The organism is Micromonospora acroterricola, assembly GCF_003172955.1.
Lineage (GTDB): Bacteria > Actinomycetota > Actinomycetes > Mycobacteriales > Micromonosporaceae > Micromonospora > Micromonospora acroterricola.
Map to the genome: position 1 here is coordinate 1 of NZ_QGKR01000350.1, position 48,485 is coordinate 48,485.

Consider the following 48,485-nt stretch of genomic DNA (forward strand, 5'->3'; position numbering starts at 1 on the left):
GTGGTGGCGCGGGCGCGGTCGGGGTGGATCCTGCGTGGTCAGGACACTCCCCGCCGGATCTCCTATCTGGAACTCCTCTTCGACCTCGGCCTCATCGTCGCCCTCACGCGACTGTCCGACCGGCTGACCGGCAACCTCGGCTGGAATCACGCGCTGGAGACGGTCGTCCTGCTCGCCGCGATCTGGTGGGTCTGGACGGTCACCGCGTACACCACCGACTGGTACGACCCCAGCCAGCCGCTGGTCCAGTTGATCGTCCTCGGCGTGCTGTTCGGCGGGCTGCTGATGTCGCTGGCCATCGCCAGCGCCTTCGAGGGGGTCAACGGGATCGCCTTCGCCGGGGCGTACGTCGGCCTGCACCTCTGTCGCGGGTTCATCCTCATCACCGCCCTGCGCGGTCACGCGCTCCGGAAGCGGCCCATGCGGGTGCTCATCTGGTTCTGCCTGACCGGCGTGCTCTGGTTGGTCGGCGCGTTCCTGCCGAGCCCGATCCGGCTGGTGTTCTGGCTGGTGGCCGTCACGGTGGACTACGCGGTCGGCCTCTTCGGTTATCCGCTGCCCCGGCTCGGTCGTTCGAGCGCCGAGGAGCTCCGGGTGGGGGGCGAGCACCTGGCGGAACGCTACCGACAGATGTTCATCGTGACACTGGGCGAGATCATCCTCGTCGGGGTGCGGCAGTACGGCGACCCCCCGTTCCTGTCGTTGCGGACGGCGGGAGTGATCCTGCTCTTCGTCCTGACCGTGACGATGTGGCGGATCTACATCGTCTACGTCGCCGACAATCTCGCCACCGGGATCGACAGAGGCCGAAACCCCGGGCGCATCGCGCTGGTCGCGGCGTACGCGCACCTGGTCATGGTGGCCGGCGTGGTGTTGGTCGCCGCGGGTGGGGACATCGTCGCCAGGGACCCCGTCGGCCACACCACCGTCACCGAGCTGGGCGTCGTGGTCGCCGGTCCTCTGGTGTTCCTCGCCGGCCGCACCGTGTACGCGCTGGTGGTGTTCCGGGCGATGCTGTGGCGGCTGCCTGTCGGTCTGGTCGTGCTGTCCCTGGTGGCGCCGATGGCGCGAGGGCTGCCACCGCTCGCGCTCGCCGCCCTGATGACCGTGGGAATGATGGCGATCGCCTTCATACCGCACCGGGGGCGACCGGTGTACCGCACCCGCTGGCACATCCGCACCCGGTGGTGATCCGGCAGCCCCGGGCGGCCGCCGCTACGGGTGTTCGGTGGCGCAGCAGCCGTCGGCGCAGACCGGGGCCGGTCCGTTGGCGGGGTCGACGGGCAGGGGAGCGCAGTCCTCGCAGTGCTCCCCGCGCCAGGCCTCCACACCTTCCTTGACGGCGACGCCGGCGATGACGAGCGCGGCGACCGGGTCGGCCCACGACCAGCCGACGGCGGCGTTGAGGACCAGACCGACGAGCAGCACCGCGGAGAGGTAGGTGCACAGCATGGTCTGCGTCGAGTCGGCCAGCACCGTCGCCGAGCCGAGTTCCCGACCGGTACGGCGTTTCGCCCGTACGAGCAGCGGCATCACCACCAGCGACGCGAGGGCGATCCCGATCCCGACCGGGCTGGAGTCCGCCTCGCCGCCGGACAGCAGTGAGCGGCCGGCGTCGAGGACCACCCAGGCGGCGAGGGCGAAGAACGACACCCCGATCAGCCGCAGCGCCAGCCGCTCCCGATCCTCCGGCACCCGGGAGCGGAACTGCCAGATCAGCACGGCGGCGCTGGACACCTCGACGAACGAGTCCAGGCCGAAGCCGATCAACGCCGTGGAGGACGCCGCCGCGCCGGCCGCGAGGGCGACCAGGCCCTCCACCAGGTTGTAGCCGGCGGTGGCGTAGGCCAGCCACAGGCTGCGCCGGGACAGCGCGGCCCGACGCTCGGGGGTCAGCACGGACAGGCTCACGCGCGAACCTCCACCGAGGAGTCGACGGGCGCCCCGTGGACCGGGCACAGGGCGACGGCGTCGCCGGTGGCGGCGAGGAGCTGTTCGGCCGAGCGCAGCAGATCCAGCAACTCCGGCCGGGTGAGCGCGTAGAACGACTGCCTACCCTCGACGCGGTAGTCGACCAGCCCGCAGTCGCGAAGACACGCCAGATGCTTCGACACCGTCGACTGCGCCAGTCGCAGCTCGCCGGTCAGGTCCACCACCCGTGCCTCACCGCCCGCGAGTCGTTGCAGGATCGCCAGCCGGGTCGGGTCGCCGAGGGACCGGAACAACGCCGCGGCGGGTGCCAGCCCAGGAGCACAATCAATCGCCACCGTGCGATGATAGCGCCTCTGCCGCATCATTCGCGGCTGACGTCGTCCCTCGACACCCGATCGATCAGCTCTCGCACGACACGCTGGTACGCCGGCTGCGTCTGGTACGGCTGATGCCGTTCGAGCGGCGGCGGCACCGTGTCGGCCGGGTCGATGAGCACGCCGACCGGATCGGGCAGGCGGATGTCCACCCGTCCCGCCGCCGCCCGGCACGGCGGGCCCGCGCCGCGCGGGTCGAAGATGGGCCCACCCACCGGGTCGGTCTCCCGCCACAGGTTCCGCCACCTCCAGCCCAACCGGTCACCCACCTCGCACATCGTCGACTCCCCGAGGTAGGCGGGATACAGGTGGGCGTAGATGCGGCCCAGGGGGGAGCCGTGCGTCAGCAGCGCCACCCGGTCCCGGACCTGCGGTGGCAGCTGCAGGATCATGGCCACCGCCAGGACCGAGCCGTGGCTGTGACCGGAGATGACCACCCTGTTCCGTCCGGCGAGGCCGGACACGCGCCGGGTGAGTTCCGGCACCGCGCGCGCCGCGTAGCAGGGCGGCGCGAACGGGTGCACGGTGCGCGGCCAGAAGTCGCCGAGGTCGAACAGGGCCGCCACGGCCCGCCGCGTGTCGGCCGAGCGGTAGGAGCGGTACGCGAGGAGCAGGAAGCCGATGACCAGCAGGCTGATGATCCAGATTCCACCGTCGGTCACATAGGCGGTGACCAGGTCCCCCTCGGCGCGCTGGGCACCGAGTTCGGCGGTGAACCGACTGGGCCCCAGGCCCAGCACGTCGAGCGTGATCGTGGCCAGGCCCAGCGCGGCGATCAGGAAGAACGCGATGAGCACCGGTCCCAGTTCCTCGGTGACGTGGGACCGGGCGATGGCCTGCCGGACGGCCGCGAGTCGTGGAGCAGCCTGCGGCGGCACGTCGGGGTAGTCGACCGCGACGACCCGCTCGGCGATCCGGCGACGCCGCTGCCGGCTGTGGATGAGCGCGGTGCCGACGGCCGCGGCGAGGATCATCAGGGCGGCGAGCCCCGCGAGCGCGCTCCACCAGTAGGTGATCGCTGGTTCCAGCGGGGGCACGCCGGGCGCGTCCGTTCGGGTCGGGCCGGGAACGGTGCCGCGATCCAGCTGGTCGGCGACCCGGAAGACGAGGGTGGCGGCGAAGGCGCTGGCAACCGTCACGGAGGTCGCCGCGACGACCGGCGTGCCGAGCCCGCGAAGGATCGGCCGTCCCACCCGTCGGGTCATCGAGGAGTCCACGGCCGTCACGCCGGCGATCAGCAGCAGGAGGACCCCCTGCGCCGCGATGAGGCCGGCGATCGCGTTCGCGTACCCCGGTAGCTGCCCGGACACGCCGGAGACGCCGCCGGCGGTCGCGGCGTAGCCGAGGCTCACCGCGGTCGTTCCCGCCGTGGCCACCCGCAGTGGAGCCGACACGCGGCGAGCCAGCGTGCCGGCCACCGGCACCGGAACGCACAACAGCACGACACAGCACAGCAGCAGACCGACCGGCGGGATCAGGAACGGCCAGCCGGTGCCGCCGGCGTGCGGCGTCCCCCAGACCAGGCTCGCGGCGACCGTGCCGGCGCCGACCGCCACGTGGATCTGACGGAGCCAGGCGGGCGTCCGCTCGTCGTCCCAGAATCCCGGCGAGGCCAGATCCTGGGCAATGCCCGGCGAGCCCGTGTGCGGCGGCGGGCCGAAGCCCTCGAAGGCCCGTGCGGAGCCCGCGCCCACCCGCCAGACGACCTGGAGCATGAGCAGTGGGACGAGCGCCAGCAGGGCCAACCGCGGGCCCATGGGCAGGATCGAGAGCCAGGACAGATAGGCGCGGTCGGCCCGGCACCGCTCGTACGGCACGCACTGCCAACCGACGAGGTCCAGGGTGACACCGACGACCGAGAGCACGAACGCCGCCGTGACGGTGCCGGCCAGCACCCGGCAGAGCGCCGACAGGACATCGACGCGGCCCGCCGGCCGGGGGCGGAGCCAGACCGACAGGTTGGCCAGCATGAACGGCAGGAGCAGCAGCATCGAGGCGGTGCGTACGGCCGCCCCCGCCGTGAGGGTGCCCCAGCGGTACGCCTCCACCGCGACGCCGGCCGTGGCGCCCCCGGCGGCGCCGGTCCCCGGACGGGGCCGGTAGAAACCGGCGTGGTGGTCCCCGGCCACCCGTACCGCCATGGGATGGTCGAGCATCCTCTCGGCCGTGCCACCGGACACCCCGTGCACTCTCAACTCGAGGGCGTCCTCGCCTCGATGTTCTGGACCCACGTCGACAGGTTCACAGATGCCGTGCGGCTCCGAAGCCGATAACCCGTACGCGCCGGAGTCGGCTGTCCCTTTCGGGTACGGGGGAGTGCTCATGCGACGCCGGCCGCCGCACCTGTGCGTCCGTACACCTGGGTCCTTCGCGGTGCCAACTGTCCACTTGCCGACCCTCGGGCGGTCGTCGGCCCGATAGCGTTGGCGGTCCGCTGCCGCCCGGAGGTGTCCGAAGCATGGGTCAGACCTCTCCCGATCCCGGTGGTTCGGCCAGCCTCTACCAATACTTCCTCGGTCTGCTGGGCTGGATGGGCCTCGGCCAGCCGCGCTGGGCCCCGTGGCTGTTCGCCACGCTCGTGGTGGCGGGGATGCTGCTCTCGCTGGCGCCGATCCTGCACGCGGCAGCGGCCCTGACCGGCTATGTCAAGGGGTGGCTGGACCGCCGGCGGGCTCCACGGCGGGTCCGGCGTCGGGCGCTGTTCGCGGATCACATCGAGAGTCAGCTGCGCCGGCTGGACGAGAAGGAGGAGTGGCGCGACCACCGCTTCGCCCGGCTGGAGGCCGAGGTGGAGACGGAGGGCGACCAGCACCGCGTCGCACCCCGCTGGCTCTACCGCAGGCGCACCCGCCTCCGGCGGGAGAAGTCGCTCTCCCGGGCCCTGCAACGCAGCGACGAGCGCCTGATCATCCTTCAGGGGGAACCGGGGTCGGGCAAGAGCGTGGCGCTGCGCAACGCGGCCCGCGCGCTGGCGAGCCGCGCCATGAACCGCCCGAGGCTGAACAGCCGGATCCCCCTGTACGTCAATCTGAAGGAGCTGCGCCCCGTCGAGGGCCGGCTGGACACCGAGACGGTCCGGGCGTTCGTGCTCGACCAGCTCAACCGCGCGAACAGCCGCGACGTCGAGCAGTTCCTGTCCGACGAGTTCACCCCGGGCATGCGCGAGGGCACCTGGCTGTTCCTGTTCGACTCCTTCGACGAGATCCCGGAGATCCTCACCGCCACCGAGCTGGACGAGACGGTGGGCCGGTACGCCGACGTCCTCTACGACTTCCTGCACGGCATGAACGTCAGCCCCGGGGTGATCGCGTCTCGCGAGTTCAAGGGGCCACGTCGGTTCGGCTGGCCCCGGTTCACCGTCCAGCGCCTCACCGAGCGGCAGAAGCGGGAGCTGATTCGTAAGGCGGACCTGGAGTCGGCCGCCGAGGCGGAGGTCTACGCGGCTCTGGCCGGCGCCGACCCCATGGTGACCCAGCTGTCCGGCAACCCGATGCTCCTCGGCCTGCTGTGCGAGCACGTCCGGACGACCGGGACGTTCCCCGACTCGTCACACACCGTCTTCGAGACGTTCGTGCACAGCCGACTCGAACGTGACCGGGAGCGGGTCGAGCGACGCTACGGTGTCGCCCCGGGGGAGCTCCGCCAGGTCGCCGAGGAGATCGCGTTCCGGTTGACGGCCGAGGCCGGGATGGGACTGAGCCCGACGCGGGCGGAGGTGACCAGGTTGCTCGGAGGGCTGCGCATCGACGGCCAGCCGATCGGGCCCGCCCGGCTGGCGCGGAATCTCGACGCCCTGGAGTACGTCAAGCTCGCGCAGTCGCCGGAGGGCACGAGCTCAGGTGACCAGCGCCCCTTCACGTTCGCTCACCGGCGGTTCCAGGAGTACTTCGCCACCTGCGTGGTCATCCGGTCCCCTGATCGGGTCCCTCCCGGCACCCTGCTGCTGGACGGGCGGTGGCGGGAGACGGCCGTGGCGATGCTGCAGACCCAGGGTCCCGAGGCGGTGTCGCTGCTGACGGGCGAGGCGGGCAGGATCCTGGCGCACGGGGTCGCGACGGCCGGGACGGCCATCGAGGCCGCGGCCACGTCCACCGCCGCCGCCGAGCCGCCGGCGTTCGAGTGGCCGCCCAACAGCCTGCACCTGCTGGACCTGCTCGGCACCGGTCTCGCCGGTCGACCGGAGGAGATCCCCGATCGGGTACGGGCCACCGTCACCACGCTGCTGCGCGCCGCGTGGGCGTCGCGACGCCGGCACCACCAGCTGTGGGCCGTGCAGGCGACGCTGCTGGCCGAGGGTCCGGCCGCTGAGGCGATCCTCGAAGCGTCCTTCGCGACGAAGAGCGTGCTGCTGCGGGGAGCCGCCTACCGGTACGCCGGGCGACTGCCCGCTCTGTCGCCACGGCTGCGCCGCCACATGAGGTTGGCGCTGATCGACCAGGCGGCCCAGGGGCGCCTGCTGTTCGACTGGCCCACCGTCCGCGCGCAGCTGTTCCGGCTGAACGATCCGGTGCCGCAGCTACGCGCCGCGCACCTGCTCCGGTGGAACCCGATGGTGACCGGGTTCCTGTTCACCCTCATCTTCGTCAGCGGGGCGATCTACCAGGGCTCGGGCGCACGCATGACCTGGGCCACCGGGTGGCTGGCGGCCGTCACGATCTTCGGTGTCTTCTGGGCCGCCGACATGTGGCTGACGATCCTGCGGGCCAGGTCGGAGACAGCGGTCAGCTGGGTCACCGACGCGGCCGTCCACACCGGAGTGCGCCTCCTGGCGACGTTCGTCGGCATCGGAATAGCGCTCGAGGCGCCGTCGGGGGCGACCAGGCCGGCCGAGGGGCACTGGGGCTGGGGCCTGACCTTCCTGGTGGCGTGGTGTTACGCGGTGTTCTGGCCGGCGACGGCGACCGCCACGGTGGCGTGGGGCATGCACGCGCGGTTGCGCCTCTGGCCGTTCCTGCCGCTGGCGTTCGTCCCGGCCGCCGCTCTGGCCGTCGTCCGGTTGGGGTGGCGCCGACAGCTCCGGGCAGCCGCCTGGCTGGTCGTGGTTGTCGCGGTGATGCCCCTGTCGCTCAACGCCCAGCTGTGGCTCACCCGGCACCACCCCCACGTCGCCGCCGTGATGCCCTGGGTTCCGTACACCCTCACCGGCGTCCTGTGCGTGCTGCTCGTCGTGAACTACGTGATGTGTCAACGGGTCGACCATCGACACCTGCGGTCGATCCCCCGGCACAGGGTGCTGGACGCCGCGGCGCTCGCGGAGCTGACCGGGCAGTTGCGGTCCGACGGCGGGCTGCGCCGGCTGGTCGACCTGATCCGGCGCCAGCACGTGGGCTGCACGCGCGACAGCATGGCCGTCGTCGATGAGCTGATCCTCGCCGCGGAGCGGCGCCGGGTACGGGTGGCGTCCCTTCCGTTCCGGCGGAGGCTGCTGGACTCCCTCTGGTGGCAGAGGTGGGAACGACCGTCGGCCGGGAACATCTCCAACAAGACCCTCGACGAGTTGGCCCGGCTGATCGCCGAGCGCGCCGACCTGGCGACCACGGCCGTCGGGCCGAGTCCCACGGTGACCCGGCAGCGCGATCCCGGAACCGAGGTCCCTGAGCCGGCTCGCCCGGCGTGACGCGGTGTTCCGCGCGGGTGGGTTGCGACCGGCGGTGTCGGGCCCGGACGCCCCACCGACTGGCGCGGTTCACCACCACCAGCCGAACCGTGGCGGGCAGCGCAGGATCCGGTCGTCGCCGGGGGCCGGCGTGCCCCGACCATCGCGGTTGCTCGTGACGACCCAGAGGGAGCCGTCCGGCGCGGCCGCCACCGTCCGCAGCCGACCGTAGGTGCCCACGAGCCGCGCCGTGGGTACGCCCGCGCCGCCGGCCGCGTCCAGGGGCACCACCCACAGTCGGGCGCCCCGCAGCGCGGCGACGTAGAGCGTCCTGCCCACGATCGCCGCGCCGCTGGGCGAGGCCTCCGCGGGCCGCCACGTGACGATCGGGTCGCGGAAGCGCGGGTCGTTGGCCACTCCCTCGACGACCGGCCAGCCGTAGTTGCCGCCGGGCACGATGCGGTTGACCTCGTCCCACGTGCTCTGACCGAACTCGGTGGCGTAGAGCCGACCCCGCCAGTCCCAGGCCAGGCCCTGGACGTTGCGATGGCCGAGGCTGTATACCAGCGACCCGGGAACCGGGTTGTTCCAGGGCACGCCACCGTCGGGCCGCATCCGCAGGATCTTCCCGTTGCGGCTCCGCGGGTCCTGCGCCGTGGCCGCCTGGCCGGCGTCGCCGACGCCCGCGTAGAGCATGCCGTCCGGGCCGAAGGCGATGCGCCCGCCGTCGTGCACGGCGGCCCGGGCGAGCCCGGTGAGGATCGGCTGCTGCAGCGACGGCGCCCCGAGCCGGAACCGGACGATCCGGTTGTCGACGTTCGAGGTGAAGTATGCGTACACGTACCGGTCGGTGCGGTAGGTCGGCGAGACGGCGAGCCCGAGCAGCCCGGCTTCGCCCGTGGCGGCGACGCCGGCGATCTGCGCGACCTGCCGCGGCGCCGCCCCTCGGCGGACCTGTAGCACCCGACCGCTGTTCCGCTCGCTGACGAGCGCGCTGCCGTCGGGCAAAAAGGCCAGCCCCCAGGGCGCTTCGAGACCGGTGGCGACGACCTCCGGGCGGGTGAAGTCGAAACCCCACCAGTCGTGTCCGTCAGCGCTTTCGGCCCGCTGCGCGCTCGCCGGGACGGGCACCCCGGCGAGGCCGACGCAGACGGCGAGGGCGATACCAGCGACAACTCCGCGTCTTCTCACGCCACACCCCTGGACCAGGTCGACAGGCGCCGGCGGGTACCGGCTCCGCCCGCCGCGTCGCCGACGGGCGGGTACGCGACCAGCGTCCCTGCCCGACCGTCTCGGCAGCGTCACCGCGACGACGCGGATCTAGACGAGCGGACGCGGCCGTCGCGCGAGTCACCGGGCGGCTGCGGCGCCTGCTCGACGGCCTCCTGGCGCAGTCCGGGGCCTGACCAGGGGGATGGTTTGCCACCGGGACCACCGGGCAGGAGTGCACCATGCCGAAACGCACCACCACGCGCCTCGATGACGCCCTCCCACTGGCCCTGGAGGGCTACGCCTGGCTGCCGAACAGGCTCCGTCAGGCCGACGCGGACGTCCTGCGGACCCGGCTGCTGGGGCAGCGTGCGGTGGCTCTGCACGGCCCGGCAGCCGCCCGCTTCTTCTACGACGAGCGGCACGTCCGTCGGCACGGCGCGATCCCGGGCCCGGTGCAGAGCACCCTGTTCGGCCACGGCGCCGTGCACACCCTCGACGGCACTGCCCACCGGGTCCGCAAGGAGCTGTTAGTGGGGCTGCTCATGAACGGCGGCATCGACGGTCTGGTCGAGCGCAGCGGAGCGGCGTGGCAGGACGCCGCCCGGGACTGGCCGACCCGCGGCCCGGTGGTGCTCTTCGACGAGGTGAGCCGGGTGCTGACCCGGGCGGTCTGCGACTGGACCGGCATCCCGCTGGCGCCGGCCGAGGTGCCGGCGCTCGCCGCCGACCTCGTCGCCATGGTCGACGGCTTCGCCACGGCCGGCCCCCGCCACTGGCGGGCACGGCGGGCCCGGACCCGCCGCGAGAACTGGCTGGCCACGCTGATCGAACAGGTACGTCGGGGGGAAACCACAGCGGCGGCGGGCTCCGCGGTCGCGGCGGTGGCCGAGCACCGGGACGCCGACGGCACACCGCTGGACGCCTGCGCCGCCGCCGTCGAGCTGCTCAACATCATCCGGCCCACGGTGGCGGTGAGCTGGTTCGTGGCGTTCACCGGACACGCCCTGCACCGCTGGCCGGAGCACCGGGACCGGCTCCGTGCGGCCGACCCGGCGTTCACCGAGGCGTACGCGCACGAGGTCCGCCGGTTCTATCCGTTCGCGCCGTTCGTCGGTGGGCGGGCGGTGACCGACCTCGCGTGGGACGGGGTACCCATCCCGTCCGGCGCGATCGTGCTGCTCGACCTGTACGGACAGAACCATGATCCCCGGCTCTGGCCGGAGCCGTACCGCTTCCGGCCGGAGCGGTTCCTGGGCCGGGAGATCGGGCCGTTCGAGCTGGTGCCGCAGGGCGGTGGCGACCCACGGACCGGCCACCGCTGCCCCGGCGAGCTGATCACCGTGGCGCTGCTGCGGGACCTCGCCGTGCGGCTGGCCCGCCTGGACCACACGGTGCCCCCGCAGGACCTGCGCATCCCGCTGCACCGCATCCCCACCCGACCGGTGGATGGTCTGCTGATCAACGTCGGTGCGACGACCTGACGAGTCCACCCGACGAACCGCGCCCGCGCCGCCGCCAGCGGCGCGGGCGCGTCAGCCCGGGGCGGTCAGTCGACGCTGTCGCTGTCGGCCAGGCGCTCGTCCGGCGCCGCGGCGACGGGGTGCCCGGTGTCGTCCACGATGCCCGGCGCCATGCTGCCACCGTGCGCATCCTGTGCCGCCCGGGTCCGCCTCGCCGGCTCGTCCTGCGGAATCGCGTCACTGCCGCCGTCGCGTTGCTGCTCCGGGTTGCTCATCCTGTGCGTCCCTTCCTCGGTCCTGCCCAGCGGCGGTACCCTCGCGAGCGGCACGGAAACGGGTCGCTGGGAACGCACAGCGGCATGCGGTCGCGGTCAGTCGGTGTCGGGCGCGTGTCCGGACGACTCGGTGTGCGCCCGTTCCCCGTCCTGGTCGAACATGGTGAGGATCTCGACCGGGCCGTCCAGGGCCCCGATGGAGTGCGGGATCATGGTGGAGAACTCGGCCGCCTCGCCCGCGTCGACGGTCATCTGCCGTCCGCCGAGGTGCAGCACGACGGTGCCGCTGAGCACGGTGAACCATTCCCATCCCGGATGAACGGCCAGGTGCCCGGGGCCGGTGCGCCGGTCGGGAGTGATCCGCATCTTGGCCACCAGCCGGCCGCCGTGCTGCGCCGCGTCACGCGACAGCACCCACGTGGTCAGGCCGGGCTCCTGGTGCTGCAACGGACGAATGATCACGTCGGCGTCGTCGACGGGCTCCACGAGATGATCGATCGTCGTGCCCAGCTCCCGGGCGAGCGCGACGAGCTGGTCGAGGTCGATGCGCCGGTGGCCGGTCTCGATCCGGCTCAGTGTCGATGGGCTGATGTGGCAGCGAGCGGCGAGAGAGTCGAGGCTCCACCCGCGGGCCTGCCGCAGTCCACGGATGCGTTGCCGAACAACCTCTGACAGATCGACGTGTGCCACGGGTGCCATGCTACGACCTCTTGCGAAAACAGCAAGGACCATTGCGGAAATCGCAGCACCGCTTACCGTTGAGGCGACCAACGAGAAGACGCCAGGAGGCGAGCGATGAGCAGGCCGCACGACGAGCATGGGTCGCCACACGCGGATCACCCCCCGTTCGGCCCGCAGTGGTGGGAGCGGCACTACCAGGAGTACGCGGCGCGGCACGGCTCGCCGAGCCCTCAGCTGGTGGCCGAGGTGACCGGCCTTCCCGCCGGGTCGGCGCTGGACGCCGGCTGCGGGCATGGAGCCGACGCGCTCTGGCTCGCCCGGCAGGGCTGGCAGGTGACGGCGGTCGACGTGTCTCCGACGGCCGTCAGCGACGCCAGGGACTTCGTCGGACACGAGGAACCCGACCTCGCGTCACACATCGCCTGGGTCGTGGCCGACCTGACGACGTGGCAACCGCCGCAGCAGTACGACCTGGTCGTGAGCCAGTACGTCCATCCCGCCATGCCCTTCGACGAGTTCGTGGCCCGACTGGCCCAGGCTGTCGCCCCCGACGGCACGCTGCTCGTCGTCGGGCACGACCATGCCGACGAACACTCCGCGGCCCACGCCCCCGACAAGGCCTCGATCGACCTCGACGCCGTCACCGGTTCCCTGGCCGCGGAGCTGTGGGTCGTCGACGTGGCGGCGACCCGGACCCGGCAGATCGAGCACGGCCCGACTCGGAGGAGCATTCACGACCTGGTCGTCAGGGCCCACCGCAAGCCGGACGGCAACGGGGCGCGAGCCTGAAGCTGCGACGGGCTCACCGGCACCCGCCCCGTCCGCGCCATCCCGCTTCCGAAGGTCGGCCCTCCCTGCCGACGACGTGCCCGTCATCGATTTGTCGAGGTCACGCTGGAGCCGCTACGGTGCCGGAGCGAGGAAGAACGACCATTCTTCCTCTGCTGCTGAGCAGGGCATTCGTGCACCTGGACGCCCGAGGGAGGTAGCCATGGACGGAACGGCCGATCGGATGGCGGCGGCCTATTTCGCCGCCATCGAGTTCCTCTGCGAGGTGACCCCGAAGGGCTGGTACGCCGAGCGGGGCACCGCCCGCGCAGCGGTGACGCGGGCCAGCGTCGCGACGCTCAACGCGGCCTACGACACGACGCTGGAACCGGATCTCGGGTCGCTCGACGAGATGGCGACCGAGGTCGGCAGACAGGCCCCGCACTGGTCGATCATGGTGCGTGGCGAGGTGGGCGGCGAGGTCGCCGCCCTCGCGGCCCGGCACGGGCTGCGCGAACGCAGCGATCTGCCACTGCTGGCCTGCGCTGCCAGCGACATCGTGTTCGGGGCCGGCGCGGCGCAGCGGAAGCGGGTACGCCAGGTCGGCGCGGCGGAGAGCGACCTCTACACCCACACCCTCACCGCGAGCTTCGAGGCTCCCGAGGGCGCCTTCGGCTCACTGATGGGCGGTGGTGTGCTCGACGCCGACCCCGTCACGGGCTATCTGGTCGAGGAGTCCGGCCGGCCCGCCGGCACCGGGCTCGGGCTCCGGACCCCCGGCGTCGTCGGCGTTTTCAACATCGCCGTCGTGCCGTCCGCACGGGGCCGCGGCCTGGGCCGGGCGATCACCGAGACCGTGCTGCTCGATGGCGTCGCGGCCGGCGCGGACGCCGCCTACCTGCACTCCAGCGCGGTGGGCCGACCGCTGTACGAGTCGATGGGTTTCCGTCTCCTGGAGACGTGGACGGTGTTCCACGCACGCTGACGGCCACGACCGTCAGTCCACGACGAGAGACGTCGGCTGGCGCACCTGACCGCGCCATGACACCCCGGTGGGAGAGAACCCATGACCTTCAGTGAGAACGTACGCTCGGCCTTCCGGCGCGGTGAGACCGACGCCGTGGCGCGCATGAGCGAAGCCGAGATCGAGCGGGCCCGGGCGGCCGGCGACCCGGCGGGCGAGGTGGAGGCCCGGTACAGCCTGGCCCGGGTCGCCATCCGCGGCGGCGACCTGCCCGGCGGGGAGGCGCGGGCCCGGGAGGCTCTCGAGGTCGCGCTGCGTTCCGGCCGGCGGAGCCTCGAGGAGCGGCCGAGGCACGTGCTGGCCGCCGTGGCCCGGATGTCCGGGGAACTGCTCCGTGCAAGGGTCCTGTACCGGGAGAGCATCGCCCTCAACGAGGCGCTCGACCAGCCCAAGATGGTCAACTCCGAGTATCACAACCTCGCGTTCTGCGAACTGGGTCTGGGCAATCTCGACGTGGCGAGGCAGCTGTTCGCCGAGGGGCGTGAGCGGGTGTTCCGTCATGGCTGGGCCGACTTCGTGCCGTACGTCTGCGTGGCGGACGCCGCGCTCGCCTCGCTCGAAGGTGATCACACGCGTGCGGCGCGGATGATCGGTGTCGCCGATGCCGCGTTCGCGTCGCTCGGCCAGGTACCGGACCCGGACGACGGGGCCGACCTCGCCAGGGCACGCGCCGCCGCGACCGGGGAGCTCGGCCCGGCCGCCTTCGCCGAGGAGTACGCACGCGGTCAGCTCCTCGACCCGCACGCGGCCTTCGACGCCGTCCCGGATGGCTCCTGAGCCCAGACCTCCCCGACGGGGCGGTCCTCCGATGTGGCGGGTCACGAGTACATCAGGTGCAGCGTCATCCCGGCGTCGGCGTGCGGCAGGTTGTGGCAGTGGTTGGCCCACGTTCCGGGATTGTCGGCCCGGAACGCCACCTCCCAGACGTCACCGGGGCGTACGTCGAACGAGTCCAGCCACAGCGGGCTCCCGGTCGCCGGCCTTCCGTCGCGGGACAGCACCAGGACGTGATGCCCGTGCAGGTGCCACGGGTGCACGGCCGTCGACCGGTTCACGATGGTGAAACGGACGATGTCGCCGAGGCGTACGACCTGGGGCGGGATGTCCGGCGCGGCCGCGCCGTTGACGGTGTGGGCGTACCGCGGCAGCAGCCCGGACAGGTCGAGGCCGCGGTCGAGGACGAGGGTGAACTCTTTGTCGTACCGGGACCACCGCACCGGGGCGGCGACGCCGTAGGTGAGCGGGTCCAGCACCGGCCACGTGCCGGTCGCCGCCGTCACCGGCCCGGTCGAGTAGACAGCCCGTCCGTCGACGAACAGCGCCACCGGCGTGGCGGGACCGGTGAACACCAGGTCGTAGCGTCCGCCGGCCGGGATCAGCACGGCGGTGTCCACCAGTGAGGTCGAGCCCCGCAGGTCGGATCCGTCGATCGCGGCGACCCGGAACGGGGTCCCCGCGAGGGCGTACCGGTGCGTGGTGCTGTCGGTGTTGATCAGCCGCAGCCGCACGGGCACCCCCGCCTCGACCGGCTCCGTCCTCGGTGCGGGCAGCGGAAGGCCGGCCAGCGTGTGGACCGGCACCGTGACGTCCACGCCGGTCACGGGCGCCGGGCGTACCACCAGGACGCCGTAGAGCCCCATCCGCACGCCGACGTCGGACACCGCGTGCGTGTGGTACCAGTACGTCCCGACCTGATCGGCGCGGAACCGGTAGACGAACTCCTGTCCGGGCAGCACCGCCGCCTGCGTGACGCCGGGCACCCCGTCCTGACCGTTCGGCACGTCGTACCCGTGCCAGTGCAGCGTGACGCCTCGGGCGATGTCCCGGTTGCGCAGCGTCACCTCCAGGACGTCGCCGACCGTGGCGGTCAGCTCCGGCCCGGGAACCTGCCCGTTGAACGCCCACGCCGCGACGTCACGGCCGCTCACGCGCACCGTGGCGGTGCCGGCCGTCAGGGTGACCCGCCCGGTCGGTTCGCCCACGGTCCGCGCGTCCCGATATTCGTGATCATGGGGTACGCCGGGAGCGGCGTTCGGAGCGACGGTGAGCCCGGTTCCGGTCACCAGCGCCGCGACCGCCACGACGAGGGCCGCCCGGGACACCGTCCGGGTGGGGCGCCTTCCGAGGACGCGCCATGACATGGCGGTCGCCGCGACGGTCCCGGCGACCGCGAGCAGCCCGGCGCCCGCCGACACCGGGTAGCCGTGCAGGACCGTCACGAGCAGGCCGCCGCCCACGGCGTACCCGGCGAAGAGGAGCGGGACCGCGGCGGACCGGATGTCGCCCGGGGCCCGCAGCAGCCGCGGCCCGGCGACGGCCACCGCCGCGAGGGACAGCGGGGCGGCGACGAGGACCTTCTCCGCCGCGAACCACCAGCCGGCGCGGGCGAGCGCGGCGATCGTGATCGCGCGGGCGAGCGTGGCGAGCAGCGCGAAGGCGGCCAGCCCCAGCGCCAGCGGCCGGCGCCGGGCGGCCGACGCGGCGCCGCCGCCCAGCCACCCGGCGGCCGCGAGGACCGCGAGAACGAGATCGGCCGCGAGCAGGGAGCCGGTCGTCATGCCGGCTCACCCGCCCGGACGGGCACGGGGGTGGCGCCGGCCGGCGCCGGGCGGGACAGCTTTCGCGCGGCCTGGGCCACACCGACCGCGACGTGCACCGCGACGATGCCGATGATCGCGTGCAGTCCCGCGATGGTGAGGCCGAACGGCGTGCTGGCGCCCGCGGCATCGGTGGACCCGTTCGCGAGCATCGCGATGAGCGCCTGCACGACGACCAGGCCGATCGGCAGGATCGCCAGTCCGACGAGCCGGCCCGGCGCCCTCGCCAACGCCGCGAACAGGGTGGTGAGCAGGGTGAGAACGGGGATGACCGCCATGCCGTTGACGCTGTGCAGGGCGTACGCGCCGTCGCCCGCGGGTTTCGTGAACGCGCCCACGGCGGCGAAGACGAACTGCAGGACGAACGAGACGAGCAACAGGGTGCTGACGATGACGAATGCCTTGCGCATGGTGACCTCCTAGAGATGAGCCGGGGTCAGCGCCCGGGCGACGTGGTCGGTGGCCGTGATCGCGCCGTACGCGACCAGCCGCACGAGGTCGGCGTCGGCCGGGTGGGAGAGCCGCCAGAGAGCGACGTCGCCCGAGCGGATCGCGTTGGGCGCGAACGCCGCGAGAAGCGCGATCCGGGTTCCGACGCGGTCCGTGCCCGGCAGGTCCCGGATCAGGTCGGCGGCCCACTCCGCGGGCCGGTCCGGGTACCGCCCGTCCTCCCAGCGCACGGTCGCCGTGACGGTCTGGCGGGCCACGTCGCCCAGCAGGTCTCCGCCTCGCGTGGCCGCGTTGCGCAACGCCGCGTACGCGACGCCGACCGGGCTGTCGCCGGCCCAGGCCGGCGGCGCCGTGCCGTCGACGTCGAGAAGCGCGAGACTGCGTCCCGGCTTCCTCGGCTCCCGGGCGACCCGCGCGTGGAGGCGACCCCCGGCCGACCGCACCACGCGCGAGCGCTGCAGGCCGCCGGGCAGCAAATCCGGGTCGAGCAGCGCCGAGACGACCCGGTTGATGAAGTGGAAGGCGAGCAGGGTGCCCGTGACCTCCGGGCGGTACGGGCTGCTCCAGCCGGCGGCCTTAGGGCTGCGACTGGCCTCGGCCCAGCCGACCAGTTCGGCGTGTCTCGGCTCCGGTGGCGTGCCGCCCCGGGCGATGGCCTCAGCCAGCTCGTGCTCGCTCAGCGCGTGCAGCAGCATCACGTGGGCGTCGACGCAGAACCGGCAGCGGTTGGCCCGGGACACCGCCGAGGCGACGACCTCACGGTCCACCCGGGACGCGTCCCCGGCGAGCAGGGCCTCGCGCATCAGCGCCCAGGTCGGTGCGAGCACCTCCGGCACGGCCGAGACCGCCTGGAAGGTGGGCGCCGGCCCGAGGAACTCGTCCCTCAGCTGCTGGTAGACCTCAGCGGTGCGGCCGGTCGCCGCCTTCGCGGAGGCGGGGGTGAAGAAGCGGTATGTCATGGGCTCGATGCTCGTCCCGGCGGCCCGGGAAAGCGTCATGCCGCCGCAGGCACTTGCCCCACCGGCGATACCGCGCCCGTGGTACGCCTCATCTACCGCGCGCGGGGGACGCTTCCGGAACGACCGCCGTTCTACAGTTCGACCATGCGCCGCGACCTGCCGTACGCCCTCAGCGGACTCGCCCTCGGCGTCCTCCTGCTCGGCAACGCCGCGCTCGCGCCGGACGCCGCACCGCTCCGGGCGATCGACGTCGCGCTGGTCCTCGCCATGGCGGCGGCCCTGGCCGTGTGCCGGCGGTACCCGGTGGTGGCGTTGGGCGTGGTGACCGCCACCATGCTCGCCCTCCACATTCGGGTCCACGCCGGGGTGTCCGCGGCGTTCGCCGTCCTCGGCGTGGTCTACATCGCCGCCTGGCGCGGGCACCGATCGGTCGCCGCGCTGGCCAGCGTGGTCTTCCTCGGCGGCTTCCTGGCCCGCGACATCTCGGTCGCGCCCACCGGGCGGCCCGGCCAGCAGATCGTCGAGCGCAGCGCCCTGCTGCTGGGCTGGTTCCTGGCGGCCAACGTCGCCGGGCTCGTCGCCCGGCAGCGTCGGGCGTACCTGGAACAGGTCGAGCAGCGGGCGGTCCAGGCCGAACGCACCCGGGAGGAGATGGCGTTGCGTCGCGCCGGGGAGGAACGCCTGCGCATCGCCCGGGACCTGCACGACTCGCTGACCCACAGCATCTCCGTGATCAAGGTGCAGGCGGGCATCGCCGTGCACCTCGCCCGCAAACAGGGGGAGGAACCGTCCGCCACGCTGCTGGCGATCCAGGAGGCCAGCAGCGCGGCCATGCGGGAACTGCGGGCGACCCTGGACGTCCTGCGCTCACCCGCCGATGGGGACGCCGTCGGGCTGGCCCGGGTGGGTGAGCTCGCCGAGCGCACCCGGACGGCTGGCGTACCGGTGCAGGTGACCGTCACCGGTCAGCCCCGCGAGCTGCCCGCCGAGGTCGACCAGGCGGGGTACCGGGTCGTCCAGGAGGCCCTGACCAACGTCGCCCGCCACGCCGGCCCCGCCACCGCGCAGATCCACGTCGAGTACGCCCCGGCCCAGCTGACCGTCTCGGTGACCGACGACGGTCAGGCGTCGTCGGCCCGGCCGGTGACGCCGGGCGTGGGCCTGCGCGGCATGCGGGAACGGGTCACCGGACTGGGCGGCGCGCTGGACACCGCCGCACGCGACGGTGGCGGGTTCGCCGTACGGGCCAGGTTCCCACTGGACGAACCGGCATGAGCGAGCGCTCGCGCGAGGTCCGAGCTGCTCGGTCCGCCACGGATCGTGCCGGTTCCGACCCGAGGGAGAGGCGGGCATGATCCGGGTCCTGCTCGCCGACGACCAGGCTCTGATGCGGGCCGGATTCCGGGCACTGCTCGACGCCGAGGACGACCTGGAGGTCGTGGGCGAGGCCACCGACGGCGCCTCCGCCGTCCACCTGTCGCGACGCCTGCGGCCGGACGTCGTGCTGATGGACGTGCAGATGCCGGGACTCGACGGCATCGAAGCCACCCGGCGCATCGCCGCCGATCCCGACCTCGCCGCGGTCCGCGTCCTCATCCTGACCAACTACGGGCTGGACTCCTACGTCTTCGCCACACTCCGCGCCGGCGCCAGCGGGTTCCTCCTCAAGGACGCCGACCCCGCCGACCTGCTACAGGCCGTCGCTGTCGTGGCCCGCGGCGACGCGCTGCTCGCCCCGGTGGTCACGCGGACGCTCATCAGCGAGTTCGTCGCCGGCCCGCCGCGGGCCGACCCCGCCGCCGGGCGCCACGTGCTGACCGCCCGCGAACAGGAGATGGTCGAGCTCGTCGCCCGAGGGCTGAGCAACGACGAGATCGCCGAACGGATGGTGATCAGTCCGTTGACCGCCAAGACACACGTCAACCGGGCGATGACCAAGCTGCACTGCCGCGACCGTGCCCAGCTGGTCGTGTGGGCGTACGAGTCGGGGCTGATCACGCCGCGTCGCCGGTGACACCCGGTCGCGCTGGTAGGCGACGGTCAGGAGACCGCGGCCCTCACCAGCTCGACGACCTTCTTCTCCACCGCGGGGCTCCACTTCTGGAGCGCGTACGCCACCGGCCACAGGTCCCCGTCGTCGAGGTTGGCCGTGTCCTGGAAACCCAGGGTCGAGTACCGGTAGTTGAACTTCGCCGAGTCCTGGAAGAAGACGACGATCTTGCCGGCCTCGTTCGCGTAGGCGGGCATCCCGTACCAGGTCTTCGGCGACAACTGCGGGGCCGCGGCGGTCACCGTCATGTGCACGCGCTCGGCGAGCGCACGATCCTCCGGCGCCATCTGCTCGATCCGGTCCAGGACCGCCTGCAGCCCGTCGGCCTTCTTCGCGCCGCTCCTGCCCTCGGCGCGCAGCTCGGCGGCGCGTTCCTTCATCGCGGCACGCTCCTCGGCGGTGAAGCCGTCGGACACGGTGGTCGAGTTCTTCGCGGACATCTGCGGGCTCCCCTTCGCCGTTCACGGCCCGGCGTGATGCCGGCTACCTGGGGAAAGGCTAGGCGCGACGCCCAGCCGGGCGCTTCTTGATTCCTGATCGGATCGCGGGCCGGACGGTCGGACCTGCAGGACGGCGACGGAGGACAGCACCAGCACCCCACCGGCGAGTTGGACAGCGCTCAGGGACTCGCCCAGGGTGAGCGCGGCGAGCGCCGTGGTCACCACGGGTTCGAAGGTCGACAGGATGGCGGCGGTCGACGGGCCGGTCCGCTTCAGCCCGGCGAAGAAGGCGAGCATCGCCACGACGGTGGAGACCACGGCGATGCAGGCCAGCCAGAACCATCCCGGCAGCGCGAAGTCGAGCTCGACCCCGCCGGTGACCAGGGCGCGTACGCCGAGGGTGCCGGCGGCGCCGGTCATCACCAGCGTGGACAGCACCACCGGCGGCAGCCGGTGCACGACGGTGTCGGCGACGAGGATGTAGACCGTGTAGGTGATCGCGGCGCCGAAGGCCAGCAACGCCCCGAGCGGGTGGAAGCTCACACCGCCGGCACCGAGCAGGACCAGCAACGTTCCGGCCGACGCCGTCACCAGCGCGGCGGACCGTCCCGGGGTCAGCCGGTCCCGCCCGAGCACCACCGCCGCCACGGTGACCAGGACGGGGTAGGTGTAGAGCATCAGGGACAACAGCGAGGCATCCATCAGCTCCAGCGCCGAGAAGAACAGGCTTGCCTGCGCGGCGTACCCGACGGCACCCAGCCCGATGGCGGTGGCCAGCAACCGGACGCGCCCTCCGGCTGGCTGGCCGGCCGGTTCGTGCTGGTGTGAACGTGGTTCTGCTCGGCGCAGGCGCGGCCGCACGAGCAGGACCGTCCCCAGCAGCACGGCGGCCAGGCTGAAGCGCACCAACAGCAGCGCTCCGGGGGAGACTCCCGCGTCGTAGGCAAGCTTGCCGAAGATCGCCATGGCGCCGAAGCCGGCCGCGGAGACGAGACACAACCCGGGACCCATGCCACTGAGGATCAGCCACCGCACCCATCAGGTCTAGCGATGATTCGTGGAGGTGACTCATTAGGATCACCACATGGTCGCGGTGGATCTTCGACGCCTGCGTTTCCTCCGGGAGTTCGAGGAGCGGGGCACCCTCGCCGCGGTCGCCGCGGCCCTGGGTTACAGCCCGTCCGCGGTCTCGCAACAGCTGGCCCTCCTGGAGGAGATCGGCGCCCGCTTGTTCGAGAAGGCCGGGCGGGGGGTGCGCCTGACCGACGCCGGGCAACTGCTGGCACGGCATGCGCGCGTGCTGCTGTCGGCCGCCGAGGCCGCGGAGGCCGACCTGGCGGCCCTGAGCGGTGACGTCCGGGGCACCGTCCGGGCCGGCGGCCTACAGTCGGCGGCTCGCCGCCTGCTGGTACCGGCCGTGGCCCGGATGATGGCCGACCATCCACAGGTCCGCGTGGAGCTGTCCGAGCTCGAGCTGGAGCAGGCGCTACCGGGCCTGCGGTTGGGCGCGGTCGACCTGGTGATCGGTGACGAGTACGACGGTCACCCGCGGCCTCGCCCGGCCGGGCTGCGCTTCACCGTCCTGCTCGAAGAGCCCCTGAAGGTGGTGTTGCCGGCGGCGCATCCGCTCGCCCAGCCGGGAGGACCGGTCGCGGTCGCCATGCTGCGGTCCGACGTCTGGACCGCCTCCGCGGAAGGCACCGGCCACCACGCCATGGTCGTCGGCACCTGCCGAGCCCTCGGCGGGTACGAGCCCGACCTGCGCCATCGTTCCAGCGACGCCGACGTTCAGCTCGAACTCGTCCGCGGCGCGGCAGCCGTCGCGCTGATGCCGGTGCTGACCCTTCCGGCCGACGACGCGGCTCTCGCCATCCGTGACGTCGCCGAAGCCGCCATCAAGCGCCGGCTGGTCGTCGTCACCCGAGACACCCCGTCGACGCCCGCGTTGACCGCCTTCCTGACGGCCGTGACGGACCAGGCGCACCAGCTCGACCTGGCCGGGTAGGGCCGGGGTGCCGAGACGCCTCTGGAACGCGCCACGAGGCGGGCGTACCGGAGCACCCGGCCAGCCCGCCTCGACGGCGCGGCTTCGACGTGCCGTTCAGCGGGCCTTCTTCGTCGCCCGCTTCCGGGGTGGCGTCAGCAGGTCGGCGATCGTGGCGATCGCGGACGGCACCAGGCGGTAGTACGCCCAGACGCCGCGCTTCTCGCGCTCGAGCAGACCTGCCTCGGTGAGGATCCGAAGGTGATGACTCACGGTCGGCTGGGAGAGGTTGAGCGGCGCCGTGAGGTCCGTGACGGACGCCTCGCCCTCGGGGGAGGACTGGATCAGGCTGAGCAGTCGCAGCCGGGCCGGGTCGGCGAACGCCTTCAGCACCCCCGCGAGCCGCTCGGCATCGGCACGCTTGATCGGCTCGCCGGCGAGCGGCGAGATGGCAGGCATCGTTGTTTTCGCAGTTACCACGTCTTTCATCGTTCCATCAACGGCATCGACAGGCGGGTGGAATGGGACCAACACCTCATTGGCGACCGCCAGGCTGGTAGGTCCCGCTCCATCGCGACACCCACCAGTTACGCCGCCTCGTCCGATGTGGCGGCGCGCGCCGACGCGATGGTCCGTCCCCGCTCCGACTCCCAGAAGCGGTCGAGCATGACGCGCACCTCGTCGGCGCTCACGTTCGCGCCGAACAGCTCGCTGCCCGGTTCCAGCCGTACGCCCTCGGCGAGGGGGCCGGCGACGACCGGGTCGAAGCCGAGCGCGTCGACGAGGGAGGTGACCCCGGCGAGATCGCCCGGGTCGTCGCCAGCGACCGCGATCGCCTTGCGGCCGGCTGTTCCCGCCGGCCGCGCCTCCTCCTCGAGATCGTGGTATCCCATGTGGTTGAACGCCTTGACGACACGGGCGTCGGACAGGAAGGTCTGGACGATCTCGCTCGACGAGGTGCGCGGGTTAGTGAGGTCGTCGCGGATGCCGTCGACCTCCCACCAGTAGTTCATCGCGTCGATCACGAGCTTGCCGCGCAGGGCCTCGGCGGGAACGCTGCGGTACTTGCCCAGCGGGAGAGCGAGGATGACGATGTCGGCGGCGGCCGCGGCGTCGACCGCGGTGGTGGCGACCGCTCCGGGTGTGAGCACCTCGACGGTGAGAGCGATCTTCGCCGGGTCGCCGGAGCCGGCGACGAGCACCCGGTAGCCGGCGGCGACGGCCAGCCGGGCGAGCACCGTGCCCACCTTCCCGGCGCCGAGGACAGCGAGGGTCTGTGGCCTGTTGCGGCCGTTGCCGTTCATGTCTTCCTTCCGGGGTGCCGATGCGGCGTTCGTGGGGGAGGAGGGGTCAGCTGGCCAGGATGTCACGGACCATGGGGATCACCTTGGTGCCGTACAGCTCCACCGCCCGCATCCGGGCACTGACCGGCTGCGCTCCCGCCGTGTAGATGAGATCGAAGCGGCCGACGCCGACGCTGCGGATCGCCCGGGCGATGCGGCGGGCCACGGTCTCCGGTGAGCCGATGTAGAGGGAACCGTGGTCCACCTCGGCGTCGAACTCCTGGCGACGGATCGGCGGCCAGCCCCGCAGCCCGCCGATCCGGTCCCGCATGACCCGGTAGTGCGGCCAGTACACCTCCTTCGCCTCCTCGTCGGTGTCGGCGACGAAGCCGGGGGAGTGCATCCCGACCGGGTGCGCGGTCGTGCCGAGCTGCTCGGCCGCCCGCCGGTAGAGGTCGATGTAGGGCGCGAAGCGCTCGGGAGACCCGCCGATGATGGCGAGCATGAGCGGGAGGCCGTACCGGGCCGTGCGCACGACCGACTGCGGCGAGCCGCCGACGCCCACCCAGGTGGTGAGACGTCCCGACTCCGTCTTCGGGAAGACGTCCGCGTTCTCCAGCGGAGCGCGCTTCGTGCCGCTCCAGGTGACCGGCTGCTCGTCCAGCAGCTTCACGAACAGTTCGATCTTCTCCTCGAACAGCACGTCGTAGTCCCGCAGGTCGTAGCCGAACAGGGGAAACGACTCGGTGAACGAGCCGCGACCGAGGATGACCTCGGCCCGGCCGTGCGACAGCGCGTCGACGGTCGCGAAGCGCTGGAACACCCGGACCGGGTCGTCCGAGCTCAGCACGGTCACCCCGGAGGCGAGCCGGATCCGCGACGTGCGGGTGGCGATACCCGCCAGCACGGTCTCCGGCGTCGAGACCGAATATTCGGGCCGGTGGTGCTCGCCGAGGGCGATGACGTCGACGCCGAGCTGGTCGGCCAGCACCGCCTCGTCGACGACCTGTCGGATGGCAGCCGCGTAGGAGATGGGCTTGCCGGCGTCGTCCTCCGGTACGTCGCCGAAGGTGTCGAGGCCGAACTCGAGGTCAGACATGGGTGGGCTCCTTCGCCAACAGCTCCCGGACCCGCGGCGCGACCTCGCTGCCCAGCAGCTCGATGGTGCGTGCGCGTGCCTCGCGGGGCAGGTGCATGATGTCGTATTTGAGGTCGAAGCGGCTCAGCCGCAGATCGCGGGCGACCGTCGCGATCTTCCGCGCGACCGTCTCCGGCGAACCGACGAACAGCGCCCCGTGGTCGATCTCGGCCTCGTAGCGCGCGCGGTCCGGCTTGTAGAAGCCGCGCTCCTCGGCGAGCGCCGCCACGACCGGCTGCCAGTACCGCCACCACGTCTCCACCGCCTCCTCGTCGGTGTCCGCGACGAGGCCCAGCGAGTGTTGCCCGATCGGCTGGACAGTATGCCCGGCCTGTTCGAGCGCCCGGAGATAGAGATCGACGTGACCGGCGAACCGCTGCGGGCGCCCGCCGATGATCGCCATCATGAGCGGAAGTCCGTAGCGCGCCGCGCGGAGCACGGAGTTCGGGCTCCCGCCGACGCCGATCCACGTCGGGATACCGCCGGTCCGCATTCGCGGGTGCAGCCGCTGCGCGACCAGCGGGCTGCGGACGGTACCGGACCAGGTGACCGGTTCGTCCCGTTGGAGCCGTACGAAGAGGTCGAGCTTTTCCTCGAACAGCCGCTCGTAGTCCGCCAGGTCGTAGCCGAACAGCGGAAACGACTCGGTCGCGGACGCGCGCCCGAGAACGATCTGGGCGCGGCCGTTCGACACGGCGTCGAGGGTGGAGAACTCGTGGTAGAGCCGTACCGGATCGTTCGTGCTGAGCACCGTGACCGAGGTGCCGAGGCGGATCCGGTCGGTCGCCGTCGCGATCGCCGCGAGCAGCACCGGCGTCGCCGAGTCGTTGTGGCCCTCCCGGTAGTGCTCACCGAGGCTGAACACGTCGAGCCCGACCGACTCCGCGAGCCGTGCCTCGTCGACGAGCAGCCGCACCGTCTCGGCGTCGCTCAGGACCCGGCCGCCGTCGGTGGCCACCTCCCCGAACGAGTCGAGCCCCAGTTCGAAACGTTGTGCTGTCACCGTCTCCTCCTCAGGTGCTCCCCGTCGGCACCAGTGGTGCGGGCCGGCCGGAGCGGTTGACGTGTCAATAATGCTACGCTCGCAATTGACACGTCAATCCGGGAGGGTTCAGATGACGAAGACCACACCCGAGCAGCGGCGAGGCGGTCACCTGCCGACCGCCGAGGAGCTCCGGATCTGGCGCGACTTCATCGAGACCACCGAAGCCCTCAGGTCCGAGCTCACGTCCCGCCTGCAGACGGAGTCCTCGCTCTCGCCGGGGGACTACGCCGTCCTGCTCGCCCTCAGCGAGGCGCAGGACCGGACGATGCGCTCCTCCGAACTCGCGACACACATCGGCTGGGAGCGGAGCCGGCTCTCGCACCACCTCGGGCGGATGGAACGTCGCGGACTCATCCGCCGGCAGGAGTGCCCGACCGTTCCGCGAGGGGCGGAGGTGCTGCTCACCCCGGCCGGCGCCGACGCGTTCCGGCGCTCCACCGTCCCGCACCTGCGTGCCATCCGTGAGCTCTTCGTCGACGCGCTCACGCCGGACCAACTCCGCGCGGCGGGCGCGATCACGGCGGCGCTTCGCGCGAACCTCGGCCCGCAGCACGAGGAGTGATCACCAACGAGGCGTGCCCCGGCCCGGTCCGGTTGCCGACACGCTCGATGATCCGTCCGGGGACGCGTGGCAGGGTGGTCCGGTGATGTGATCACCACGGCGGAGGCGCCTGGTGACCACGTCCCACGGTCAGCCGCGGCCGATCCAGACGCCGCCCGTCGACGCCGGATGGTGGAATGCGCGTCCAGATCAGCCCGCGTCCGGGTGTCCCTTCGCCGCTGCGCGGCACCGCGATCTTCGTCGCGCTGGCGATGGCGGCCGGCTCGACGATCGCCTTCACCCTGGCGACCCCGAAGTCCGCGACCGTCTCGGACTACCTGAGCCGCTCCTCGATCGCCGGCCGCCAGCTACGGGTCGGCGTCTTCGCCGACCAGCCGCTGCTCGGCGAGCGTGGCCCGGACGGGACCCTCACCGGGTTCGACATCGACCTCGCCAGCGCGTTGGCGAGGTCGATCGGGGTGCAGCCCGCGTTCGTGGCGCTGGACCCGAGCGAACGGGTCACCGCCCTCGTCGAGGGCCGGGTCGACGTCGTCGTCGCGGGCCTGATCATGACGGAGGAGCGGCAACGCGTCATCGAGTTCGCCGGCCCCTACCTGGAGGGCGGCCTGGTCGTCGCCTCGCGGACGAGGTGGCCGTCCCGGGCGAAGGGGCAGCGGCTGTGCGTGGTGCCGGGGTCGATCGCGGAGGCCACCCTGGAGAAGACCGGATCGGTGCTGGTGCGCCGCCCGAGCACGCGGGGCTGCGTCGGTGACGCGGTCGCCGGTCACCTCGACGCGGTCGCCGGCGACGAGATCATGCTGCGCGGTCACGCCCACACCTCGTCCGGGGTGCTGAAGATCTACCCGCTCAGCACACCTGAGGTGACGCAGCGCTACGGCATCGGCGTCGTCCCCGGCGACCCGTTCCTGAAGGCGCTTGTCAACTCGTTCCTGCTGGCCAGCCATGCCCGGGGCAGGGACGGCGCCTGGCAGAAGGCTGCCGACCACACCCTCGGCGTGGGCGGGTTCACCCGCCGCCAGCCACGGCCGGCGGGAGTCCTGCTGCGCGAGGCGAACGACGGACAGACCACGACCGGCGGGGTCGTGGGGATGCCGCCCGCGATCGCTCCCGCGTCCCCGCTGGCACGCCGGCCCAGATCGCTGACACACCGCCGCCGCCGGCGGCAGCCTCGGCGCACCGTTCGGCTCCGGGCAGCACCGGCGCCCGGTAGGTCCGTACCCGTCGATCCACCGCTGCGGCCACGGACAGCCGGTGAGAACGGCCCGCTGTCGGCGGGGGTGTGGTCGCTGCTGCTGGGTGTGCCGGTGGCGGTCTCCGCGCTCTACCTGTGGATCCAGTCGGGTGGCGATCGTCAGTTCACGTTGATGTTGGCGGAGAGCGTGAACCCGATCAACTTCCTCGCCACGGTCAGCCTCTCCGTGGTGTGGATCTTCTCCGCGGTGCCCGCTCTCGTCTTCACCGTCGGGGCCGTGGTGCTCAGCAGTACGGCCGACAGGGCTGAGCTGCGACGCCTGTGCGACACGTACGCCGTGGCCCGCTGGACCGCGCGGACCCCCGGCTGGGTGGTCTGGGCGAGCATCGTGGCCGCCGCGGTCAGCACTCCGCTGGCGTTCGGCCCGGCGTGGGTCCTGGCGCTCTGCGTCGCCCGCCAACCCGCGGTCACGGGTCGTCGGGTCAGCGGCACCCGCCCGCTGCGCGTGTTCGCCGTACTCGCCATCACGGTGGCGTCCGTCGGAATCGCCGTCTCGGCCCTCGCCCGGGGTGAGCACGCGCTCGCGGTGACCGCGGGTTGGCCGGCCGTGCTGCTCTGGGCCGGCGTCGACGCGCCGCTACGGCCGGGCCACGTTCCCGCCTTCCTGCGGGCGAGCGGCGCCCTGGGTGGGTTGCTCGCGCTCGGCGTCGTGTACGCCGTGGTCACCACACCGATCCTGCCGTCCACCGCCATCCAGGTCGCCCGCCCGACGGTGCCCGGCGCGACGCCGGGACCGACCCCATCCCCGGGGGTGGTCGATCCGGACGCCGCGGCGACGGCGCCCCCGATGCGCCAACTCCGTGGGTACGTGGTCTCCGTCGACGAGGAGGCCACCACTGTTCTCTCCGACGCCGGCGGTGTGGAGATCGTGCCCAACGACCAGGTCGCCTCCCGAGTCTCCTGTCCCAGTTTCACCGATCTGCCGGGAGACTCGGCGGCCCTGTTCGGGTTGCCGCTCCGCGAGTCCCTGTTGAAGGCCCTCGCGCGCGAGCAGCGTCCGACGACGTTGCAGGATCCGCGCTGTGTGGTCCGCGTCGACGCCGCCACCGGGTGAGCCGGACGAGGTTCCCGGACCACTGCGGCCGCCGTGGTCCGGGTTGGCCCGCCTGCCCTCGGGAGCGGCGGTGTGGCCGTCGGGGCGAGTGGGACCCGGGAGCACCCCTGGCCTCCGCCATCAGGGGGATCGGGGTGCCCTCGGGGGATGACCCTGGGGGTACCCGGAATCACTCTGCGGAGGGGCGAAACTGTCGGTGGCGGGGGCTAGATTTCTTGGCATGGGTGAGGGCAGCGACCGGTTCGACGTGCAGGTCAGCGTGGGTGATCAGGTGGTCCTGATGCAAGTGGCCGGTGAGATCGACATCGCCACGGTGGCCGCGTTCCGCTCCGCGCTGTGGTCCGCGCCGGCCCGCCCGGTGCTCCAGGTCGACCTGTCCGAGCTGCGGCTGCTGTCCGCCGCCGGCGTGCGTACGCTGCTCGCCGCGCACCTGCGGGTCCGCGCCCGTGGCGGCGAGCTGGTCCTGGTCGATCCGTCACCGGTGGTGGCCCGGGTGCTGCGCGCGACGGGTCTGCACCGGGTGATGCCGGTCCTGGAGCCGGCCCGGGTGGTCGAGGCGGCCCGTCGTCCGGCGGCGCCGACGTCGGACCTGGTGCTGGCCGCCTGACCCGGGGCCCCGACCTCGGCCACGACTCCGGGCCGCCGCCGCTCACCCGTGATCACTTGATGCTGGGTGCTTGCCAGAGGCGCCGGACACCTACAGACCATCAGGCGATCACGAGACGGGATCCCGGTCCCGACCCGCGGCCCTGGGCGCGTGGGTCGATCCGGGCAACGGTGGGGGCCGCCGGCTCGCACCGACGACCCCCGGAGAACATCGCGAGGAGCGGTCAGCGCACGCCGAGCAGGTCGACGACGAAGACCAGGGTCTCGCCCGGCTTGATGACGCCGGCCGCGCCGCGGTCGCCGTACCCCAGGTGCGGCGGGATGGTGAGGCGGCGCCGGCCGCCGACACGCATGCCGACCACGCCCTGGTCCCAGCCGGCGATGACCTGGCCGCCGCCGAGCGGGAACTCGAACGCCTCGCCCCGGTTCCAGGACGAGTCGAACTCGCCGCCGGTGGAGTGCGACACGCCGACGTAGTGCACGCTGGCCAGCTGGCCCGGCTCGGCCTGCGGGCCCTCGCCCACGGTGACGTCCTCGATCACGAGGTCGGCCGGCGGCGCACCCTCGATCGGACCGACCTCGGGCTTGCCCGGTCGGGCGCCTGCTGCCTGGTTCATGCGGGGATCTCCTGCCGTGTTGGGTGCTGTGTCCGGTCACCGTCGATCCTGCCGGATCGCACCACACCGATGTGCGGCGGACCCGCCACCTGCCGTCGCCCGAGCGCCAGCCCGGCGGGCGTCGACTTCGGTGGAGCGCCGTTGCCGGACCGGTCGCTCGCCTAGGCTCGGAAACGGGCCGTCCGGCGGGGTAGCGGGCGGTGCGCGGGGGTCGATGCGGGGGGCCGCGGTGGCTGAGGCGACGGTCGCGGTGCCGCTGTGGGCCTGGGCCGCGGTCGGCGCGCTCATCGCCGTGATGCTCGCCGTGGACGTGTTCTCGCACCGCGACAACCACGTCATCGAATTACGCGAGGCGCTGGTCTGGAGCGGGATCTGGATCAGCGCCGGCCTGTTGTTCGGGCTGGTCGTCTGGTTCGGCCTCGGCGGTGACCCGGCGGTCGCGTACTTCTCCGGCTACCTGCTGGAGAAGGCGCTCTCGGTGGACAACGTCTTCGTCTTCGCCCTGCTCTTCGGCTACTTCCGGGTGCCGCCCGGCTACCAGCACAAGGTGCTGTTCTGGGGCGTCGTGGGCGCGCTGGCATTCCGGCTGCTGTTCATCTTCGCCGGCGCACAGTTGCTGGAACGGCTCAGCTGGGCCGGGTTCGTGCTGGGTGCCTTCCTGGTCTGGACGGGCTGGCGGCTGGCCGTACGCGGGGAGCCGGACGTCGATCCGGAGCGCAACCCGGTGGTCCGGTTGTTCCGGAGGGTGGTCCCCACCGACGCCCGGTACCACGCCGACCGGTTCACCGCCCGGGTCGGCGGCCGGCGGGTGGCCACCCTGCTGCTGGTCACGCTCGTCGCCATCGAGGCGACCGACGTGGTCTTCGCCATCGACTCGGTGGCGGCGATCCTCGCCATCACCACCAACACGTTCCTCGTCTGGACGGCCACCGCGTTCGCCGTGCTGGGGCTGCGGAGCCTCTACTTCTGCCTCGCCGGCCTGCTGCGCCACTTCGGCTACCTCCGTTACGGGCTGGCCGTGCTGCTCGCCTTCGCCGGGTTGAAGCTGATCCTGGCCGAGACGCCGGTGGGCAAACTGCCGGTCTGGTTGACCCTCGCGGTAGTGGTGCTGACCCTGGCCGTCTCCATCGGGGTCAGCGTCCTGGCCGCCCGGCGCGCCCGCGCCCGCGGCTGAACCGCTGGACGTCAGCCGGCCAGCACCGGGCGGGACAACTGGTCGGCCAGCAGCGCCGGCGCCTCGGCCAGGGACGGGCCGTACCAGGTGAGGTGCCGCCCGGACAGCAGGGCGCACGGTGTGCCGGCGAACGCCTCCGGCCCGTCCTCGGCGGTGAACCGGTACGGCTCGTCGGGCAGCACCACCAGCTCTGGGCGCTGCTCGCGCAGTTCCGCCAGGCTCGGCCGGGGATAGCGCTCGTCGTGCTGGTCGTACGCGTTGACCACGCCGAGCCGGTGCAGGACGTCGCCGGCGAAGGTGTCGCCGCCGAGCACCACCCACGGTCGACGCCAGACCGGCACCACCGCCCGGCGTGGCGGTGCCAGCCGGGGCGGGTCCGCCCAGGCCCGTCGGGCCGCCAGCAGCCAGGACGGCTCCGCCGGCGCGCCCAGCTCGGCCAGCAGCTCGGCCAGCTCGGTCAACGCGCCCGGGACGGTACGCGGGTAGGTGACGCGCACCGGCACGCCGGCGGCCCGCAGCGCGTCCGCGTCGCCCCGGCGGTTCTCCTCCACGTTGAGCAGCACCAGGTCCGGCCGCAGGGCGCGAACCCGGTCGAGGTCGGGGTACTTGCTGCCGCCCACCCGGGCGACGTCCAGCCCGGCGGGGTGACTGCACCAGTCGGTGGCGCCGACCAGCACACCGGGCAGGGTCAGCGCGACCGCCTCGGTCAGCGACGGCACCAGCGACACCACACGCACCCCGATTGCCTCCGTCCGCCGCCGTCCCGTACCGATCATGCCGGGCGGGTCGGCGCCGCGCCGGTCAGGGGCGTCCGGGCTCGATCCGGGCGGTCACGTCGAGGTGCGCGGGTTGGCAGCCGGCGGTCGTCGCGAACCGGCGGACCGCGGCGTGGACGTGCTCGCGGACGCCGGCGGTCCGCGCGTCGGCCGTCAGGTCCACCCGGATCCACACGTCCGGGCGTGGTGGGGCGCCGGTGAGCACCACCCGGGCCCGGCGTACCCCGGGGTTGCCGGTCAGGTCGCGTTCCAGCGCGTGGGCGAGCACGTCGGTGGCCAACCGGGTGCGGCCGGGGCGGCGCCCGGGGCGGCTCAGCGTCCCCCGCAACTCCTGGTCGGGCCGGCGCAGCTCCCGGGCCAGCAGGCGCTGGCCGGCGAGGGCGACCAGCACTCCGGCGACCGCCGCGGCCAGGGTGCTCCACGGCGCCGCCAGCCGCCACGCGTCGAGCAGCCCGGCGCCGAGCAGCGGCGCGCCGGGATCGGCGCCGGACGGCAGGCCGAAGCTGACGACCAGCGCGGCCACGCCGCCCACCACCAGCAGCAGCGCGACGATGGTCCACAGCAGTCGGTGCGCGGCGTCGCTCATGCGGGCCGCCCCTGGGGCAGGAGTCGGATCTCGATCCGGCCGGTGCGGGGCGCGGCGAGCCGGTGCAGCTCCTGGCGCACGGCGAACTCGACCTCGGCGCGGGCTGCCGGATCGCCGGTGGCGCGTATGCGGGGGCGCCACTGGTCGCCGCGCCGGCGGACCCGTACCCGGGCCTGGCGCACGCCCGGCACGGTGGCCGCCGCGTCGGCGAGCCGGCGTTCCACACAGCGGCGGTGTAGGTGCCAGCCGTCCCGCTCGTCGATCGACAGCCGGACCGGTGTCCAGCGGCGCAGTTGGGCGGCCAGGACGGCGAGGCCGAGCAGGACGGCCCCGCCGGCCACCGCGCGGACCCCCGGATCGCTCCAGCGGGTGCCGGTGAGCGCGTCGTACCAGCCGGTACGGGCGAGCAGGGGCGCCCGTTGGTCCAGCGTGACCAGCAGCGCCTGCACGGCCAGCAGGGCGCCGCCGGCGAGCAGGGCGGCGGCCAGCAGCAGCGAGGCCACCCGGTTGGCGGTCCGCATGTCAGCCTCCGGTCGTCCGGTCGCTGTTCCGGTGCGTCACCTCGGTCTCGGTGGTGTCGACACCGGGGACGAGCAGGTCGTCCACCGTAACGGTCACCGCCGTCACGGTGAGCCCGGTGTCGGCGGCGACCCGGTCGGCGACCGCCGCCCGGACCGCGTCGGCGACGGCGGGCACGCTGTGTCCGTACCAGGTGATCAGACGCAGGTCGAGGCTCACGGACCGGTCGTCCAGGCGGACCGTGGCCGGTTGGACGCCGGACACGCCGGGCACCCGCCCGGCGGCGTCCACGGCCAAACGCGCGACGTCCGCCGCCCCGACCGGGACCTGGTCCCGCCGGCCCGCGGTGGTGCGGGCGCTCGGAGCTCTTGCGGCGCTTGGAGCCGCCGGGCGCGCGGTCGTGGGCGGCGGGGCGAGCCGGTGGTGTCGCCCTCCTCGACCAGCGCGAGGTCGCCGCAGGATGGTCGGGTCGCCGGCCAGCCGGGGTCGGCCGGCACGGCGAGGGCGGTCGCCCTCCCCGCGCACGCCCGGGCCGCCTCCGGCGAGGACGCCGAACTGCTGTCGCGACATGCTGACCTCCCGGCCGGCTCCGCTGCCGGCGACCCCGCTGGATACACCTGGCGGGTACCCCTGGAACTCCCTCGATCTGTGATACGCGTCACAGCGGCGCTTCGGCGCTGGCGCTGTCCGATGGCTCTTGGCACGCTTCTACAACGTTGTAAGACTGTCGCCGTCCCCCGAGGAGGCCCCCGATGCGCGTTACCCCGGCCCCGCCGGCGGCACCCGACGCCCACCCCACGCCCGCTGGCGACGACGAGGTGCCCCTCGATGCACTCGGCGACCTCTACCGCGACGGCATCACGGCCTGCCGGGGCGCCTTCGACCCGGCCTGGGTGGAGCAGGTCGGCGAGGATGTGAACGCCGCGTTCGAGGAGGCGCGCTCGCGCCCCGACGGCGCCGTCGGTCGCGGCCCCCAGCGGTGGTACGTGGAGATCCACCCGGAGCAGTTGCGCGGCTTCGCCGACCTCGTCACGCATCCCTGGGTGGTGTCGGTCTGCCGGGCGGTGCTCGGCCCGGAGTACGAGATCGTCGAGCTGGGCTTCGACATCCCCTTCCCGGGCGCGGCGATGCAGCCGTGGCACCGGGACTTTCCGATGCCGGAGGAGACCCGGCGGCAACGGCGGCTCACCTCGCTGGCGTTCAACCTGACCACGGTGGACACGGTGGAGGAGATGGGGCCGTTCGAGATCGCCCCGGGCACGCAGTGGGACGACGGCGCCGACTTCGACCACGGGATGTTCCCGCCCCGGGAGCGCTACCCCCGCTACCAGCAGCGGGCGGTGCGCAAGTACCCGCAGCGCGGCGACATCTCCGCCCGCTCCGCGCTGACCATCCACCGCGGCACCCCGAACGTCTCCCGGTCGGCCCGCCCGGTGCTGGTGCTCGGCGTCGACGCGCCCGGCGCCGGTAACGCCGCCCACCACGACATGGCCGTCACCCGGGGCTACTGGGAGCGCCTGCCCGCGTCCGTCCAGGCACACCTGCCCTGCCCCGTCGTCGACCGGCTGGAGCCCATCCGGCAGAAGCACACCATCGAGGGTCTGGTGATGGGCGCCGCCGAGTAACCGCCACCCCGCCGGGCTGGCGGGGTCGGCCGCACCGCCGAGGCGCACACCATGATCGACCGCCTAGACTCGGCCCGGCTCGACCGACCGGCGGATGGATCAGGCAGATGACGAGCACCGGCAGCGACGACGGCGGCTGGCTTCGGGCGATGCCGGCCGACGGGGGACGCGACACGCTGCTCACCCGTGCCGGCCACCGGGTGTACGCGGCGCGCCGGCTCAGCGAGCTCGTCCAGGGGCGTCCGCCGGGTGTCACCGGCAGCCAGTGGAGTTCCGCCAGCCGCGCCGGGTTCGACTTCGTGGTCTGCGCCGCCGACACCGGTCGCCCGATCGTCGCCGTGGAGATCGGCCCGGTCGCGCCCGCCGGCTCGGCGGAGCAGCGCGCCGAGCGGCTCAAGGACGCGGTGAGCGGGGCGGTCGGACTGCCCGTGCTGCGGATCGGGTCGCCGACGCTCCGAGCGGCGGAGCACGGCCGACGCCTGGTGGAGTACGTGATCGACGCGCGCGACTTCGCCGCGGGCGGCGCCGGGGTGACCGGTGCCGGGGACGAGCCGGCGCAGGTGGGCTTCCGGGACATCCTCGGCCGGCTGCCGGACGGCCGCACGGGACCGGTCAACGACCTCGGCGCGCTGACCCGCGCGGCCGCGGTCGAGGCGTACGTGGCCGGGCGGCTGGCCGACCCGATCGTGCGGGGACTGCACGTGCGCTGGGCGGACGGCCCGGCGCAGGGATGGAGTTGGGTGCAGGTGCGCCCCGACGCGTGCCTGGTCGAGCGGGTCTCGGTGACGGAGCACCGCTTCTCCTGCGGCATCGACGCGGCGCGGCTGGCCGAGGATCTCGCGACCGTCGCGGTCGGGGAGCGGCTGCGCGCGACCGAACCCGGTGACCCGGACCTGTTGGCGCGCGCGACGCTCACCGCGGAGATCGCCGCGCTGAGCCGGCGCCGGAACGAGTTGGTGGGCGGTTTCGCCTTCGACCACCTCTGCGTCGACTGATCCGTCACCCGCTGCATCCAGCCGGCCGTCCCGACGCGGCTCGCGTCAGATTCCGGCAGTTTCCTGTGCGCCGGTTGAACCTTCCCGCTCGCCGTCCCGTACTCCTGCGCGAATGAAGAGGATCTCCCCATCCGCGTCGACGGGACGCGGGAGACGGTGCGGAAAGGGCATCGTCGGCCATCGACACGTTACCGGGTAGGTCACGGTGGTCGCCGCCGTGGCGTGCCATCTCACATCCGTCGGTCCGCCGAGGGCAGGAATCCACTACCGGATCGAGAAGGAGAGCAATTCGATGCGCAGGTCCACTCGGGCGCGCCGGTCACCCGGCAACGCGCGGAGCAAGCGTCTGCTGGCCGTTGTCGGCACGCTCGTGGTCTTCGGCGGAGTAGTCGCCGTGACCCAGATTTCGTCGGCCCAGGACCGGCGGCCGAACAATCCCCGGCCGGCTTCTGGACAGTGCGTGCAGCCGAGCCCGGGCGCGACCGCGCCGAATGGTGGCGGCTCGACCACCCGGACCTGGCAGAACGGTCGCTGGGTGCGCAACCACTGGGGTGACGGGCAGCAGTCGGTCCCCGAGTGCGAGGACGGCAAGGACGGCACCGTCGGCAGCGGTTCGGCCATCGCCTGCCCGGACGTGACGGCCAAGCTCCCACAGGTGCCGGACCGGGCCCGCGCCGAGGTGGACCGCAACCTCGCCCAGTTGCAGACCCAGATCGCGGAGGCCGACCGCCGGCTGGCCGCCGAGGGCGACAAGGGTGATGCCTTCATCCGCAGCTCGATCCTCCAGCCGCTGGCCGCCAAGCGGCGCGCGGTGCTGGACCGGATCACGACCGCCATCGACCGGGCCGGGCCGCGCCCGCAGGGTCTGGCGCAGCTCGCCGAGTGCCAGGTGCAGCCCACCGGCGGCACCGGTGGGAACACCGGTGGCGGCAACACGGGCGGCGGCAACACGGGCGGTGGCAACACGGGCGGCGGCAACACCGGTGGCGGCAACACCGGCGGTGGGAACACCGGCGGCGGCAACACCGGCGGCGGCAACACCGGCGGCGGCACCGCTCCCGGTGCCGGGCTCGGCGTGCTCGCCAACGACTGCGACGAGAGCCAGCTCCAGCCGCACGACGGTTTCCAGAACGGCAACCGCTGCGTGAGCACCGAGTTCGGTGAGGTCGGCGCCGCCGCCAACAACCCGTCGCTGCTGATCACCCAGTTCCCCGACCAGGTCGGCCGCAACCAGGCCTTCACCCTGCGGGTCAGCACCCGCAACCTGATCCGGGACCGGTTCCTGGCGGCCGGCCAGGGCGGGTACTACGTGGAGAGCTCGCTGCTCAACGAGCAGGGACTGGTTCGCGGGCACTTCCACACCGCGTGCCGGATGCTGGACAGCCTGACCACCCCGCCGGAGCCGCAGGAGGTGCCCGCGTTCTTCGTCGCGACCGAGGACGGGCGCGGGAGCGCGCAGCCGGACGAGGTGACCATCCAGATCCCGGGCCTGCCGGAGTCGGGTACCGCGCAGTGTGCGGTCTGGGCGGGTGACGGCTCGCACCGCCTGCCGATGATGGAACGGGCCAACCAGACCCCGGCGTTCGACGCGGTGCGTATCGAGGTCAACTGAGTCGGAGCAGGCCGAGTCAACGGCGGCCGGTCACCGGGGCGGACAGCCCGGGTGACCGGCCGCCGCCGTCGGTACGCCCGCCACGCCACCGGGGGCGACCGACGCGAGCAAGCACCCGGGAATGGGCCTTCGGCCCGAAAGACCGCCGGAAAGAATCCGACGGGGTCGCGCCGTTTCCGGCGAGACCCCGTCTGCGCGTCGGTCGGTCAGCGGTTCTTGTACGCCTCGACGACCTCGACCGGGATCCGGCCCCGCTCGGAAATCTTGTAGCCGTTCTTGACGGCCCATTCCCGGATGGCCCGGTTCTGCTCCCGGTCCATTCCGGCGCCGCTCGGTCGCCCCGGCCGCCGGACTGTCCGCGTGTTCTCCGCCGGGCCCCGCCCGATGCGCCGACCCGCATTGATGTACGGATCCAACGCCTTGCGCAGGACGCCCGCATTCTCGTCCGAGACATCGATCGTGTAGGCCACGCCGTCAAGACTGAACTCGACGGTCCGGTCGGCCTTCCCACCGTCGAGGTCGTCGGTCAGCACCGTGATTACTTTTCTCGCCATTGCCGATTACTCCCTGTGTGTGGCGGGATGTGTCCAAAGTCTGACCCACCAGCCGGGGAAACCGCAACAATATGCGTCCCATTCATTTCGGCGCGTCGCGATTCCGCCGCCGAGGTAAACCGGGAACGGCCGCCGAATCAGCGAGATGGCGCCCGGCCTCATTCGCCGAGCAGGCCGGCGTGTCCCGCGACGGCGGCGGCCTCGGCCCGGTTGGACACCCGCAGCTTGCGCAGCAGTGCGGCGGTCATCCGTTTCACCGTCCGCTCCGACACGTGCAGTTCCTCGGCGATGTCGACGGTGTTGCGGCCGGCGGCGATCGCCCGCAGGAGTCGGCGTTCCTCCCCGTCCAGGTCGACCGGGGCAGCGCGTGAGGGCCGCAGCATGGCGCGCAGCAGCTCCGCCGGCAGCACGGCCCAGCCGTCGAGGATGGCCAGCAGCGGGGGCAGCAGTTCCTCCGGTTCGCTGGTCTTCGGCAGGTACCCCTCGGCGCCCGCCCGCAGTGCCTCCAGCGCGGGTTCCGGATCAGCCGAACCGGACATCGCGACCACCCGTACCCGTGGGGTGGTCCGTCGGATCGCGGCGACCGCGCGGATTCCGCCCGGTGGCGGCATGTGCAGGTCGACCAGCGCCAGATCGGGGTGGCAGCGGCTGATCAGGCCGGCCGCGGAGGCGGCGTCGCCGGTCGAGCCGACCACCTCGGCGCGGCCCTTGGTGGTCACCGGAAGCAACAACTCGAGGCCGCGGACGAAGAGAGGGTGATCGTCCACGACCGCGAGCCTGATGGTTGGGGCGTCCGGCATGTCTGCGCCGTTCCCCAGCGGGTACCGATCATGCGGGTACGCACCGAACGAGGGGAGTCGGTTGGATGCGCGCACGGCACGGTTTGCAGGGCATGCTGCGAGGATTGCGCCGGACCGAGCCCGAACTGGTCGGCCAGTCACCCCCGGAGGCCGACCCGGAGCTCCTGCTGCGCGTGCTGTGCCACGAGTTCCGTACCCCGGTCAGCACCCTGACGTCGTTGACCCGGGCGCTCGCCGACGAGCGCCGGGAGCTGACCGGCGCCGACCGGCGGGCGATCACCGAGCTGGCCCGCGACCAGGCCGTCCACCTGCAGGGCCTGCTGCGCGAGGCGACCGCCGGCACGGGCGCGCTGGCGTTGGCCGCCCGGCCGGAGCCGTTCGTACCGCTGGCCGGGATCCTGCGGGAGGCCGCCGCCCTGGTGCCGGCGCGGCGGCGCCGGGCCCGAGCCACCCGGGTGGCCGCCGCCTGCCCGGTGCCGTCCGGACGGACCCGGCAGGTGCTGGTGAACCTGGTGGAGAACGCGCTGCGGCACGGGCCGGCGGAGGGGCAGGTCGGACTCCACGCCGCGCTGGGCCGCCGCGGCCTGAGCATCCTGGTCACCGACGAGGGGCGGGTCGACGACGCGTTGCTGTCGGCGGTGCGCCGCCCGGCCCCCGCCGAGGGCATGTCCGGGCTCGGGTTGTGGATCGTGCGTCAGCTCGTGGCGGCGGACGGTGGGGTGCTACGGGTGCACCGGCTGCGACCGCGGGGTGTGGCGTTGGAGGTGCTGCTGCCCGGGGCGTGCACGGTGCCGTGACCCGGACGGGACGCGGGTTGGCCCGCTCGGGTCAGTCACTCGGGAACCCTCCTCGCCACGAGCCATCCACACCGAGGAGGACCGATGTTCAGCCACATCAAGGACCTGCAGTTCGAGGCCAAACCGGACGGCCCGGACGCCGCGTTCGCCAACCGGCTGCAGGAGATCCTGGGCGGCAAGTGGGGCGAGATGACCGTCGCGAACCAGTACCTCTACCAGGGCTGGAACTGCCGGCTGCCCGGTAAGTACAAGGACCTGCTGCTCGACGTCGGCACCGAGGAGATGGGCCACGTCGAGATGATCGCGACCATGATCACCCGGCTGTTGGAGAACGCGCCGCTGGCGCTGTCGGAGGCCGCCGGGGACAACCCGATGGTGGGCGCGATCTACAGCGGGTCCAACCCGGCGCACTTCATCCACGGCGGTGGCGGGGCCCTGCCCACCGACTCCAACGGCGTGCCGTGGAACGGCGCGTACGTCACGGCCAGCGGCAACCTGATGGCTGACTTCCAGCTCAACGTCACCGCGGAGGCGCAGGGCCGGCTCCAGGTCTCCCGGCTGTTCAACATGACCGACGATCCGGGCGTCAAGCAGATGCTGCGCTTCCTGCTGGCCCGCGACACCATGCACCAGAACATGTGGATGGCGGCCATCGAGCAGCTCAAGGAGGACGGCCTGGAGGAGATGCCGGTGCCGGACGCCTTCCCGGATTCCAAGGAGTTCAACAAGGAGTTCAGCTACACCTACCTGGACTTCTCGCCGGGCCAGGACGCCGCGGAGGGCCGCTGGGCCTCCGGTCCGACGCCGGACGGCAAGGGCGAGTTCCGCTACGACCACAGCCCTCGTGCCCACGCGCCGGAGCCGGTGCTGCCTCCGGGGGACCCGCGCCTCTACGGCACCAACCCGGGCCTGGCCGGCGGAGTGGCCACCAAGGTCAAGAGCAAGATGACCTGACGTCGCCGTGTCGGGTCGCCCCATTCCGGGGGCGGCCCGACAGCGTCGCCTCGACCACCGTCTCCCACCCGAGGAGGAAGTCGATGTCCGTCGTCGCGCCCGGCCGGCAGCACGGCCTGGTCCCGCTGCCCCGGACCCGGGTCAAGTTCCTGGTCTTCGCCGCGCTGACCGTGCTCGCGGCGGTCGCCGGAATGCCCGGTCGGATCGTGGTCGCCCTGGCCGCGATCAGCCTCGCCATCCCGCTCGCCGTAGCGGTGGCCGGTGGCCGCCGGCTGGCGCGGGACCTGCTGCTGCCGGTCCGCCGCCCGGAGCCCGCCAGTGGCGTGGGTCACAGGCCGGAACAAGGGGAACGCTTTGTTACTTGAGTGAGACACGCTCAAGTCAACGCGATAGCAGGTGTTCGATGGCAACTCTTCCGGTACTTCCCCTGACCGACACGGTGCTGCTGCCCGGCATGGTCATCCCGGTGACCCTCGACCCGACCACCCAGGCCGCGGTCGACGCGGCCCGCGCCACCGGTGACCGCCAGCTGCTCGCCGTACCCCGCATCGACGGCGAGTACGGCCCGGTGGGCACCGTCGCCACCATCGAGAAGGTCGGCCGGCTGCCCGACGGCGAACCGGCCGCGGTCGTGCGTGGCCTGTCCCGCGCCCGGATCGGCTCCGGCGTGCCCGGCCCCGGCGCCGCGCTCTGGGTCGAGGCGACCGTTCTGGACGAACCCGCGCCCGCCGGCCGGGCGCGTGAGCTGGCCCGCGAGTACCGCGCCCTGATGACGTCGGTGCTCCAGCAGCGCGGCGCCTGGCAGGTCATCGACGCGATCGAGCGGATGACCGACCTGTCCGAGCTGGCCGACTCGGCCGGCTACGTCTCCTGGCTCAGCCTGGAGCAGAAGACCGAGCTGCTCGCCGCGCCGGACGTCACCGCCCGGCTGGAGCTGCTGGTCGGCTGGGTGAAGGAGCACCTGGCCGAGCAGGAGGTCACCGAGCAGATCAACACCGACGTCCGGGAGGGGCTGGAGAAATCCCAGCGGGAGTTCCTGCTCCGCCAGCAGCTCGCCGCGATCCGCAAGGAGCTGGGCGAGGACGAGCCGGACGGCTCGGCCGACTACCGGTCCCGGGTCGAGTGCGCCGACCTGCCCGAGAAGGTCCGCGAGGCGGCCCTGCGCGAGGTCGGCAAGCTGGAGCGGGCCAGCGACGCCTCTCCCGAGGCGGGCTGGATCCGCACGTGGCTGGACACCGTGCTCGAGATGCCGTGGGGCACGCGTACCCAGGACAACACCGACCTGGCCGCGGCGCGGGCGGTGCTCGACGCCGACCACGCCGGCCTGGCCGACGTGAAGGACCGCATCCTGGAGTACCTCGCGGTGCGCAACCGGCGCGCCGAGCGCAACCTCGGCGTGGTCGGGGGCCGCGGCTCCGGCGCTGTGCTCGCCCTCGCCGGTCCTCCCGGTGTTGGCAAGACCAGCCTCGGCGAGTCCGTCGCGCGGGCGCTCGGGCGCAACTTCGTGCGCGTGTCGCTCGGTGGTGTCCGCGACGAGGCGGAGATCCGTGGCCACCGGCGCACCTACGTGGGCGCGCTGCCCGGCCGGATCGTCCGCGCGCTGCGGGAGGCCGGCTCGATGAACCCCGTCGTGCTCCTCGACGAGGTGGACAAGCTGGCCGCCGGCTACGCCGGCGACCCGGCAGCCGCCCTGCTGGAGGTGCTCGACCCGGCCCAGAACCACACCTTCCGGGACCACTACCTGGAGGTCGACCTGGACCTGTCCGACGTGCTCTTCCTGGCCACCGCCAACGTGGTCGAGACCATCCCCGGCCCGCTGCTGGACCGGATGGAGCTGGTCACCCTGGACGGGTACACCGAGGACGAGAAGGTCGCCATCGCCCGGGACCACCTGCTGCCCCGGCAGCGGGAGCGGGCCGGGCTGACCGCCGACGAGGTGAGCGTCACCGACGAGGCGCTGGCGCTGATCGCGGGGGAGTACACCCGGGAGGCCGGAGTGCGGCAGATCGAGCGTGGCCTCGCCAAGATCCTGCGCAAGGTGGCGGTGGCGCTGGCGACCGACCCGACGCCGGTACGCGTCGACACCGACAACCTCACCGGCTACCTCGGCCGGCCCAGGTTCACCCCGGAGTCGGCCGAGCGCACCGCGGTGCCCGGCGTGGCCACCGGCCTCGCCGTCACCGGCGCCGGCGGGGACGTGCTCTTCATCGAGGCGACCAGCATGGAGGGCGAGCCCGGGCTGACCCTGACCGGCCAGCTCGGCGACGTGATGAAGGAGTCGGCGCACATCGCGCTGTCGTACCTGCGCTCCAACGGGCGCCGGCTCGGGATCGACCCGAACGCCCTGGCGGCGCGCCGGATCCACCTGCACGTCCCGGCGGGCGCGGTGCCGAAGGACGGCCCCAGCGCCGGCATCACCATGGTGACCGCGCTGGCGTCGCTGGTCACCGGCCGCCCGGTCCGCCCGGAGTTCGGGATGACCGGCGAGGTGACGCTCTCGGGTCGGGTGCTGCCGATCGGCGGGGTGAAGCAGAAGCTGCTCGCCGCGCACCGGGCCGGCCTCACCGAGGTGATCATCCCGGCGCGCAACGAGCCGGACCTGGACGACCTGCCGGAGGAGGTGCGTGCGGCGCTGACCGTGCACACCCTGGCCGACGTGGCCGACGTGCTCGCCCTGGCGCTGCGCCCGGCCGAGGTCGAGGCCCTGGACGGCCCGGCGCTCGCCGCGGCCTGACGCTCCGACCACAGTGACCCCCGCCGTCTCCGGACGGCGGGGGTCATTGATGTACGCGCATAGACGGCTACTGTCTCGCTCGACCCCTCGACCACCTCTCCGCCGCGAGGCGGTACCCCCGGAGGAAACCCCCGTGAACGTGGTGCTCTGGATCATCCAGATCCTGCTCGCCGCCGTCTTCCTCGGCGCCGGCGCGGCCAAGCTGTCCCAGCCCAAGGAGAAGCTGCGCGACCGGATGGGCTGGGTCGACCCGGTCCCGCCGAGCCAGGTCAAGGCGCTGGGCGCCGTCGAGGTGCTGGCCGCCCTCGGGCTCGTGCTGCCCGCCCTCACCGGCGTCGCGACCGTGCTCACCCCGCTGGCCGCGCTCGGGCTGGTCATCGTCATGATCGGCGGCATCCTGGTGCACCTGCGCGACATGAAGAGGCAGGACACCGACGAGCGGCGCCGGACGGAGGTGCAGGGCGCCGTGACCTGCGTGGTGCTGCTCGTCCTCGCCGCCGTGGTGGCGTGGGGCCGCTTCGGCCCGTACTCCTTCTGATCCCGCACCGCCGGCCTGATCCCGCACCACCGGCGCGGCCCTCAGGTCAGTGACGAGCGCACCGCCGGCGGCCGTCGTACTCCGTTGGCGTGCTCAGCGCTGATCATCGCCGCGGTCGCGACGCACGGTGGCCTTGCGGCCCTTGATGGTGCTGGAGCGCAACCCGGAGATCACCTCGTCGGCCACGCCCTGCGGCACCTCCACAAGCGAGAACCGGTCTGCGATCTCGATCGAGCCGATGTCCCGGCCGCGGATCCCGGTCTCCCCGGTGATCGCACCGACCAGATCCTGCGGGCGCACCCCGGCGCGCCGGCCCAGGCCGACGAAGACCTGGACGGTGTTGCCGCCACCCGGACGCGGCCGGCCGCCACCGCGCCGGTCGCCGCCGCGGCCGCCAACCTCCGGTCGACCCTCGCGCGGCCCGCGCATCGGCGCCTGCGGGATCTCCTCCTCGTCGTCGGAACCCGGCGAGGTCACCTCGTGCGCCAGCTTCACCGCGGCGAGGGCCACCTCCATCAGGTCGAACTCGTCGGTCAGCGTCTCCACGATCACCCGGAACGGGTCCAGGTCGTCCTCCAGCAGACTCTCCCGCAGCGCCGCCTGCGTCAGCTCCAGTCGGCGGGTGCGCATGTCCGCCACCGTGGGGATCTTGTCAATGGTGATCCGCTGGCCGGTCACCCGCTCGATGGTCTTCAGCATCCGGTGCTCGCGCGGCTCGGCGAGGGTGATCGCGACACCCTCCCGCCCGGCCCGGCCCACCCGGCCGATGCGGTGCACGTACGACTCCGGCGCCGACGGCACGTCGTAGTTGACCACGTGGGTGAGCTGCTCGATGTCCAGCCCGCGGGCCGCCACGTCGGTGGCCACCAGCAGGTCGGCGGTGCCGGCCCGCAGCCGGCCCATCACCCGGTCGCGCTGCTCCTGGCTCATGCCGCCGTGCAGCGCCTCGGAGCGGTAGCCCCGGCCGTTCATCGTCTCGGTCAGCCGGTCGACCTCCTCGCGGCTGCGGCAGAACACGATCGCCGCGGTGGGCGACTCCACGTCCAGCACCCGGCCGAGCGCGGCCGGCTTGTGGGCCCGGGTCACGATGTACGCGCTCTGCCGAACCCTCGGCGCCTCACCCGCGACCGGTTGCTCCCGGCCGATCTCGATCCGGACCGGCTCGCGCAGGTGCTGCCGGGCCATCCCGTCGATCCGGGACGGCATGGTGGCCGAGAAGAGCACGGTCTGACGCTCCGCCGGGGCGTGCTCCAGGATCGCCTCGATGTCCTCGGCGAAGCCCATGTCGAGCATCTCGTCGGCCTCGTCGAGCACCACCGTGGCCAGCCCGCCGAGGCGCAGCGTGCCCCGGGCGATGTGATCGAGCGCCCGCCCCGGGGTGGCCACCACCACGTCGACGCCGCTGTCCAGCGCCCGCAGCTGCCGCCCGATCGGCTGCCCGCCGTAGATCGGTAGCACCCGGGCGCCCAGGTCCTTGCCGTAGCGGTGGAACGCCTCGGACACCTGCACCGCCAGTTCCCGGGTCGGCACCAGCACCAACGCCACCGGGTCCCCACCGTCGCCGTGCGCCGGCATCCGGTGCAGCAGCGGCAGCGCGAACGCCGCCGTCTTGCCGGTGCCGGTGGCCGCCTGGCCCAGCAGGTCCCGACCCTCCAGCAGCGGTGGGATCGCCTCCCGCTGGATGGGGGTCGGCTCCTCGTAACCGAGGGCGGACAGCGCGCCCAGCAGTTCGGCGCGCAGCCCGAGCTCCGCGAAGGCGTTCGCCTCGTCGGTGCCGTCGGGGGTGGTCTCGGTCGGTGCGTCGTGCTGTGCAGGTGCGGAACTCATGCGCCAAGCTTTTCATCACGCCGCCGAACGCGCTGCAGCGACCGGCACAACGCGCCGCAGGAGCAGTGGGCCGCCCGCCGCCCCTTGCCGGCGGGCGGTCCGCTCAGCCGGTGGTCAGGACCGCCAGGAGCACGGTGACGCCCACCACCGCGTCGAGTACCCCGCACCACTCCGCGTAGCCGCGCGGCACCACCCGGCCGCTGCGGTGGTGGACGACGTCCCAGCCGGCGTGCGCCAGCCAACCGAAGGCCACCAGCCACGCGGCGGTCCGTCCGCCGGCGGTAACCGCGACCAGGGTCAGGGCGACCCAGCCGGCCAGGCCGAGCAGTTGGGTCATGAGCGCGCCCGGCCCGCGCAGCGTGCCCCGGGCCAGGCCGATCGCCAGGTAGCCGCCGGGCAGCGCCAGCATCGCCCACGGGGTGAGCACCCCCGGGTCGGCCCAGTTGTCCACGGTCATCAGCAGCGCCAGCCCGGTGGGCCAGCGGCGGGCGAGCGCCACCACGGCCGGGTGCCGGCGTACCGGCACCGGCGCCTCGTGACGGTGCCGCACCGCCACCAGCACCATCGCCGGCACCATCAGCAGGTGGCCGCCGAGCAGCAGCGCGTCGCCGTCCAGCAGGCCGGCCCACAACGGCACGAGCAGGAGCAGGAACGGTACGTACATCGCGGCGGCCATCTCGCCGACCGCGACCCACCCGTGCGCCCGGTAGCGCATCCACACCGTCATGCCGATCGTCATGCTGGTGGCCATCACGAGCGCGGCCACGTCCGGCCGGCCCAACGGGCCGCCGAGCCCCAGCGCGGCGGCTGCCGCGTCCCACAACGGGCCGAGCAGCAGCATCCCGGCGACCATGGCGAGTGCCATCTCGGCGAGGTGCCACAGCAGCCTCCGTGCGCCGCCGGCCGGCACGGTGGCGGGCGTCGTGCCCGGTGGCGCCGGCCGGTCGGCCGGCGGCGGCCCGGTCGGTGGTACGGCGAGAGTGTCGACGTGCGTCCGTGTGATCCCCATGCCGTCCACCCTGGCGGCGTACGCGCCCGGTGGGCAGTCCCGCCCGTCACCGGAAATCCGTGCGGACCGCACGGCCCGACCGTGACATCTCGCCGGGGTGGACCGGGCGCGGAGCGGTCCTAGTATCGGTGCGTGGCGAGCGAGGCGGTGACTCCCCGGGCGGACCGGCGGCTGCACCGGGCCCGGCAGGTGACCCTGCTGTCGCTGGCCACCGGCGTCTGGGCGAGCGTGCTGCTGCCCGCCGTCGGCCTGACCCGCGATCCGGCCCCCGGCCGCGTCGCGCTCGGCGCGGCCGGCATCCTCGCGTTCACGGCCGCCCAGACCGCCGTGCTGTACGCGGCCGTGACGCCGTGGCTCGACCAGCGCCGGCGGCGCCGCGCCCAGCTGAGCCTGGCCGGGGTGGCCGTGCTGACCGTCCCGCTGGTGGGGCCGGTGGCGGCCGGTGTCTGGCCGACCTGGGCCTGGCTGGGCGCCTCGCTGATCGGCATGGCGCCGCTGCTGGTCCGGCTCCCGGCCGCGGTGGCGGTGGCGGCCGGCGTCCTCCTGGTGTCGGTGGGGGTGGCCTGGTGGACCGGCGGCTCCGTCTGGCGCCACCTGGCCGTCACCGGTGGGATCGGGGTGTCCGTCGCCGCGGTCAACTGGTTCCAGGTCTGGTTCTGGGACCTGCTCGTGGAGGCTCGACAGGGGCAGAACGCCCGCGCCCGGCTGGCCGCCGCCGAGGAGCGGCTGCGCTTCGCCCGCGACGTGCACGACGTGCTGGGGCACAACCTCACCGTGATCGCGTTGAAGGCCGAACTCGCCGCCCGGCTGGCCCCGGTGGACCCGGAACGGGCCGGCCGGGAGGCCACCGACGTGCAGCGCCTCGCGGCGTCCGCACTGACCGAGCTACGGGAAACCGTGCACGGCTACCGGGCCGTCGACCTCGGCGAACAGCTGGCCGCCGTGGCCGGGGTGCTGCGCTCCTGCGGGGTGCGCTGCACGGTGCCCCCGCCACCGGCCGACCTGCCGCAGTCCGCCGCCACCGAGCTGGCCGCCGTGCTGCGCGAGGCCGGGACGAACGTGCTGCGGCACAGCCGGGCCGACTGGTGCCGGATCAGCATCCACCGGGAGGACGACGTGGCCAGGATGACGGTGGCCAACGACGGCGCCGACGACCGTGGTCCGGACGCGCACAGCCACGGCCTGCGCGGGCTCGCCGACCGGCTCGCCGCCGCCGGAGGGGAGCTGCGGGTACGCCGGGAGGACGCCGTGTTCACCCTGGAAGCCACCGTGCCGGTGGCCCCGTGATCCGCGTCCTGCTCGCCGACGACGAGGAGCTGGTCCGGGTCGCCGTCGCCGCGCTGCTCGGGCTGGAGCCCGACATCGAGGTCGTGGCCCAGGCCGCCGAGGGTCGGGCCGCGGTCGACGCGGCGCTGGCACACCGCCCCGACGTGGCCGTGGTGGACCTGGAGATGCCGGGCCTGGACGGCATCGGGGTCGCCGCCGAGCTGACCCGGGCACTGCCGGCCTGCGCCGTGGTGGTGTTGACCGGGCACGGCCGGCCGGGGCACCTGCGGCAGGCGTTGACCGCCGGCGCGCGGGGGTTCCTGCCCAAGGGCTCGCCCGGCGGGGCGCTCGCCGACGTGATCCGCCGGGTGCACACCGGCGGCCGGTACGTCGACCCGTCGCTCGCCGCGGACGCGCTGACGCTGCCCGCGTGCCCGCTCACGCCGCGCGAGCTGGAGACACTGCGACTGGCCGAGTTCGGCGCCCCGGTGGCGGTGATCGCCCGCCGGGTGCACCTGTCCACCGGCACGGTACGCAACCACCTGTCCGCCGCCGTGCAGAAGCTCGGCGCGGCGGACCGAACCGAGGCGGTACGCACCGCCCGGGACAACGGCTGGCTCTGACCGGGCCGCCCCTCCTGCGTCGATCATGAGGTTAGCGTCACGACACGCCGGTACCGACGTCGCCAACTTCATGATCGACGCGTGGCTCGTCTTCTGGCCGGGTCGAGGCGAGGCAGGTGGCGCGAGCGGCTAACGTGCGGAGGTGCGTACGGTCGAGTTGATCTGCTCCGCGGAGGTGGATGCCGAGGTCCGGGCCGTCTGGGACCGGTTGGCGGCGGCCGGGCTGCCCAGTCTGGCCCGCAACACCCACCCGACCAACCGGCCGCACCTGACCCTCGCCGCGGTGGACGAGTTCCCGCCCGGCGCCGAGCACCGCCTGGCCGACCTGTTCGACGCCGCGCTGCCGGTGCCGGTCACGCTCGACCGCATCGTCGTTCTCGACGGCAGCGCGCCGTTGGTCTGGCTCGTGCGACCCACGCCCGCGCTGACGGCGCTGCACGCCGCCGTCTGGGACGTGCTCGCCGACGCCCCCGGACACCGGGCGTGGCACGCGCCGGGCGCGTGGGTACCGCACCTGAGCGTGGCACTGCGGTTCCGCAACGCGGACCTGCGGCTGGCCCGCGCCGTCGCCGGCGGTCAGCGGCCGACCGGCGCTTTCGTCGGGGCCCGCAGCTACAACGGCGCTGACCGGTCGACAGCACCGCTGACGCGCCAGCACATCTGATCTCGTGACCGTCCCTCGGACAGCCTCATCGCGCCGTCATCACAACGCGTGAGGCACTAGTTGCTACCCCCGC

The 48,485-nt window shown here is 73.2% G+C and carries 48 protein-coding genes; 24 read left to right on the plus strand and 24 right to left on the minus strand.

Annotated features, from left to right (window positions below; translation table 11 throughout):
- A partial coding sequence (locus DKT68_RS29255) for a low temperature requirement protein A (RefSeq protein WP_161556711.1) occupies positions 1 to 1,191 on the plus strand: 1,191 nt, incomplete at its 5' end.
- Positions 1,192 to 1,215: 24 nt separating this feature from the next.
- Here the strand turns inward: DKT68_RS29255 and DKT68_RS29260 are convergent.
- The 3 genes from DKT68_RS29260 to DKT68_RS29270 are packed head-to-tail and all read right to left on the minus strand — an operon-like array spanning position 1,216 to position 4,486.
- Entirely contained in the window at positions 1,216 to 1,911 is a 696-nt protein-coding gene (locus DKT68_RS29260; RefSeq protein ID WP_109820602.1) for a cation diffusion facilitator family transporter, read from the minus strand.
- Entirely contained in the window at positions 1,908 to 2,267 is a 360-nt protein-coding gene (locus tag DKT68_RS29265; RefSeq protein ID WP_109820603.1) for an ArsR/SmtB family transcription factor, read from the minus strand. Before DKT68_RS29265 ends, DKT68_RS29260 begins: the two co-directional genes overlap by 4 nt.
- 26 nt (positions 2,268 to 2,293) lie before the next feature.
- The gene (locus tag DKT68_RS29270) at positions 2,294 to 4,486 is read right to left on the minus strand and encodes a hypothetical protein (RefSeq protein ID WP_236647126.1); all 2,193 of its coding nucleotides are present in this window, start codon (positions 4,484 to 4,486) and stop codon (positions 2,294 to 2,296) included.
- 278 nt (positions 4,487 to 4,764) lie between these two features.
- Here DKT68_RS29270 and DKT68_RS29275 point away from each other — a divergent pair, with 278 nt between their 5' ends.
- Positions 4,765 to 7,923, plus strand: a complete 3,159-nt coding sequence (locus DKT68_RS29275; protein WP_109820605.1) for an NACHT domain-containing protein — start codon at positions 4,765 to 4,767, stop codon at positions 7,921 to 7,923.
- Between the two features lie 69 nt (positions 7,924 to 7,992).
- Here the strand turns inward: DKT68_RS29275 and DKT68_RS29280 are convergent, their stop codons facing one another.
- Positions 7,993 to 9,093 carry a PQQ-dependent sugar dehydrogenase gene (locus DKT68_RS29280; RefSeq protein WP_109820606.1) on the minus strand — a complete coding sequence of 367 codons (1,101 nt, stop codon included), beginning with the start codon at positions 9,091 to 9,093 and terminating at the stop codon, positions 7,993 to 7,995.
- A gap of 260 nt (positions 9,094 to 9,353) precedes the next feature.
- Here DKT68_RS29280 and DKT68_RS29285 point away from each other — a divergent pair, with 260 nt between their 5' ends.
- On the plus strand, positions 9,354 to 10,595 hold the full coding sequence (locus tag DKT68_RS29285) for a cytochrome P450 (protein ID WP_109820607.1): 1,242 nt from the start codon (positions 9,354 to 9,356) through the stop codon (positions 10,593 to 10,595).
- A 65-nt stretch (positions 10,596 to 10,660) separates the two neighbouring features.
- Here the strand turns inward: DKT68_RS29285 and DKT68_RS29290 are convergent, their stop codons facing one another.
- Together DKT68_RS29290 and DKT68_RS29295 are read right to left on the minus strand one after the other, a co-directional pair.
- Entirely contained in the window at positions 10,661 to 10,849 is a 189-nt protein-coding gene (locus DKT68_RS29290; RefSeq protein WP_109820608.1) for a hypothetical protein, read from the minus strand.
- Positions 10,850 to 10,945: 96 nt separating this feature from the next.
- A complete protein-coding gene (locus DKT68_RS29295; RefSeq protein ID WP_236647127.1) occupies positions 10,946 to 11,539 on the minus strand; it encodes a helix-turn-helix domain-containing protein in 594 nt (197 codons plus the stop codon).
- A gap of 105 nt (positions 11,540 to 11,644) precedes the next feature.
- Between DKT68_RS29295 and DKT68_RS29300 the strand changes: the two genes are divergently transcribed.
- From DKT68_RS29300 to DKT68_RS29310, 3 genes are all read left to right on the plus strand, one after another.
- Positions 11,645 to 12,319: a class I SAM-dependent methyltransferase gene (locus DKT68_RS29300; protein WP_109820610.1), complete on the plus strand. Its 675-nt coding sequence runs from the start codon at positions 11,645 to 11,647 to the stop codon at positions 12,317 to 12,319.
- Between the two features lie 202 nt (positions 12,320 to 12,521).
- Positions 12,522 to 13,283: a GNAT family N-acetyltransferase gene (locus DKT68_RS29305; protein ID WP_109820611.1), complete on the plus strand. Its 762-nt coding sequence runs from the start codon at positions 12,522 to 12,524 to the stop codon at positions 13,281 to 13,283.
- An 81-nt stretch (positions 13,284 to 13,364) separates the two neighbouring features.
- Complete coding sequence (locus tag DKT68_RS29310) at positions 13,365 to 14,099, plus strand: hypothetical protein (protein WP_109820612.1); 735 nt, start codon at positions 13,365 to 13,367, stop codon at positions 14,097 to 14,099.
- 41 nt (positions 14,100 to 14,140) lie between these two features.
- On the opposite strand, the gene DKT68_RS29315 is transcribed toward DKT68_RS29310, so the two are convergent.
- Genes DKT68_RS29315 through DKT68_RS29325 form a run of 3 tightly spaced genes read right to left on the minus strand, consistent with a single transcriptional unit; the run spans position 14,141 to position 17,328 of the window.
- Positions 14,141 to 15,880 carry a multicopper oxidase family protein gene (locus tag DKT68_RS29315; protein WP_109820613.1) on the minus strand — a complete coding sequence of 580 codons (1,740 nt, stop codon included), beginning with the start codon at positions 15,878 to 15,880 and terminating at the stop codon, positions 14,141 to 14,143.
- Entirely contained in the window at positions 15,877 to 16,329 is a 453-nt protein-coding gene (locus DKT68_RS29320) for a DUF6220 domain-containing protein (protein WP_109820614.1), read from the minus strand. The genes DKT68_RS29315 and DKT68_RS29320 overlap by 4 nt, the downstream gene beginning before the upstream one ends.
- A 9-nt stretch (positions 16,330 to 16,338) precedes the next feature.
- Positions 16,339 to 17,328 carry a carboxymuconolactone decarboxylase family protein gene (locus DKT68_RS29325; RefSeq protein ID WP_109820615.1) on the minus strand — a complete coding sequence of 330 codons (990 nt, stop codon included), beginning with the start codon at positions 17,326 to 17,328 and terminating at the stop codon, positions 16,339 to 16,341.
- A gap of 144 nt (positions 17,329 to 17,472) precedes the next feature.
- Here DKT68_RS29325 and DKT68_RS29330 point away from each other — a divergent pair, with 144 nt between their 5' ends.
- Positions 17,473 to 18,603, plus strand: coding sequence for a sensor histidine kinase (locus DKT68_RS29330; RefSeq protein ID WP_109820646.1), 1,131 nt, complete (start codon positions 17,473 to 17,475; stop codon positions 18,601 to 18,603).
- 76 nt (positions 18,604 to 18,679) lie between these two features.
- Positions 18,680 to 19,342 carry a response regulator gene (locus DKT68_RS29335; protein WP_109820616.1) on the plus strand — a complete coding sequence of 221 codons (663 nt, stop codon included), beginning with the start codon at positions 18,680 to 18,682 and terminating at the stop codon, positions 19,340 to 19,342.
- A 26-nt stretch (positions 19,343 to 19,368) separates the two neighbouring features.
- Here DKT68_RS29335 and DKT68_RS29340 read toward each other — a convergent pair whose 3' ends face one another.
- Positions 19,369 to 19,818 (minus strand): iron chaperone, encoded by a 450-nt coding sequence (locus DKT68_RS29340; RefSeq protein ID WP_109820617.1) that lies wholly within the window; start codon positions 19,816 to 19,818, stop codon positions 19,369 to 19,371.
- A 21-nt stretch (positions 19,819 to 19,839) separates the two neighbouring features.
- Positions 19,840 to 20,829: a DMT family transporter gene (locus DKT68_RS29345; protein ID WP_109820647.1), complete on the minus strand. Its 990-nt coding sequence runs from the start codon at positions 20,827 to 20,829 to the stop codon at positions 19,840 to 19,842.
- Between the two features lie 73 nt (positions 20,830 to 20,902).
- On the opposite strand from DKT68_RS29345, the gene DKT68_RS29350 reads away from it, so the two are divergent.
- Entirely contained in the window at positions 20,903 to 21,823 is a 921-nt protein-coding gene (locus DKT68_RS29350) for a LysR family transcriptional regulator (RefSeq protein ID WP_109820618.1), read from the plus strand.
- Positions 21,824 to 21,919: 96 nt separating this feature from the next.
- Here the strand turns inward: DKT68_RS29350 and DKT68_RS29355 are convergent, their stop codons facing one another.
- From DKT68_RS29355 to DKT68_RS29370, 4 genes are all read right to left on the minus strand, one after another.
- The gene (locus DKT68_RS29355) at positions 21,920 to 22,261 is read right to left on the minus strand and encodes an ArsR/SmtB family transcription factor (protein ID WP_236647128.1); all 342 of its coding nucleotides are present in this window, start codon (positions 22,259 to 22,261) and stop codon (positions 21,920 to 21,922) included.
- Positions 22,262 to 22,389: 128 nt separating this feature from the next.
- On the minus strand, positions 22,390 to 23,106 hold the full coding sequence (locus DKT68_RS29360; protein WP_109820620.1) for an NADPH-dependent F420 reductase: 717 nt from the start codon (positions 23,104 to 23,106) through the stop codon (positions 22,390 to 22,392).
- Positions 23,107 to 23,152: 46 nt separating this feature from the next.
- A complete protein-coding gene (locus tag DKT68_RS29365) occupies positions 23,153 to 24,184 on the minus strand; it encodes an LLM class flavin-dependent oxidoreductase (protein WP_109820621.1) in 1,032 nt (343 codons plus the stop codon).
- On the minus strand, positions 24,177 to 25,226 hold the full coding sequence (locus DKT68_RS29370; RefSeq protein WP_109820622.1) for an LLM class flavin-dependent oxidoreductase: 1,050 nt from the start codon (positions 25,224 to 25,226) through the stop codon (positions 24,177 to 24,179). Before DKT68_RS29370 ends, DKT68_RS29365 begins: the two co-directional genes overlap by 8 nt.
- A 112-nt stretch (positions 25,227 to 25,338) precedes the next feature.
- On the opposite strand from DKT68_RS29370, the gene DKT68_RS29375 reads away from it, so the two are divergent.
- The 3 genes from DKT68_RS29375 (at position 25,339) to DKT68_RS29385 (ending at position 28,743) form a co-directional block, all read left to right on the plus strand.
- Positions 25,339 to 25,830, plus strand: a complete 492-nt coding sequence (locus tag DKT68_RS29375) for a MarR family winged helix-turn-helix transcriptional regulator (RefSeq protein WP_109820623.1) — start codon at positions 25,339 to 25,341, stop codon at positions 25,828 to 25,830.
- Between the two features lie 176 nt (positions 25,831 to 26,006).
- Positions 26,007 to 28,136, plus strand: a complete 2,130-nt coding sequence (locus tag DKT68_RS29380) for a substrate-binding periplasmic protein (protein WP_109820624.1) — start codon at positions 26,007 to 26,009, stop codon at positions 28,134 to 28,136.
- Positions 28,137 to 28,356: 220 nt separating this feature from the next.
- On the plus strand, positions 28,357 to 28,743 hold the full coding sequence (locus tag DKT68_RS29385; RefSeq protein WP_109820625.1) for an STAS domain-containing protein: 387 nt from the start codon (positions 28,357 to 28,359) through the stop codon (positions 28,741 to 28,743).
- Positions 28,744 to 28,966: 223 nt separating this feature from the next.
- Here DKT68_RS29385 and DKT68_RS29390 read toward each other — a convergent pair whose 3' ends face one another.
- The gene (locus DKT68_RS29390; protein ID WP_109820626.1) at positions 28,967 to 29,359 is read right to left on the minus strand and encodes an FKBP-type peptidyl-prolyl cis-trans isomerase; all 393 of its coding nucleotides are present in this window, start codon (positions 29,357 to 29,359) and stop codon (positions 28,967 to 28,969) included.
- Between the two features lie 214 nt (positions 29,360 to 29,573).
- Between DKT68_RS29390 and DKT68_RS29395 the strand changes: the two genes are divergently transcribed.
- Complete coding sequence (locus tag DKT68_RS29395) at positions 29,574 to 30,533, plus strand: TerC family protein (protein ID WP_109820627.1); 960 nt, start codon at positions 29,574 to 29,576, stop codon at positions 30,531 to 30,533.
- Positions 30,534 to 30,544: 11 nt separating this feature from the next.
- Here DKT68_RS29395 and DKT68_RS29400 read toward each other — a convergent pair whose 3' ends face one another.
- The 4 genes from DKT68_RS29400 to DKT68_RS31285 all read right to left on the minus strand — a co-directional run bounded on the left by DKT68_RS29400 (position 30,545) and on the right by DKT68_RS31285 (position 32,678).
- On the minus strand, positions 30,545 to 31,270 hold the full coding sequence (locus tag DKT68_RS29400) for a helical backbone metal receptor (protein WP_109820628.1): 726 nt from the start codon (positions 31,268 to 31,270) through the stop codon (positions 30,545 to 30,547).
- 64 nt (positions 31,271 to 31,334) lie between these two features.
- Positions 31,335 to 31,895, minus strand: coding sequence for a hypothetical protein (locus DKT68_RS29405; RefSeq protein ID WP_109820629.1), 561 nt, complete (start codon positions 31,893 to 31,895; stop codon positions 31,335 to 31,337).
- Positions 31,892 to 32,416 (minus strand): DUF6286 domain-containing protein, encoded by a 525-nt coding sequence (locus DKT68_RS29410; RefSeq protein ID WP_109820630.1) that lies wholly within the window; start codon positions 32,414 to 32,416, stop codon positions 31,892 to 31,894. The genes DKT68_RS29405 and DKT68_RS29410 overlap by 4 nt, the downstream gene beginning before the upstream one ends.
- Position 32,417: 1 nt before the next feature.
- Positions 32,418 to 32,678, minus strand: coding sequence for an Asp23/Gls24 family envelope stress response protein (locus DKT68_RS31285; protein ID WP_161556712.1), 261 nt, complete (start codon positions 32,676 to 32,678; stop codon positions 32,418 to 32,420).
- Between the two features lie 488 nt (positions 32,679 to 33,166).
- Here DKT68_RS31285 and DKT68_RS29420 point away from each other — a divergent pair, with 488 nt between their 5' ends.
- From DKT68_RS29420 to DKT68_RS31640, 3 genes are all read left to right on the plus strand, one after another.
- Positions 33,167 to 34,039, plus strand: a complete 873-nt coding sequence (locus DKT68_RS29420; RefSeq protein WP_109820632.1) for a phytanoyl-CoA dioxygenase family protein — start codon at positions 33,167 to 33,169, stop codon at positions 34,037 to 34,039.
- A 107-nt stretch (positions 34,040 to 34,146) separates the two neighbouring features.
- Positions 34,147 to 35,034, plus strand: a complete 888-nt coding sequence (locus DKT68_RS29425; protein WP_109820633.1) for a DUF2726 domain-containing protein — start codon at positions 34,147 to 34,149, stop codon at positions 35,032 to 35,034.
- Positions 35,035 to 35,326: 292 nt separating this feature from the next.
- Positions 35,327 to 36,646, plus strand: a complete 1,320-nt coding sequence (locus tag DKT68_RS31640; protein ID WP_201749238.1) for a hypothetical protein — start codon at positions 35,327 to 35,329, stop codon at positions 36,644 to 36,646.
- A gap of 206 nt (positions 36,647 to 36,852) precedes the next feature.
- Here DKT68_RS31640 and DKT68_RS29440 read toward each other — a convergent pair whose 3' ends face one another.
- Together DKT68_RS29440 and DKT68_RS29445 are read right to left on the minus strand one after the other, a co-directional pair.
- Positions 36,853 to 37,200: a histone-like nucleoid-structuring protein Lsr2 gene (locus DKT68_RS29440; protein ID WP_109820635.1), complete on the minus strand. Its 348-nt coding sequence runs from the start codon at positions 37,198 to 37,200 to the stop codon at positions 36,853 to 36,855.
- A gap of 158 nt (positions 37,201 to 37,358) precedes the next feature.
- Positions 37,359 to 37,967 (minus strand): response regulator, encoded by a 609-nt coding sequence (locus tag DKT68_RS29445; RefSeq protein ID WP_236647129.1) that lies wholly within the window; start codon positions 37,965 to 37,967, stop codon positions 37,359 to 37,361.
- Between the two features lie 98 nt (positions 37,968 to 38,065).
- Here DKT68_RS29445 and DKT68_RS29450 point away from each other — a divergent pair, with 98 nt between their 5' ends.
- From DKT68_RS29450 to DKT68_RS29470, 5 genes are all read left to right on the plus strand, one after another.
- Positions 38,066 to 38,797: a sensor histidine kinase gene (locus DKT68_RS29450; protein WP_109820637.1), complete on the plus strand. Its 732-nt coding sequence runs from the start codon at positions 38,066 to 38,068 to the stop codon at positions 38,795 to 38,797.
- An 84-nt stretch (positions 38,798 to 38,881) separates the two neighbouring features.
- Complete coding sequence (locus DKT68_RS29455; protein ID WP_109820638.1) at positions 38,882 to 39,751, plus strand: manganese catalase family protein; 870 nt, start codon at positions 38,882 to 38,884, stop codon at positions 39,749 to 39,751.
- 83 nt (positions 39,752 to 39,834) lie between these two features.
- Positions 39,835 to 40,116 (plus strand): hypothetical protein, encoded by a 282-nt coding sequence (locus tag DKT68_RS29460; RefSeq protein ID WP_109820639.1) that lies wholly within the window; start codon positions 39,835 to 39,837, stop codon positions 40,114 to 40,116.
- Between the two features lie 38 nt (positions 40,117 to 40,154).
- On the plus strand, positions 40,155 to 42,485 hold the full coding sequence (gene lon, locus DKT68_RS29465) for an endopeptidase La (protein WP_109820640.1): 2,331 nt from the start codon (positions 40,155 to 40,157) through the stop codon (positions 42,483 to 42,485).
- A 133-nt stretch (positions 42,486 to 42,618) separates the two neighbouring features.
- A complete protein-coding gene (locus DKT68_RS29470) occupies positions 42,619 to 43,023 on the plus strand; it encodes a DoxX family protein (protein ID WP_109820641.1) in 405 nt (134 codons plus the stop codon).
- Positions 43,024 to 43,116: 93 nt separating this feature from the next.
- On the opposite strand, the gene DKT68_RS29475 is transcribed toward DKT68_RS29470, so the two are convergent.
- Positions 43,117 to 44,850, minus strand: coding sequence for a DEAD/DEAH box helicase (locus DKT68_RS29475; RefSeq protein WP_109820642.1), 1,734 nt, complete (start codon positions 44,848 to 44,850; stop codon positions 43,117 to 43,119).
- Between the two features lie 103 nt (positions 44,851 to 44,953).
- Positions 44,954 to 45,859 carry a hypothetical protein gene (locus tag DKT68_RS29480; protein WP_236647130.1) on the minus strand — a complete coding sequence of 302 codons (906 nt, stop codon included), beginning with the start codon at positions 45,857 to 45,859 and terminating at the stop codon, positions 44,954 to 44,956.
- A 132-nt stretch (positions 45,860 to 45,991) separates the two neighbouring features.
- Between DKT68_RS29480 and DKT68_RS29485 the strand changes: the two genes are divergently transcribed.
- The 3 genes from DKT68_RS29485 to DKT68_RS29495 all read left to right on the plus strand — a co-directional run bounded on the left by DKT68_RS29485 (position 45,992) and on the right by DKT68_RS29495 (position 48,412).
- Positions 45,992 to 47,146, plus strand: coding sequence for a sensor histidine kinase (locus tag DKT68_RS29485; protein ID WP_109820643.1), 1,155 nt, complete (start codon positions 45,992 to 45,994; stop codon positions 47,144 to 47,146).
- Positions 47,143 to 47,748 (plus strand): response regulator transcription factor, encoded by a 606-nt coding sequence (locus tag DKT68_RS29490; protein WP_109820644.1) that lies wholly within the window; start codon positions 47,143 to 47,145, stop codon positions 47,746 to 47,748. The genes DKT68_RS29485 and DKT68_RS29490 overlap by 4 nt, the downstream gene beginning before the upstream one ends.
- A 142-nt stretch (positions 47,749 to 47,890) precedes the next feature.
- A complete protein-coding gene (locus DKT68_RS29495) occupies positions 47,891 to 48,412 on the plus strand; it encodes a 2'-5' RNA ligase family protein (RefSeq protein WP_109820645.1) in 522 nt (173 codons plus the stop codon).
- The last annotated feature ends 73 nt before the right edge of the window (positions 48,413 to 48,485 follow it).

Bases quoted from the DNA above. Each gene is read 5' to 3' on its own strand.
- DKT68_RS29275 (WP_109820605.1), top strand. From the start codon at position 4,765: ATGGGTCAGACCTCTCCCGATCCCGGTGGTTCGGCCAGCCTCTACCAA.
- DKT68_RS29285 (WP_109820607.1), top strand. From the start codon at position 9,354: ATGCCGAAACGCACCACCACGCGCCTCGATGACGCCCTCCCACTGGCC.
- DKT68_RS29290 (WP_109820608.1), bottom strand. From the start codon at position 10,849: ATGAGCAACCCGGAGCAGCAACGCGACGGCGGCAGTGACGCGATTCCG.
- DKT68_RS29300 (WP_109820610.1), top strand. From the start codon at position 11,645: ATGAGCAGGCCGCACGACGAGCATGGGTCGCCACACGCGGATCACCCC.
- DKT68_RS29305 (WP_109820611.1), top strand. From the start codon at position 12,522: ATGGACGGAACGGCCGATCGGATGGCGGCGGCCTATTTCGCCGCCATC.
- DKT68_RS29310 (WP_109820612.1), top strand. From the start codon at position 13,365: ATGACCTTCAGTGAGAACGTACGCTCGGCCTTCCGGCGCGGTGAGACC.
- DKT68_RS29315 (WP_109820613.1), bottom strand. From the start codon at position 15,880: ATGACGACCGGCTCCCTGCTCGCGGCCGATCTCGTTCTCGCGGTCCTC.
- DKT68_RS29320 (WP_109820614.1), bottom strand. From the start codon at position 16,329: ATGCGCAAGGCATTCGTCATCGTCAGCACCCTGTTGCTCGTCTCGTTC.
- DKT68_RS29325 (WP_109820615.1), bottom strand. From the start codon at position 17,328: ATGACATACCGCTTCTTCACCCCCGCCTCCGCGAAGGCGGCGACCGGC.
- DKT68_RS29330 (WP_109820646.1), top strand. From the start codon at position 17,473: ATGCGCCGCGACCTGCCGTACGCCCTCAGCGGACTCGCCCTCGGCGTC.
- DKT68_RS29335 (WP_109820616.1), top strand. From the start codon at position 18,680: ATGATCCGGGTCCTGCTCGCCGACGACCAGGCTCTGATGCGGGCCGGA.
- DKT68_RS29340 (WP_109820617.1), bottom strand. From the start codon at position 19,818: ATGTCCGCGAAGAACTCGACCACCGTGTCCGACGGCTTCACCGCCGAG.
- DKT68_RS29345 (WP_109820647.1), bottom strand. From the start codon at position 20,829: ATGGGTCCCGGGTTGTGTCTCGTCTCCGCGGCCGGCTTCGGCGCCATG.
- DKT68_RS29350 (WP_109820618.1), top strand. From the start codon at position 20,903: ATGGTCGCGGTGGATCTTCGACGCCTGCGTTTCCTCCGGGAGTTCGAG.
- DKT68_RS29355 (WP_236647128.1), bottom strand. From the start codon at position 22,261: ATGCCTGCCATCTCGCCGCTCGCCGGCGAGCCGATCAAGCGTGCCGAT.
- DKT68_RS29360 (WP_109820620.1), bottom strand. From the start codon at position 23,106: ATGAACGGCAACGGCCGCAACAGGCCACAGACCCTCGCTGTCCTCGGC.
- DKT68_RS29365 (WP_109820621.1), bottom strand. From the start codon at position 24,184: ATGTCTGACCTCGAGTTCGGCCTCGACACCTTCGGCGACGTACCGGAG.
- DKT68_RS29375 (WP_109820623.1), top strand. From the start codon at position 25,339: ATGACGAAGACCACACCCGAGCAGCGGCGAGGCGGTCACCTGCCGACC.
- DKT68_RS29380 (WP_109820624.1), top strand. From the start codon at position 26,007: ATGCGCGTCCAGATCAGCCCGCGTCCGGGTGTCCCTTCGCCGCTGCGC.
- DKT68_RS29385 (WP_109820625.1), top strand. From the start codon at position 28,357: ATGGGTGAGGGCAGCGACCGGTTCGACGTGCAGGTCAGCGTGGGTGAT.
- DKT68_RS29390 (WP_109820626.1), bottom strand. From the start codon at position 29,359: ATGAACCAGGCAGCAGGCGCCCGACCGGGCAAGCCCGAGGTCGGTCCG.
- DKT68_RS29395 (WP_109820627.1), top strand. From the start codon at position 29,574: ATGCGGGGGGCCGCGGTGGCTGAGGCGACGGTCGCGGTGCCGCTGTGG.
- DKT68_RS29405 (WP_109820629.1), bottom strand. From the start codon at position 31,895: ATGAGCGACGCCGCGCACCGACTGCTGTGGACCATCGTCGCGCTGCTG.
- DKT68_RS29410 (WP_109820630.1), bottom strand. From the start codon at position 32,416: ATGCGGACCGCCAACCGGGTGGCCTCGCTGCTGCTGGCCGCCGCCCTG.
- DKT68_RS29420 (WP_109820632.1), top strand. From the start codon at position 33,167: ATGCGCGTTACCCCGGCCCCGCCGGCGGCACCCGACGCCCACCCCACG.
- DKT68_RS29425 (WP_109820633.1), top strand. From the start codon at position 34,147: ATGACGAGCACCGGCAGCGACGACGGCGGCTGGCTTCGGGCGATGCCG.
- DKT68_RS31640 (WP_201749238.1), top strand. From the start codon at position 35,327: ATGCGCAGGTCCACTCGGGCGCGCCGGTCACCCGGCAACGCGCGGAGC.
- DKT68_RS29440 (WP_109820635.1), bottom strand. From the start codon at position 37,200: ATGGCGAGAAAAGTAATCACGGTGCTGACCGACGACCTCGACGGTGGG.
- DKT68_RS29450 (WP_109820637.1), top strand. From the start codon at position 38,066: ATGCGCGCACGGCACGGTTTGCAGGGCATGCTGCGAGGATTGCGCCGG.
- DKT68_RS29455 (WP_109820638.1), top strand. From the start codon at position 38,882: ATGTTCAGCCACATCAAGGACCTGCAGTTCGAGGCCAAACCGGACGGC.
- DKT68_RS29460 (WP_109820639.1), top strand. From the start codon at position 39,835: ATGTCCGTCGTCGCGCCCGGCCGGCAGCACGGCCTGGTCCCGCTGCCC.
- lon (WP_109820640.1), top strand. From the start codon at position 40,155: ATGGCAACTCTTCCGGTACTTCCCCTGACCGACACGGTGCTGCTGCCC.
- DKT68_RS29475 (WP_109820642.1), bottom strand. From the start codon at position 44,850: ATGAGTTCCGCACCTGCACAGCACGACGCACCGACCGAGACCACCCCC.
- DKT68_RS29480 (WP_236647130.1), bottom strand. From the start codon at position 45,859: ATGGGGATCACACGGACGCACGTCGACACTCTCGCCGTACCACCGACC.